The organism is Variovorax sp. 01N429 (genome assembly GCF_056399425.1).
Map to the genome: position 1 here is coordinate 57,672 of NZ_JBFTRG010000001.1, position 54,600 is coordinate 112,271.

A 54,600-nucleotide genomic window follows, 5' to 3' on the forward strand; every position below is an offset into this window, starting at 1 on the left:
TGACCATCGACCTCGTAGTTCGCGCTCACGATCGAGAGGTCGTCGAACGGCACGACCTGGCTTTCGCCGCCGATGAAGATGCGCACACCTTCGGCCTGGCTGGAAACGTCCAGCAGACGCATCAACTGGGCCTTTTGCTCGAACAGTTCGAAAGCACGACGCAAATGGCCCATGTCGCTGGAGAAATCGGTGACCGCAAGTAAATTGCGCTCTCCGGAGATCACTACTTCGTCCTGCGCCTCGGTCAGGACTTCCGAGCTCACTTTGACGGCCGCCTGCATCAGTTCCGCGATTTCGCCGCGCAGTTGCTCGACTTCCGACTGCAGTCGGTCGCGCACCTGCTCGATCGACAGCCCCGCATAGTGGGCGTTGATGTAGTTCGATGCCTCCACTAGCTGCGATTGCGAATAGTCGGCCTCGGGAAAGATGACCCTGTTCTGCACGTCGCCATCCGGCGAGACGATGATCACAAGCAATCGGCGATCGGAAAGCCGGAGAAATTCGATCTGCCTGAAGATGGAGGCGCGCCGCGGGGCCATGACAACCCCGACGAATTGCGAAAGGCTCGACAGCAAGTTCGCGGCATTGGCGATGACCTTCTGCGGCTGGTCCGGGGCAAGGCTTGGCGCGGCGAGGTGTTCACGTTGCGCCGTCAGCATGGTGTCGACAAAAAGCCGATAGCCGCGTGCCGTGGGGATGCGGCCTGCCGACGTATGTGGGCTTGCGATCAACCCGAGGGTCTCGAGGTCGGACATCACGTTGCGGATCGTCGCGGGCGAAAGATCCAGTCCAGAGGCGCGAGACAGAGTGCGGGAGCCGACGGGCTGGCCCTCGGCGATATAGCGCTCGACGAGTGTCTTCAGCAGCAACTTGGCGCGATCGTCCAGCATCGGGCAATTTTAATGTTGTAATTTGTAGATGGGCCCTCGCTTTCGTCACGTCGCACTCATTGGCAAGTACCAGGCTTCTGGTGCTCGGGCGCAATGCGGCGCTCTCGACGAAGTCATGGAGGGCATCGGCGCGTTCCTCGAATCACAAGGCTGCACTGTCTTTGTCGAGCAGTCCCAGGCGGAAATCGTCGAAGTGAGCCGCTACAAGGCGCTCACCGTCGAAGAAATCGGGGAAGAGTGCGACCTCGGCCTGGTGGTCGGAGGCGACGGAACCATGCTCGGCATCGGACGGCAGCTCGCGCCATACGGTGTTCCACTGATCGGCATCAACCGGGGGCGCCTCGGGTTCATCACCGACATCGCACTGGACAACTACCAGGCGACGCTGATTCCAATGCTTGCCGGCGAATACGAAGAGGACCACCGCAGCCTCATGCACGCGCAGGTAATGCGCGAGGGCGTGTCGGTCTTCGACGCCCAAGCCATGAACGACGTGGTCGTGAATCGCGGCGCCACATCCGGAATGGTGGAATTGCGAGTAACGGTCGGCCGTCATTTCGTGGCGAACCAGCGGGCAGACGGAATGATCATTGCGTCGCCGACGGGGTCGACTGCCTATGCGCTGTCGGCGGGCGGGCCTTTGTTGCATCCGGCTGTCCCAGGCTGGATCCTTGTGCCAATCGCACCGCACACCCTTTCCAACCGCCCGATCCTGCTCCCGGATGCAGAAGAAATCTCCATCGAGCTCGTTGGCGGACGGGACGCGAGTGCCAATTTCGATATGCAATCCCTCGCATCGCTGGTCATCGGAGATCGGGTCCTTGTGCGCCGCTCGGACTACCGCGTGCGGTTCCTGCACCCCCGAGGCTGGAGCTACTTCGACACGCTGCGCAAGAAACTGCATTGGAACGAAGGAGGTTCCTGACATGGCATTGCGCCGTATCGCATTGCGCGACTTCGTGATCGTGCGCGCCCTCGAAATCGATCTCTCCAGGGGCTTTACCGTCCTCACCGGTGAAACCGGCGCAGGCAAATCGATCCTGGTCGACGCGCTTCAACTCGCGCTTGGCAATCGCGCAGACGCCGGTGCCGTGCGCGAAGGTGCCGACCGCCTGGACGTCAGCGCAGAATTCGACGCCGACCCGGCGCTGAGTCCCTGGATGGACGAAGGCGGATTCGAGGCTGGCGATTCCCTGCTCCTTCGAAGGACAGTCGATCTACAGGGGCGCAGCCGCGGTTGGATCAACGGCAGTCCCGCCACCGCCACGCAGTTGCGTGAACTCGGCGACCACCTGCTCGACATCCATGGTCAGCATGCGTGGCAAAGCCTGACTCGTCCTGATGCGGTTCGAGGTCTGCTCGATGCCTATGCGGGCGTCACGACCACCACACTGGAAGCTGCATGGCACGCCTGGCGGCAAGCCATTTCCGCACTGGAAACCGCGCGATCGGCGCAGGATTCCCTGCAGCGCGAGCGTGAGCGGCTCCAGTGGCAAGTCGCCGAGGTCATGAAACTCGACCCTGGCACGGACGAGTGGGAAGAGCTTTCGGCGAGCCATGCGCGCATCTCCAATGCCCAGGCCCTCATTGAAGCCGCCGAGGGCGCATGCTCCGCCCTCGAAGACGACGACGGCGGAGCGCTGTCCGCGCTGAGCCGTGCGGTGACGCTGCTGCAGAACTGCGATCACATCGAACCCGAGTTCAAGGTTCTAGGCGAGGTTCTGGCCTCGAGCGTCGCGCAAGCCGCGGATGCCGCTCACTCGCTGCACGGCTATCTCCGGCAGGCTGACACGGACCCCGAGAAGCTCGCCGAACTGGACGAGCGGATGGGTCTCTGGATGTCGCTTGCCAGGCGCTACCGGCGGCAACCTGCCGAGCTTCCGGTCTTGCTGTCCGGGTGGCAGTCCGAGTTGGAAGCGCTCGATGCCCAAAGTGACATCGGTGCGCTCGAACGTGCCGAACTGGCTTCGCAACAAGCGTACATGAAAGAAGCGAAGGCCTTGGGCAAGGCGCGCAAGCAGGCCGCACCGCGGCTCGCGCAGGCGGTCACGCAGGCCATGCAAGAGCTTGGAATGAAAGGCGGCCGGTTCGAAGTGGCACTTCAACCGCTGGCGCAACCCGGCAGGTCGGGCCTCGAAGACATCGCATTCCTGGTCAGCGGGCATGCGGGCAGCACGCCGCGCTCTATCGGCAAAGTGGCCTCCGGCGGCGAGTTGTCGCGCATTGCGTTGGCCATCGCCGTGACCACCAGTGAACTCGGCGAGGCGCAAACCCTCATCTTCGACGAGGTGGATGCCGGCGTCGGCGGCGCGGTCGCTGAAACCGTCGGGCGACTCATGAGGCAGTTGGGTCGTGACCGGCAAGTTCTTGCAGTCACTCACCTGCCGCAAGTCGCTGCCTGTGCCGATCACCATCTGGTGGTTGCGAAGCGACAGACGGCCGCCAAGGGCCAGGACGGTCTTCGCACGGAAAGCGGAGTCTCCGTCCTGGACAACGAAGGCAGGGCGCAGGAAATCGCGCGCATGCTGGGCGGGGAACGCGTGTCGCAGACCTCGCTGGCGCACGCTCGCGAGATGCTGGGCAACAAGACACCGGAGACTTCCGCATGAGTCTCGAACTCGTGCTGATCACAGGAATGTCCGGCTCGGGCAAGTCTGTGGCCCTGCACGCGCTCGAAGATGCCGGCTACTACTGCGTCGACAACCTGCCGCCGGAACTGCTCGCGCCTTTCGTCGCATTGCAGCAGCAACAACAGACAGCGCGGGTGGCGATCGCCATGGACGTGCGCAGCGGCGTTTCGCTGCCGCTCGTCCCGCAGCAACTCGAAGGCTTGCGGCGAGAAGGCGTTTCGCTGCGCTCGCTGTTCCTCGACTCGACGACGGACGCGCTGGTGCGGCGCTACTCGGAAACCCGTCGCCGCCATCCGCTGTCCCGGCAGGAAGGCCACACCTACGCACCCGAGCAACAGCGCGTGCTGACGCAAGCGATCGACCTGGAGCGCGAACTGCTCGCCGACCTGCGCGATGGTGCCGATGTGATCGACACCAGCATCATTCGGCCAGCTCAACTGCAGAGCTACATCAAGTCGCTGATCGCGGCGCCCGAGAGCGCCCTCACTCTGGTGTTCGAGTCATTCGCCTTCAAGCGCGGCGTGCCGCTCGATGCCGACTACGTCTTCGATGTCCGCATGCTTCCCAATCCGCACTATGTGCCCGCGCTGCGTCCGTTGACGGGTCGCGATGCGCCAGTCATCGAGTGGCTGCGCGAGCACGACGACGTCGCGCGCATGTACGACGACATCGCGCAATTTCTCGGAAGATGGCTGGACGCGCTTGCGCGGGACCACCGCAGTTATGTGACAGTAGCCATCGGCTGTACGGGCGGACAGCATCGGTCTGTTTTCCTGGTCGAGCAACTGGCGCGCGGCTTCGGCTCAAAATGGGCCGCACTCAAGCGGCACCGGGAACTCGACGGATCCTGAGCGCGGTTGCGCGATGGCGCGATTGCGGTCGGCTCAACCAGCGTTCAAGAGCAATTTGCGCACCGGCGCGGGCATGCCGAGCGCCGGCCACTGGCGATCGTCGAACCATGCTCCGTCTTCGCTCAGCGTCGAGGGTGCGCGGCAAACGACCGCAACCGGATGCAAATGAAGGTCCTTGTGCGTCAATACATGAACAAACCCGGCTTCGTCACGTGCCTGCTTGCGATCGGCGGCGGAGAGTTTGTCAATCAACGCTTCGCGGGAATCAAAGACGGGCAGGCAATAGAGCCCTGCCCATATCCCTCTGGCGGGACGCTTCTGGAGCCATACGCGCCCCTGATCGTCACGGGCACTCAGCATCCATAGCGACTCGGCACTGCGCCGCAGCTTGCGCGTTTTGACCGGATACCTCTCCGGTGCACCTTCCCGTCTGGCAACGCACGCATCTCCCACCGGGCAGATGATGCAACTCGGGTTGCGCGGAAGACAAACCGTGGCGCCCAGGTCCATCAATCCCTGCGTATAGCGGGCGATGGCTTGCTTCTGCGTGGCCGGCGGCAACAGCTCGGTCGCTTCGTTCCAGAGCGTGCGCTCCTGGGCCGAGGAAGACAGGTCGCCCTCAAACCCCAGCACTCGCGTGAGCACCCTCTTGACGTTCCCGTCGAGGATGGCGACGCGCTCCCCGAAACAGAAAGCCGAGATTGCAGATGCCGTGGAGCGGCCGATGCCAGGAAGTGTCTGCAATTGTGCTGCCGTACTCGGAAACTCCCCGCCAAAGCGCGCGATGACTTCCTTTGCACACAGATGCATGTTGCGGGCGCGGCTGTAGTAACCGAGTCCGCTCCACAGCCCCATCACTTCATCTTCAGGCGCTGCAGCGAGCGCCCCGACAGTCGGAAAGCGCTCGAGGAAACGCGCAAAGTAGCCGAGCACGGTTGAAACCTGTGTCTGCTGCAGCATCACCTCGGAGAGCCAGACGCGATAGGGGTCTTGCGTGTTCTGCCATGGAAGCTCACTGCGCCCATGCGTGTGCTGCCAGGCGACGACAGTTTCTGCGAAGGCGGGCGCGATGAGTTGCGCCGGCGACCGAGAGCCTTCAGACCGCACTGAGCTCACTGCGCGCCGGCACGGCGCTGGGCGTCTCATGGCTCACGAGCAACGTTGTGAGCTCGCCCAAGCGGCGATGCAATTCAGCCAGATTGCTCTCTTGGGCGGCCAGCTCCGCCAAGCGCTCGTCGAGGCTGCCGGCAGCTCCCTGAATGCGTTCGACGGCCTCGATCCGCTTTGTGAAGGTGCGGCGCCGCTCCTTCAGCTGAGCATCCAGTTGTGCGCCAGCGCCTTTGCTCCAGCGCTCGACCTCGGTCATGGCCGCTTCGTTGACGACGCGAAGACGGCTTGCCAGCGCGCGCACCAGCTTGTCGCAGAAATCGGGCTGCGACAACTTGAGCAGATTGCCGACGCCGAGATAGTGCGTGTGGCTGCGCTCGATCTGAGTCAGCTGCTGCTCGAAACCCGTGAGATCCGGCTCGGGCGGAGCCTGGAGCGTGAAGCCGTGCTCTGCATTGAGCTGCCGGAAGGTGGCATGCAGCATCGCCTGGATCTCGGCGGTGGTCGCCTGGACCTCGCGCAAATTATTCCGCAGCGCGTCGAAGGTTTCGCCGTACACCTTGCGCACGTTGAACTTGATGCCGCGCCGCTTCAGGGCCGCAGACAAGCGGCCCATGTCCGCTTTGAGCGCGGTGCTCCCGAGGACTGCATACACCTCCCGCAGCAACTTTCCCTGCACGGATCGCAAGGCAAGGATGCGCGTATTGCTGCCTTCGAACTCGGTTTGCTCCTGTTCGATGCGCACCCGCATGTGACGGATCACCGAGCCATTCTTGCCGCGTAGGCCCTGCAATTCGAGCGCCTGTTCCGACAGGTCTCGCTGGCGCACGTGCAGGATGCGGGCTGCCTCTGTGCGGAGGGCTGCGATGCCGGCATCGACCGCCAGCCGCAGCATTGTTTCTCGCTTGCCGAGCAATCCTTCACCCAGCACGGCTTCCAGCGCGGGAAGGCGGCTCGCCTGAAGCAGGGGCACGTCCCGGCGGATCTTTGCTTGCAAGCCCTTCTGGGCCGAAACCGGGAGTACCTGCGAAAGCGGCACGCCGAGCAGTTCAGCCGCGCCCTTGCGCTGTCTCTGGATCTGGGCGTCGACCTGGGCGGGCGTGCTGAGAATGTCCCACATCGTGTCGATCTTGTTGAGCACTACGATGCGGGTTTCGCTCACATCGCCCTCGGTGACCAGGTGCTCGCGCCAGATCGAAAGATCCGAGCGCGTCACGCCGGTATCGGCGCCGAGGATGAACACAACCGCGTGAGCCTGCGGGATCAGGCTCACCGTCAATTCTGGTTCGGCGCCGATGGCATTGAGCCCCGGGGTATCGAGGATGACCAGCCCTTGCTCCAGCAACGGATGCGGCATGTTCAACAAGGCATGCCGCCAGCGTGGAATCTCCACACGGCCATCAGAATCGGGGACCGGGTTGTCGTCGGGCGCGTCGTCGCTCCAGAAGCCAAGTGCCTGAGCCTCTTGCACTGGAACCCAGCGCACCTCGGCGACCTTGCTCATTGCCTGCGACAGTTGCTCTGCGTTGTCGACATCGATAGCGATTTCGGTCCAGCGCCCCGGTTCGTCCCGCCAATGCGAGAGAGAGTACGCCTCTAGTCGGGTTTCGATCGGTAGCAACCGCAGGCTGGCCGGATGCGTGGCGTCGTAGCCCAGCTCCGTGGGGCACATTGTGGTGCGCCCGGCGCTCGCGGGCATGATGCGGCGCCCGTAGCCTGCAAAGAAGATCGCGTTGATCAACTCGGATTTGCCACGCGAGAACTCTGCGACAAACGCGACCATGACCTTGCTGGTTCGCAGTTGCGACTCGACGTCCCGCAAGCGCTCCGCAACGCTCTGGTTCAGCAGTTCGTTTTCGTTCAGCCAACTGGCAAGCCACTTCAAGCGGTGCGCGAAATTGCGCCGCCACGCACCATGCTGGTCGAATTGCTGATTAAAGGAAGCAGTCAAGGGGACAAATGTAAGGAGGATTTACAAAATATAGCATCGGCAGGGCTTTTGAAGGCCAATCGCCTGTGCTGCTTCAGTACTTTTGGCAGTTCGGGCAGAAATACGTGGACCGCTGCCCCTGCCGCACCTGACGGATTGGTGACGCACAGACTCGGCAAGGTTCACCCGCGCGCCCGTAAACGTTGGCTTCCAACTGAAAGTAGCCACTCTGCCCGTCCGTGTTCGAAAAGTCACGCAGGGTGCTTCCCCCGCGCTCGACGGCTCGCGCCAGAATCTCGCGGATCGCTGCATGCAGGCGCAATGCGCGGGGCCGACTGATCCGCGACGCAGCAAGCGTCGGGCGTATTCCGGCGGCAAACAGCGCTTCGGAGGCATAGATGTTTCCGACGCCGACCACCACTTCGCCCGCCAACAGCACCTGCTTTACTGGCGCCTTTCGACGGCGCATTCCGGCCAGAAATGCATCGAAGTCGAAGGCTTCACCGAGCGGCTCCATCCCCAGTCCGCCCAGCAATTTGCGCGCGAGCGGCGAAGCCTCGTGGTCAACGTACACCACCGCACCGAAGCGGCGCGGGTCGTTGAGGCGCAGGACCCCTTGATTCGTCGCGAGGTCGAAGTGGTCATGTGCGCCCGAAGGCGGCAGAGAGGCATCGAAACGCAGGCTGCCGGACATTCCGAGGTGCATGAGAAGAAGGCCTGAGTCAAGATCGACAAGCAGGTATTTCCCGCGTCTGCGCACGGCCTTTACCGTTCGCCCGACCAGAAAGGCGGGATCGATGCCGAGCTCCCAGCGCAACGGCTTGCCTACGCGCACAGCGTCGATGCGGGCTCCAATAATGCGATCCGCAAAACCGCGGCGAGTGACTTCAACTTCAGGTAGTTCGGGCATGGGAGCAAGCGTGGGACGATCCGCGAGGACATCGGCAGATATCGAAACCCCCGCCCGCCATCGCTCAGGAGCCTGGATTATTATGGTCCGATGACCTTTCCGCTTCGTCGATCCCGCCTTGCGGCGGCTGCGCTCTTTGCTCTGACCACGCTTGCGGCCCAGGCCCAGACAGAACCGCAAAAGCCTCCACTCCCAAGCGACCTCACACCCTTGATCGAGCCTGCGAAGACGCCGCAAACAGCCGCCGCCGCGGCCAGTGCCGACAAGTCGGCGCCGCTGTCCTCTGCCATGACGGCCGAGCTTTTCTACGAGGTACTGGTCGGCGAACTTGACTTGCGGTCCGGAGATCCCGGCGGTGGCTATGCCCAGATACTCAATGCTGCCAAGCAGGCTCGCGACGGCAAGCTCTTCCAACGTGCCGTCGAAATCGCCGCTCAGGCGCGCTCTTGGGACGCGGCGCTTGCAGCGACGCGCGCCTGGAAAGAAGCAATCCCCGAGTCGCGCGATCCGAGGCGCCTTGAATTACAAATCCTGATCGCGCTCAACCGGATCAGCGAGACGGTCGAGCCGCTGCGAGCCGAAGTGGCCGCAACCCCGCAGATCGAGCGCCCTTTGCTGATGGCCGTGATCGCGCGCAACTACGCGAGAGCCACGGACAAGAAACTCGCCGCATCGGTCGTCGAGCAAGCCCTCGCAGACGACCTCAAGAGCCCCGCCACGGGTGGGGCCGCATGGGCGGCTGTCGGGCGCCTGCGCCTTGCCGCGGGCGACACCGCAGGAGCGCTCGATGCGGCCATCAAGGGCCAGGAAATGGATCCGGCTTCGGAAGGTCCGGCACTGCTTGCGCTGGACTTGATCGATCCCTCCCAACCGCTTGCGGAGCCGATCGTTCAGCGCTACCTCGCAAATCCCAAGGCGCAGCCAGAAATGCGCATCGCCTATGCCCGTGTACTGGTCGAAGGACGGCGCTATTCCGACGCAACTGCGGAACTCGCCGCCCTCACCGTGGCACGCCCCGAATTGCCCGAGCCTTGGCTTCTCCTCGGCAGCCTTCAGGCGCAGGCGCGCCAGGACGCGGCGGCCGAGGCGTCGCTGAAGCGCTACATCTCGCTCGTTGGTACACAGGGAGACGACGAGGCACGCGATCGCGGACTGACGCAAGCCTATCTCCTCATGTCGCAACTCGCCGAGCGCCGCAAGGACTTTGCGGGCGCTGACAGTTGGCTTGCGCGCATCGACAACTCCGAAGACCTGGCGGCAGCACAAGTGCGCCGCGCGTCATTGCTGGCCCGGCAAGGCAAGTTGCCCCAGGCCCGCGAACTGATCCGCAGCCTGCCCGAGCGCACGCCCGAGGAGAAGAAGCAAAAGTTCCTGGCCGAAGTCCAGCTGCTGCGCGATGCCAAGCAATACCAAGCTGCACTGGACATGCTCGCGCAGGCCAGCGCAGCGGCGCCCTCGGACACCGACCTCATCTACGACCAGGCGATGGTTGCAGAAAAGCTGAATCGTATGGACGAGATGGAGCGCCTCCTGCGTCGCTTGATCGAACTGAAGCCCGACAACCAGAACGCCTACAACGCGCTGGGCTACTCGTTCGCGGATCGGAAGGTCCGCCTTGAAGAAGCTCGGACACTCATCCAGAAAGCCGTCCAGCTTGCGCCTGACGATCCTTTCATTGCAGACAGCCTCGGTTGGGTCGAATTCCGGCTTGGCAACACGGGCGAAGCCACACGAATCCTGGAAGACGCCTACAAGCGCCGGCCCGACCCCGAAATCGGGGCGCATCTGGGCGAGGTGCTGTGGGCGGCGGGGCAGCGAGACCGTGCGCTTTCCATCTGGAAAGAGGCCTCGCTGGCCGATGCTGACAACGAGACGCTGCAGGAAACGCTCAAACGCCTGCGCGTAAGACTTTGAATCGGCGCTCACTCTTGTCGACCGCCTGCGCTGGCGCGTTGATCATCTCGGGCTGCGCAAGCCCCCGCCGCAACGACGCGCTCGACGCCAGTGCCGAAGCGTGGAGCGGAAGGTTGTCGCTGCGCGTCGACAGCCAGCCTGTGCAGACCTTCTCCGCGCTCTTCGAATTGCGGGGCATGCCCCAGGCCGGCGAACTAACGCTGACCAGCCCCATCGGCAGCACTCTGGCGCAGCTTCACTGGTCGCCCAGAGAGGCCTTGCTCAAAAACGGCGCCAAGACACAGCGTTTCGATTCCGTGGACGCGTTGATCGAGGCAGCGACGGGCGCGGCCATCCCCGTGGGCGCCCTGTTCGCCTGGCTCGCGGGCCGGAACGAACGCGTTCCCGGCTGGCGTCCGGATCTTTCACGCGTCGGCATAGGCCGCTTGCAGGCCACCCGCGAATCGCCAGAGCCGCGAGCCGACCTGCGCATCGTCTTCGAACGCGCATGAAGGCAATCTACGATCTGCCCGCGCCCGCGAAGCTCAACCTCTTCCTGCACATCACGGGGCGAAGGGCAGACGGATACCACCTATTGCAGTCGGTTTTTATGCTCATCGACTGGTCAGATTCGCTGCATGTCGAGCGCCGAAGCGACGGTGCGATCAGCCGGGAAGACCTGACGACGAAGCTTCCTGCCGAGGACCTCGTCGTTCGCGCCGCACGAGCCTTGCAGGACTTCTCGCAGACGAACTACGGCGCTCACATCGCAATCGCCAAGTACGTGCCCGCGCAGGCGGGAATGGGGGGCGGGTCTTCGGACGCGGCCACGTGCCTCATGGCATTGAATCGTCTTTGGGGCTTGAATCTGCCGCTGGCTCGACTGGAGCAGATCGGCCTTACGCTTGGTGCCGACGTGCCCTTTTTTCTTCGCGGGCGAAACGCTTGGGTCGAGGGGGTCGGCGAATCAATCACGCCGATCAACTTGCCTTCCGGTCGCTTCGCGGTCGTCAAGCCAACTGATGGCTTGGACACACCGTTAATTTTTGCAGCACCTGATCTCCAACGCGCAACTCCGGCTGCTATACTCTCGGGCTTTGCTGCACATAGCGAAGCGAGAGCAGATAGTTTCCGCTTTGACTTTGGTCATAACGACCTGCAGCCGGTCGCACAACGGCTTTGCCCCGCGGTCACTGACGCCATCGAATGGCTCGGTCACCAAGGTTTGGAAGCCCGTATGACCGGTTCGGGAAGCTCGGTATTTGCAGCAATGTTGCATGAAGCCGAACTCGCAACGGCCCCGGAGGGCTGGCAGGTTCGAAAGTGCAACAACTTGGCTGTTCACCCACTGATGGGGTGGGCGGTCTAAATGGTTTAAACATCAGGGCGCTATATGCGGTCTGATGTTGGTAGTCAGGCCGCGCGCGGCCTGGTGCGACATATCGGTTGATGGCATTTGCCATTGACCCGTGTAGGGGAGTCGCCAAGCTGGTTAAGGCACTGGATTTTGATTCCAGCATGCAAAGGTTCGAATCCTTTCTCCCCTGCCAAATCCTTTCACGAGATTTTTGGCGGCTCCTTAAAGAGCCATTTCGCATTGCCGGATGCACTTAGCCGGGACGCTCATGCAGGCTCACAACCCTGATTTCATGGTTTTCACCGGCAACGCCAATCCAGGGCTTGCCGCGGAAATTTCGCACCACCTAGGCACCTCGCTGGGCGCAGCTCGCGTCGGTCGTTTCTCTGACGGCGAAGTCACTGTCGAGATCAACCAGAACGTGCGAGCGCGCGATGTTTTTGTGGTCCAGTCGACTTGTGCTCCGACCAACGAAAACCTGATGGAGCTTCTCATCATGGTCGACGCACTCAAGCGCGCGTCGGCCGAGCGCATCAGTGCGGTGATCCCCTACTTTGGATACGCGCGGCAAGACCGTCGCCCGCGCTCCAGCCGCGTGCCCATCTCGGCCAAGGTCGTTGCCAATCTTCTGGAAACCGTTGGCGTTGCCCGCGTGCTCACCATGGACCTGCATGCCGATCAGATCCAGGGTTTCTTCGATATTCCCGTGGACAACATTTACGCATCGCCAGTGCTGCTTGGCGATCTGCGTCAAAAGAACTACGAAGACCTGATCGTGGTTTCGCCGGACGTTGGCGGCGTGGTGCGCGCCCGCGCGCTGGCCAAGCAACTGAATTGCGATCTCGCCATCATCGACAAACGCCGTCCGCGCGCCAACGTGAGCGAAGTGATGCACGTGATCGGCGAAATCGACGGCCGCAACTGCGTCATCATGGACGACATGATCGACACCGCTGGCACATTGGTCAAAGCGGCGGAGGTGCTGAAAGAGCGTGGCGCGAAGAAGGTCTATGCCTATTGCACCCACCCGATCTTTTCGGGTCCCGCGATCGAGCGAATTACCCAAGGATCCGCCCTCGACGAGGTGGTTGTGACCAACACGATTCCCCTCTCCGATGTTGCAATGGGTTGCGGAAAGATTCGCCAGCTCTCGGTCGCGCCGCTCATTGCGGAAACGATCCAGCGCATCGCCAAGGGCGAGTCGGTCATGAGTTTGTTCTCGGATCAGGAAAACCTGTTCTGAGCAAAAAGCCGGGCTTCCTTTCGGAAGCCCTTTTTAAACCGGAGTCGCACTGGTCGCGGTCGACTTCCACAGGAGTGAGTTATGAAATTCGTCGCTTATGAGCGCGCAAAGCAGGGCACGGGTGCGAGCCGCCGTCTCCGCATTTCGGGCAAGACGCCCGGTATCGTCTATGGTGGTGAAGGCCAGCCCCAGCTGATCGAACTCGATCACAACGCGCTGTGGCACGCCCTCAAGAAGGAAGCCTTCCACTCGTCCATCCTCGAAATGGACCTCGGTGGCAACACCAGCAAAGTGCTGCTGCGTGACGTGCAGTACCACCCGTTCCGTCCGCTCGTGCAACACGTCGACTTCCAACGTGTCGACGCGCGTACCCGGATGACCGTCAAGGTGCCGCTGCACTTCAAGGGTGAAGAAGAGTCCACCGCCGTCAAGCTCGACCACAATCTCGTGAATCACGTGATGACCGAACTCGAAGTCAGCTGCTTGCCCGCAGATCTGCCCGAGTTCATCGAAGTCGACCTTTCGAGTCTGACCAAGAATGCCACGATCCATGTCAACGACCTCAAGCTGCCGAAGGGCCTGAAGTACGTGAGCCATGGCAAGGGCAATCCGGTGGTGGTGTCCGCCGTGTCGCCGCTGGTCGCCGAAGAGCCGGCCGCTGGCGCAGAAGGCGCTGCTGGCGCCGAAGGTGCTCCGGCAGCTGCCAAGGCCGACGCCAAGGCACCCGCGAAGAAGAAGTAATTCGCCCCTTCGCTGTTGCGTCCGATGGCCCGCCCTGTGCGGGCCATCTCTTTTTGAGGCCGCACCAAACCCGAACAAGATAATCCACGCATGATCAAGCTATTCGTTGGCCTCGGCAATCCGGGCCCTGAGTACGAAGCCACTCGGCACAACGCCGGGTTCTGGTGGATCGATGCGCTTGCGCGCGATCTGAAAGTCACGCTGTCGCCGGAACGGTCCTATCACGGGCTGGTTGCTCGGACGCAAGTGAGTGGGAGGCCGATCTGGCTGCTCGAGCCCCAAACTTTCATGAACCTCTCCGGCAAGTCAGTCGCGGCATTGGCTCGCTTCTTCAAAATCGAACCAAGCGAGATCCTGGTGGCGCACGACGAACTCGACGTGGTGCCAGGCCAGGCCAAGCTCAAGCTTGGAGGCAGCCATGCCGGGCACAACGGCCTGAGAGATATTCACGCGCAACTCGGCACCGCCGACTATTGGCGCCTGCGCTTGGGCATTGGTCATCCGGGAGTCAAATCGGAAGTCGTCAATTGGGTTCTGAAAAAGCCGCTGAAGGAACAGCGCGAAGCCATCGAAGACGCCATCGTCCGCACGCTGCATGCCTTCCCGGCGCTGGCTGCGGGCGAGATGGACAAGGCGACATTGCTCATTCACACGAGCAAGCCGCCGCGCCCTAAACCGCCGAGGCGCGAGCCGGGGGACGGGGGCGGAGGCGAACCCGCCGCGGGTTAGCGGAGAGAAAGCGAAAGGGAGAAATAAAAATGAAACTGTCACGTCCAAAGATCGCCGCTCGCAGCGCATTGCTGCTGGCGGGAGCGTGCTTCCACTGGGGCGCTCTGGCCGCGGAAAGCATTGGTGCCGGCGGTGCCTGGCGCTGCGGCAACACCTATACCGACCAACCTTGCGCCGGCGGCAAGGAGCTCGACCTGGACGACACGAGAAATTCAGAGCAAAAGCGCGTCGCTGATCAATCGACACGCGATGCGCAGATTGCCGCCGACCGGATGAAGAGCGACCGCCTTCGCCTTGAGGCCAAGCACGCGCAACAGCGGCCCATCCTGATCGGAGACAAGCCCAAGGAGGCGCGGAAGACACAGACCCGGCCGGACAAGGATGCATCCAAGAAGCCGAAGAAAGGAAAGGACACCGTCTACGTGAGCGCACAGGCTGCCAGAGCCGCAGAAGCAGCGCCGCCAAAGAAGTCGAAGAAGTCCGGCGCCAGGAAGCCCAGCGAATAGCTAGGAAGCAGCCACGGGTGGGCCGCTCTCGGTCCCGCCGCCCTGAGCGGCCGCCTTGTCGGCCGTGAGGCGCTCAAACTTCTGCCAGAGAGTCTCGCGTGACTCGGCATGCTCGGGGTTGGTCGGAATGCAGGCGACCGGGCATATCTGCACGCATTGAGGCTCATCGAAGTGCCCCACGCATTCGGTGCACTTGTGCGGATCAATCTCGTAGATCTCGGTGCCCATGTAGATCGCGTCGTTCGGGCACTCAGGCTCGCACACATCGCAGTTGATGCATTCGTCGGTGATCATGAGGGCCATGTGCGGATTATCGATCGCCGCGAATCGGGCCGCCAAAATGGCGCCGATGCCCCCACCAGGGGCGCGCCGATGGGCCGAAAGCCAGCAGCCCCGGCACGCTCGTTGCAAGACTCGGGTTATGCTGCGGCCCGCCCTATGAGTCTGTTTCTTTTCAAGCGCTTCATCACGCTGATTGCCACCCTGATCGGCGCTTCCATCATCGTCTTTCTCGTGCTGGAGATCCTGCCGGGCAATGCCGCGCAGATGCTCATGGGACCGGACGCCGCACCCGACGCCGTGGCGGCGCTCGCCACCAAGCTTGGGCTCGACCAGCCGGCGTGGAGCCGCTACTGGCACTGGATCGGCGGGCTCCTGACCGGCCAACTTGGCGACAGCTACACCTACAGCTCGCCCGTTCTGGACCTGATCCTCGAACGTCTTGCACTCACTGTACCGCTGGCCCTGCTTGCAATGGCTTTCACGACGGCGCTGGCATTGGTCGTCGGCGTGACCGCCGCGGCGCGCCACAACAAGCTGGGCGATGTCGGGTTGATGGGGCTCACGCAGGTCGGCGTCGCCATACCCAACTTCTGGTTCGCGATCCTGCTGATCCTCGTCTTTTCGGTTCAACTCCAGTGGTTCTCGGCGGGTGGCTTCGAAGGCTGGGGCGAAGGCATCTTCGCGGGCCTGAAGGCGCTGCTGCTCCCGGCGTTGTCGCTCGCCGTCGTGCAAGCCGCGATCCTCGCCCGCATCACGCGTTCGGCGGTTCTCGAAGTCATGCGTGAAGATTTCGTGCGCACCGCGCGAGCCAAGGGCGTTTCGCAGCGGGCGGTGCTCTGGCGGCACGTACTGCGCAATGCGCTGATCCCGGTCGTCACAGTGATGGGCATGCAGTTTTCCGAGCTGCTCGCGGGCACGATCGTGGTCGAAAACGTCTTCTACCTGCCGGGGCTCGGCCGCCTTATCTTCCAGGCAATCAGCAATCGCGACCTGATCGTGGTGCGTAACTGCGTGATGTTGCTGGCTGCGATGGTCGTCATCGTCAATTTCGTCGTCGACGTTCTGTATGCCGTCATCGACCCCCGCATCAAGGCGAGCGACATATGAGCGCCATTCCCGCAACGACACCCAGCGCGGCTGCTTTCAAGGTGCCGGGCTTTTGGCGCCGTGCGCTGCACCACCCGAGCTTTGCCGTCGGGGCTGTCCTCACGCTGCTTCTGCTGGTGGCCGCTGCCGTCTCCCTGGTCTGGACCCCTTGGTCGCCGTATGAGATGGACCTTGCCAGCAAGCTCCAGCGGCCAAGCGCAGCGCATTGGCTGGGCACCGATACCTTCGGGCGTGACGTGGCGTCGCTGTTGCTGGTCGGCGCCCGTGCATCGATTCTGGTTGGCGTGATCGCGGTAGGCATCGGCCTCACCGTGGGAACCGCGCTGGGCCTGCTTGCGGCGGCACGGCGCGGGTGGGTCGAGGAAGCGATCATGCGGTTCAGCGACTTCACGATGGCTTTTCCGGCGATCCTGTCGGCCATCATGATGACGGCGGTCTTCGGCGCCGGCATCGTGAACGCCATCATTGCGATCGGCATCTACAACATTCCTACTTTTGCCCGCATCACGCGCGCGTCGGCCAATGCGATCTGGTCGCGCGAATACGTCGCCGCAGCGCGCGCCTGCGGCAAGGGCCCGTTCGCGATCACGATGCAGCATGTACTGCCCAATATCTCGGCGGTGCTGATCGTGCAGATCACGATCCGCTTCGCGATTGCCATCCTGGCCGAGGCCGCGCTGTCGTACCTCGGACTCGGCACGCAGCCGCCGCAGCCTTCGTGGGGGCGCATGTTGAGCGAAGCGCAGACGATGATGTTCCAGGCGCCACTGCTCGCTGTTTTTCCGGGCGTGGCGATTGCGCTGGCCGTGCTCGGCTTGAACCTTCTCGGCGATGGATTGCGCGACCTGCTCGACCCCCGCCTCGCCCGCGCGCGCTGACCGCCTATGCCTCTCCTCGAAGTCGACAATCTTCACGTTGAACTGCAGACCCAGCGCGGCCCGGCCGAAGCGGTGCGCGGCGTGAGCTTCACGCTGGAGCGCGGCGAAACCCTCGGCATCGTCGGCGAATCAGGCTGCGGCAAATCCATCACCGTGCAATCGCTGATGGGGCTGCTCCCGTCGACCGCCAAAGTCTCGGGCAGCATCCGATTCGAGGGCACCGAACTCGTCGGGCTGCCGGAGCGCGAGATGTGCAAGCTTCGTGGCGACCGCATCGGCATGATTTTTCAGGAACCGATGACCGCGCTGAATCCGGTCCACACCATTGCGCGCCAGGTCGGCGAACCCTTGCGCCTGCACCGCGGCCTCTCCGCTGCCGATGCCCGCAAGGAAGCCCTTGCGCTGCTCGAGCGCGTCGGCATTCCTGATGCCTCATCGCGGCTGGATGCCTATCCGCATCAGTTTTCAGGAGGCCAGCGGCAGCGCATCGGCATCGCCATGGCATTGGCGTGCGGACCCGACCTGCTGATCGCCGACGAGCCGACAACCGCGCTCGACGTCACCATCCAGAAGCAGATTCTCGATTTGATCCGAGGTCTCGTCGCCGAGCGCGGCATGGCGCTCATCCTGATCTCGCATGATCTGGGCGTCATTGCTCAAAGCGTGTCGAAGATGCTGGTGATGTATGGCGGCAGCGTGGTCGAAAGCGGCCCCACGGCAGCGGTCTTCGCAGAAAGAGCGCACCCCTACACCAAGGGTCTCTTCGCGGCCCGGCCCGCACTTGGAGCGCCGCGCGGGGTCAAGCTCGCGACCATCAAAGGAAGCGTGCCTGAGCTCGTCGACTTGCCGGCAGGATGCCCGTTCGCCGGCCGCTGCAGCTACACGGTCGATGCCTGTCAGGCAACGCGCCCGGAGCCGGTGCGGCTTCCCCATGACCATCTGGCGCGATGCATCCGGCTCGACGCAGTCGCGGCCACGGAGGGACTGATCGCATGACGGACCCCATTGAACCAGGCGTTCTCCTCGAAGTGACTGACCTGGTCCGGCACTACACGCTGCCGCGTGAACGCCTTTTCGGGCCTCCGCCGATGGTCAAGGCGCTCAACGGCGTCAGCTTCAGCATTTCTGAGGGCCACAGCCTCGGCATCGTCGGCGAATCCGGCTCCGGCAAATCGACCATCGCCCGGCTGGTGATGGCGCTCGATCGGCCGAGCTCAGGAACCGTCAAATTGCTCAACCGCGATCTGCACGCGCTGCCGAGCGATCAACTGCGAAGAGCCCGGCGAGACGTGCAGATGGTGTTCCAGGACCCCTATGGCTCGCTCGACCCCCGCCAGACTGTCGCGCGCATCGTGGCCGAGCCGCTCGAAGCCCTCGGCGAAACAAGCCGCGCCGAACAGCAGGAGCGCGCAGGCGAATCGCTGGCCGCGGTCGGCCTGCGAGCCAATGACCTGCACAAGTACCCCCACGAATTCTCCGGCGGCCAACGGCAGCGGATCGCGATTGCGCGCGCGCTGATCACGCGCCCCAAACTGATCGTCGCGGACGAACCCGTGAGCGCGCTCGACGTGTCGGTGCAGGCGCAGGTGCTCAATCTCATGCAAGACTTGCAGCAACAGTATGGAATCAGCTATCTGCTCATCAGCCACGACCTGGCGGTGGTGAACCACCTGTGCGACCAGGTCTGCGTGCTTCATCGGGGCCTCATCGTCGAGCGCGGTTCGCCGCAGCATCTCTTTGCGCACGCGGAGCATCCCTACACGCGGAGCTTGCTGGCGGCCGTGCCGCGCGCAGAGCCGGTAGCAGCGGCATGAGCAAATACTTGCCCCGCAGGCTGCGTCTCGCGATGATGTAACGTTCTATTTCCTTTCCACAAAGCCTTTCCCTGGAGCCCTGACCATGTTGAATCGCCGCACCCTCATGACCACCGCCGCGCTCGCCACCGTGCCGCTCGCGCTGCCGCAGTTGGCATTGGCCCAGGGCCGCAAGGATGCGATGGTGCTTGGCATTGCGCTCGAGCCGCCGGGCCTGGACCCGACCGCCGGCGCGGCTTCGGCAATTGGCGAAATCGTCCAATACAACATCCTCGAGACGCTGACCAAGATCAATTCCGACGGCAGCGTCACACCGCTCCTGGCCGAGAGCTGGGAGGTCTCGCCGGACCTGCGCACCTACACCTTCAAGCTGCGCCGGGGTGTCAAGTTTCAGAACGGCGAACCGTTCAATGCGCAGGCCGTCAAATTTTCCTTCGACCGCGCCGGAAGCGAAAAAAGCACCAACAAGGACAAGCGCACCTTCGCGAGCCTGAAGACACAGGTGGTCGAGGACTACACGGTCGTCGTCATCAACAGCGAGATCGACCCCGACCTGCCCTTCCTCCTGGGCCAGGCCACAGCCGTCATCGTCGAGCCCAAGAGTGCCGACACGAACGCCACCAAGCCGATCGGCACCGGACCCTACAAGCTCGATAGCTGGAACAAAGGGAGTTCGCTGACGCTGAGCAAGTGGGACGGCTTCCGCAACCCCGGCGCGGCGAAGATCAACAAGGTGACGTTCCGCTTCATCTCGGATCCCGCAGCGCAAGCGGCCGCGGTGCTGGCAGGCGACGTCGATGCCTTCCCGCGCATCGCGACGCGCGTGGTGCCGCAGTTCAAGGCCAACCCGCAGTACCAGGTGATCTTGAGCGGCTCGCGGGCCAAGACGATCGTTTCGATCAACAACAAGCGCAAGCCGCTTGACGATGTCCGCGTCCGCCGCGCCATATCGATGGCCATCGACCGCAAGGCAGTGATCGAGGGCGCCGTCGACGGCTTTGGCGTACCTATCGGCAGCCACTATGTGCCGGGCGCCGCGGGCTATGTCGACACGACTGGCGTCAATCCTTTCAACATCGAGAAGGCGAAGCAACTCCTGGCCGAGGCGGGCGTGAAGACTCCGCTCGATCTCACCATGACGGTGCCCCCACCGCCCTATGCGCGCCAAGGTTCCGAAGTGGTCGCGGCGCAATTGGCCAAGATCGGCATCAACGTGAAGATCCAGAACGTCGAGTGGGCGCAATGGCTGAGCGGCACCTACGGCAACAAGGACTACGACCTCAGCATCGTTTCCCACGTCGAGCCGTTCGACCTCGGCAACTATGCCAAGGCCGACTATTACTGGGGCTACCAATCGAAGGACTTCAACGCGCTGTACGACAAGATCAAGACCACGGGCAACACCGCCGAGCGCAACAAGCTTCTGGGCGACGCCCAGCGCATGCTTGCCAATGATGCGGCCAACGCCTTCCTCTTCCAGCCGCAGTGGCCCACTGTCGCCAAGAAGGGGGTCAAGGGCCTCTGGAAGGACATGCCCATCTTTGTCAACGATCTGTCGGCGTTGTCCTGGTCGTGAACACTCCCTTGAACGAACTGAGCGCGCGCGAACTCATCGTCGCCTATCGCGAAAAAAAGCTCTCGCCGGTCGAGGTCACGCAAGCCGTTCTCGATCATGCGGCGCGCTGGGAGCCGCATTTGCAAGCCACGTGGCTGCTTCGTCCCGATGCCGCCCTCGAACAGGCGCGCTCGTCCGAAGCTCGCTGGCGGCGCGGTGAGCCACAGGGTCCGCTCGACGGCGTGCCAACGACCATCAAGGAAAACATCGCGACGCGCGGCGATCCCCTCCCTGCCGGCACCGCGGCTGTCGAGCTGAAACCTGCCCAGTCGGATGCTCCGCCCGCTGCCCGGCTCAGGGAAGCCGGCGCGGTGATCTTCAGCAAAACCACGATGCCGGACTACGGCATGTTGTCTTCGGGACTGTCGAGCTTCCATACCTTGGCGCGCAATCCCTGGGACCTTTCGAAAACGCCGGGCGGCTCCAGCGCCGGCGCTGGCGCGGCAGCGGCTGCGGGCTATGGTCCGCTGCATATCGGCACCGACATTGGCGGCTCGCTGCGCCTGCCTGCCGGCTGGTGCGGGATCTTCACGCTCAAGCCCAGCCTCGGCCGCGTCCCCATCGACCCGCCCTACATGGGCCGGGCCGCCGGGCCGATGACGCGCACGGTGGGCGACACCGCCCTGATGATGCAGACGCTCGCGCAGCCGGACGCCCGCGACAGCATGAGCCTGCCCGCGCAGGAGATAGATTGGGCATCGTTCGAGGTGGACATCGACCACCTTCGGGGTCTTCGAATCGGTCTCCTGCTGGATGCCGGCTGCGGACTCGCCGTTGAGCCGGAAATCCGGCAGGCCGTCGAACACGCCGCCCGACTCTTCGAGCGCGCGGGCGCGATCGTGGAGACCATGCAACCCTTCATGTCGCAGGCCATGCTCGACGGCATGGACCATTTCTGGCGCATGCGCTCGCTGGTAGACATGAACGCGCTGAAGCCGGAACAACGCGCCAAGGTGCTGCCTTACATCCGCGCATGGGCCGAGAGCGCAGCCGGTTTCAGCGGCGAGCACGTGTTTCGTGGATTCAGCCAGTTTCATGCAACGCGGCTTGCCGCTGTGGCGGCCTGCGCGAAATACGACTATGTGATCTCGCCGACTGCGCCGAACATGCCCGCTCCGGCCGAAGCGCCGTCGCCCACCAACGACCCGCTCCGACCGTTGGAGCACATTGGCTTCACGGTCCCGTACAACATGTCCGAACAGCCGGCCGCGTCGATCAACTGCGGCTACAGCCCGAGCGGCTTGCCGATCGGCCTGCAGATTGCCGGACATCGTTTTGACGACCTGGGTGTTCTGAAGGTCTCGCGCGCTTTCGAACTGATCCGCGAACCTCAAAGGCCCTGGCCCCAGCCGCAGGTCTGAAGCGGCAGTATCGTTCTCTCGATCGATATTCTCCAGGAATAGCCTTGAGTTCAGCGCCCCGATCTTGCGACAGCCTCGGCAATCCGGTCAGCGTTGCCGATCCGGCCGCTTTGCGCGCGATCAACGATTTTGTCGAAGGCTTCATCTCCTGCGAGACGCGCGCAGCCGACGTGCTCGCCGCCGCAGAGGATCCGAGTGCCATCGTGCAGGCGTACTGCGCGACGCTGCACCTGTTCGCGGAGTCGGGCGACGCCGCGGCAAACGCACGTCCCTTCATCGAGCGCGCACAAGCCGCCGCGGCGCAGGCGACATTGCGCGAGCAGCGCTACATTGCGGCCATCGCAGCCTGGGCAGATGGCGCCATCGACCAAGCCATTGCCCTGCATCAGGAGCAGGCCCTGGAGCACCCGCGCGATCTGGCGTCCATCAAGCTGGGGCAGTACCACTGCTTCAACATCGGCGATTGCCCTGGCATGCTGCGGCTAGCGCTTGCTGCGCTGCCTTCGGCTGCCGATGTGCCCTATGTCCATGGCATGGCCGCATTCGCGTACGAGCAATGCCACCTGATGCGGCAGGCCGAATCAAGCGCGCGCCGCGCAATCGGCATGGAACGCAAGGAACCGTGGGCTCACCACGCGCTGGCCCATGTCATGCTGACCGAAGGCCGCCTCGACGAGGGCCTGAAATTCATGCAGGGCGTGAGCGACACATGGGTGGGCCTCAATTCGTTCATGGTCACGCACAACTGGTGGCATGTGGCGCTCTTCCAGATCGACCTCGGGCGGAACGCGGAGGCACTGGACACCTATGACCGCCACGTCTGGGGCGTCGTCAAAGACTACTCGCAGGACCAGATCGGCGCAGTTTCCCTGCTCGCGCGACTCGAGTTGTCGGGTATCGACGTGGGGGATCGTTGGCAGGATGTCGCCACCCATCTTCTCGGGCGGCTCGATGATCACGTGCTGCCCTTTCTCGATCTGCAATATCTCTACGGCCTCGCGCGCGCGGGTCGGCCGGAAGCCGACATGCTGTTGAGCCGCATCGAATCGTTCGCGCCGACTGCATCGCCTTCCACGCGTGACGCCTGGCAGCGCGTCTGCTTGCCGGCCGCACGCGGCTTGCTCTCACATGCGCGCGGCGATGCGGCGTCCGCCATCGAATGGCTGGGGCTGGCACTGCCGAGGCTGGTCGAGATTGGCGGCAGCCATGCGCAGCGCGATCTTTTCGAGCAGGTCTATCTCGATGCCTTGATCCGGCACGGAACCAAGACCACCTTGGCCGGTGCGCAGGGCCTCCTGCAGCAACAGGTCAATGCGCAGCCCGAGTCTGTGCGGCTTCGCCGACAAGCCGGCGCGATCTATGGGCGGCTCGGCCTGACCGCGTAGATCAGCCCTTGGCGACTTCGTGCGCCGCCATCTGCTCCAGCGCCTTCACCAGCGCGGAGTGATCGAGTTGGTCCCAACCATGGGCGGCGCAGGACTGCATCAGTTGTGCGGCCGACGCCGTTTGCGGCAGCGCCACGTCCATCGCTTTCGCGCCGGACAGCGCCAGATTCAAATCCTTCTGGTGCAGCGCGATGCGAAAGCCTGGATCGAAGGTGCGTTTGATCATCCGCTCGCCATGCACTTCGAGAATGCGGCTGGCCGCGAAGCCGCCCATCAGCGCCTGACGAACCTTTGCAGGATCGGCTCCGGCCTTGCTGGCGAACAGCAGCGCCTCGCCGACGGCGGCAATATTGAGCGCGACGATGATCTGGTTCGCCACCTTGGTGGTCTGCCCGTCGCCGTTGCCGCCGACGAGGGTGATGTTCTTGCCCATTGCTTCGAAGAGCGGCTTGGCACGCTCAAACACGGCCTCCTCGCCGCCAACCATGATGGTGAGGCTCGCCGCCTTCGCGCCGACTTCGCCACCAGAGACCGGCGCGTCGAGGTAGTCGCATCCCAGCTCGTTGATCTTCTTGGCGAAACGCTTGGTCTCCATGGGCGCGATCGAGCTCATGTCGATGACAAGCTTGCCTTTGGTGAGGCCGGAGGCAACGCCGTCTTCGCCAAACAGAACCAGCTCGACGTCCGGCGTGTCGGGCAGCATCAGGATCACGACGTCCGCCGCGCGGGCGACGTCGGCATTCGTGCCGCAGGCCGTGGCCGTCTTCAACGCCTCCGGGACCTGGCGACGCGTGCGCACGAACATTTCGTGCCCGGCCTTCAAGAGGTTCTGCGCCATCGGCGCGCCCATGATGCCCAGTCCGATGAATCCGATTTTCATGATGGATGTCCTTTCGTTCAGTAAGAGCTTGAGGCGGACGACGTGCCGGCCGGCTGCGTCGCGCGCATCTTTGCGAGCACCTGTTGCGAGCCTGCGGCAATAAGCCGCGCATCCGAGCTCACGGTGACGAACTGGAACCCCTTGGCGATCCGCGCCAGCGCGCCCTCGGGCGTGCCGTTGTGAATGCCTGCGACCAGCCCGTGCGCCTTGGCGCGAGCGAGGATGTGATCAATGGCCTGTTCAACCGGAGGGTCCACGTCGTCGAAAACCGGCCTGCACCCCAGGGCAAGCGAAAGGTCCGATGGACCGATGTACACCGCGTCCAGTCCTTCCACGGACATGATCGCGTCGAGATTTTCGAGCGCCTGCGCGGTCTCGATCATCGCGAAGGTCACGATGGTGTCGTTCGCATGCTGGGCATAGTCGGCGCCGCCGTACAGCAGGGCCCGAACAGGCCCGAAGCTGCGGGTGCCGCGCGGCGCGTAATGCGTGTAGGCGACCAGCCGCGCCGCTTCATCGGGCGTATTGATCATTGGGCAGATGACGCCGTAGGCACCCGCATCGAGTGATTTCATCAACGCGCCAGGATCGAGCCAGGGCACGCGAACAACGGGCACCGTATCGGTGGTCGAGATGGCCTGCAGCATCGGGATCATCGACTGATAGTCGATGACGCCATGTTGCAGGTCGACGGTGAGCGAATCCCAACCTTGGTGGGCCATGGTTTCGGCCGAGAAGCCGTTGGGAATCGCGAGCCAGCCGTTGACCGCGGCACCTCCCGTCTTCCAAAGCGCCCGCAGGCGGTTTTCTCTCATGGGAACTCCTTGTTCTAGCGGTCGAAAGCAGGTCGCTTCGGGTCGAAAGTCCAGCCCGGAATCAGGCATTGCATCGCGACCGCATCATCGCGCGATCCCAGGCCGTGCTGTTTGTAAAGCTGGTGCGCCTTCTCGACTTCGGCCATGTCGAGTTCGACGCCCAGTCCGGGTTTCGTCGGCACCCGCACCAAGCCGCCTTCGATGCGCAGCGGTTCCTTGGTCAGCCGCTGGCCGTCCTGCCAGATCCAGTGGGTGTCGATGGCGGTCACGCGGCCCGGCGCGGCGGCGCCAACGTGCGTGAACATCGCCAGCGAAACGTCGAAGTGGTTGTTCGAGTGCGAACCCCAGGTCAACCCCCAGTCGCGGCAGGTCTGCGCAACGCGCACGGAACCGGCCATGGTCCAGAAATGCGGGTCCGCCAAGGGTATGTCGACGGACTGGAGCGCGAGCGCGTGGCTCATCTGACGCCAGTCAGTAGCGATCATGTTGGTCGCGGTCGGCAGGCCTGTGGCCCGGCGAAACTCGGCCATCACTTCGCGGCCCGAGAAACCCTCCTCGGCCCCGCAAGGATCCTCCGCGTACGCGACCACGCCGCGCATGTCGCGCATCAGGCGGATCGCGTCTTTCAGCAGCCAGCCACCGTTGGGGTCCAGCGTGACGCGCGCCTGCGGGAAGCGCTCGTGCAACGCAACCACCGCTTCGATTTCCTCGTCTCCGCGCAGCACGCCGCCCTTGAGCTTGAAGTCATTGAAGCCGTACCGCTCTCGGGCAGCCTCCGCCAGCCGCACGATCGCCTCTGGACTCATGGCTTTTTCGTGCCGGAGCCGGAACCAGTCGTTGTCAGCCTGCGGCTCCCGCGCGTACGGAAGGTCGGACTTGTCGCGGTCGCCGACGAAGAAAAGGTAGCCCAGCATTTCGACCGCGTCACGCTGCTGGCCTTCGCCGAGCAGCGCTGCGACAGGCACGTCCAGAAACTGGCCGAGCAAGTCGAGCATTGCAGACTCCACGGCCGTCACCGCATGGATGGTGGTGCGCAGGTCGAAGGTCTGCAAGCCGCGGCCGCCGGCATCACGGTCGGCGAACTTCTGCTGCAGTTGCTGCAACACACGCTGGTGGCCGCCGATGGACTGCCCGACGATGAGATCGCGCGCGTCTTCGAGCGTCTGGCGGATCTTTTCGCCGCCAGGTACTTCGCCGACCCCCGTCCGGCCCGCGCTGTCGGTGAGGATCAGGAGATTGCGCGTAAAGAAAGGGCCGTGGGCGCCGCTCAGGTTCAACAGCATGCTGTCGCGGCCGGCGACGGGGATCACGCGCAAGCCGGAGATGGTGGGCGTTGAATTGCGATCGGGATTGGGATCGCGATGGGGATTGGACATCGAATGGACTCGAGTTGAATCTGGGGCATCAATCGGCGGTGATCTTGCCGGTCTCGATCACTTTCTTCCAGCGCGCCGATTCCTGCTGCTGAAAGGCTGCGAATTCGGCAGGCGTGTTGCCGACGACCTCCAAGCCGATCGCCGTGAACTGCTTCCTGACGGCCGGGTCGTTGAGGGCGGCCACCATTGCATCGTGCGCCTTGTCTCGCACGGCGGGCGGCAAGCCCTTGGGCGCGACGATGGCTTGCCATGAATAGACCTCGACGTTCTTCACCCCGGCCTCTGCCGTGGTCGGAACATCGGGGAGCACGGGCGAGCGCTTGTCGCCCGTGACGGCAAGTGCCTTGAGTTTGCCGGCCTTGATGTTCTGGAACACCGCATTGACATTCTGGAACGAGGCGTCGACCTGGCCGCCGAGCAGGTCGGTGATGGCTGGCGCGCCGCCCTTATAGGGAACGTGGAGTCCGCTCGTGCCGGTCTGCTGCCAGAAAAGCACTGCCGTCAGGTGGTCGCTCGATCCGTTGCCCGAAGAAGCGAAAGTCATCTTGCCGGGATTCGCCTTCAGGTAGCCAATGACATCGGCGACGGACTTGTGCGGCGAATTCGCGGGCACGACGAGGACATTCGGCGCCTGCACAGCGACCGTGATCAGGTCGAAGTCCTTGGAGGCGTCGTACTGCATCCCCTTGATGAGGTGGGGCGCGATGACCAAGGGACCGAGCGAGGTGACCAGGAAAGTGGAACCGTCCGGCGCCGAACGCTTGACCTGGGTCGCCCCGATGGTGCCCGTGGCCCCGGCCTTGTTGTCGACCAGGAAGGTCTGCCCCAATTTGTCGGCGAGCTTCGGCGTGATGGCTCGAGCGACCATGTCAGTCGATCCGCCGGGAGGAAACGGAACGACGAAAGTGACCGGCTTTTGCGGCCACTCTTGTGCATGCGCGATGCTGACGGCGGCCAACGCGACGCCGAGGGAAACCAGTAGTTTTTTCATGATGTTCGTCTGTTCGAAACGATTCCAAATGGTAGCGCTATCGTGCCGCAATGATAGCGCTACCGTCGTAAACAAAACAGACGCTCTCTCTCAGGGTTTGCCCTCAGGCGCTTTCCCGGTCGACGATCGAAAAGCCGACGTCGACGACCCGCTGTTCGACCTCCCGCCCTTCGGCGCGGTCGATGATGAACTGCGCCGCCTGACGACCAATGGCCGCGCCATCGATCCGCACCGTGGTCAGTGCCGGTTCAAAGTCAGCGGCGAACTCCAGGTCTCCGAAGCCCACGACCGCAAGTTGCGCCGGTACGGAGATCCCTTGTGCCCGCGCCTCGACCAAGACACCCAACGCGAGAAGATCTGAGCTGCAGAACACCGCGTCAGTGTCGGGAAACTCGCGGAGCAATTCCGCGAGCGCCGCCCGGCCGCTCTTCAGTGTGGTGGGCGCCGGCACCGGAAAAACCGGCACATCACGCAAGCCCAGTGAGCGTGCCGCTGTGCAAAAAGCCTCGTGGCGCCGCCGGGAGCGCTCATCGTCGCCCGCTACCACCGCCAAGTTACGGCGCCCCCTGCCTCGCAGGAAGTCGACCACAGTCCGGCCAACTTCCACGTGCGAAAAACCCACCAGCATGTCAAGCGGCGTCGGCGTGAGGTCCCATGTTTCGACCACCGGAATTCCGGCGGCCAGCAGGCGCCTGCGGCCTTCGGGCGAATGCATGATGCCGGTGAGCACGATGCCGTCGGGCCGCCGGCCGATGATGGCTTCGAGCAACGCATCCTCACGGGAATCCACATACCCGGTTTGCCCGAGCATCAGCTGGTAGCCGCGCTCCGCCAGCGCCTCGGTCAGCGATTGCACCGTCTGCAGGAAAACAGGCCCGGACATGGTCGGCACCACGGCAGCAACAAGCCGGCTGCGCGTCGAGGCGAGCCCACCAGCGAGCACATTGCGCACGTAACCGGTCCGTCGCACGGCGTCGGTGACTTTTTGCAGAGCCTCCGCCGACACCTGCGACGGGGAACTCAAGGCGCGCGATGCGGTTATGGGTGCGACGCCGGCGAGCTTTGCCACGTCGTGCAACGTTACAGCGCCGCTGCCTCGGCGGGCGCGTCTGGTGGGAACGTCGTCTTTGCTCATCGGCGCATTCTAGGCGCCACGATAGCGCTACCAGCGCTTGTGTCCCACCTGAAAATCGTTGCGGCCGCTGCGGTCGGCACCCTTGAGGAGCCAGAGCGGCCGCTCGGCAAAGTTGACGGCCAAGCCGGTCTTCCCGTCCGACGGCCGCAAGTCACGTTCGAACACCGATGTCGAAGGCATGTACCGCAGCGCCACGCCCGTCCGTCTCTTGGCGGACGTATTCGCCTGGGCGCCATGGATCATGAAAACATCGTGCATGGACATCTGGCCCGGCTGCAGTTCCAGGTCGACCGCCGCCGCTTCGTCGAAGCTGCCGGCCGCCATGCGCTGGTTGAGGGTCAGGTCCGACCGGTCTTCGTGCAGATGATCGTGAAGAACCTGCCCTCGATGTGAGCGCGGGATGACCCGCAGGCACCCGTTTTCGGTCGTCGATTCCTCGAGCGCGACCCAGACCGTGCAAGTGGCCAGCGGCCGTATCGGCCAATAGTGGCCGTCCTGATGCCACGGCGTTTCATAGCCTTCGGCCGGTGGCTTGCAGAAGACGTGGCAGCCCCAGAGGATCACGTCGTCGCCGATGGCACCGGACACGAGTTCGACGATCTCCGGGTCCATGGCCAAATCGAGGAAGTGACGGCTGCCGCGCACGCCTTCGCCGTTGTCGCCCTCGATGTGCGCCGAGACGAGCTTCTCCGGGCGCACGCCCGGGTTGTCGCGGATCAACGCATCGAGCGCCTCACGCATGACCGCGGTGCGCTCCGGAGAAAGCCGAAACTGCGGTATGACCCAGCCCTCAGCCTTGTAGTGGTCGATTTCTTGCGCGGACATTCGGGCCATCGATGCATCTCCTGAGAGACGCACATTATGGGGAAACAGCGCAAACCGAGAGCGATTCGCGCTCGCAGCGGCTTATTTCTCGACGCTCTTCAGATGGCGGCGCTGGTCATAGGTGGGTTGCGCCGGCAGATCGGCCAGATGGCGGGTGTCGGCCCAATCGACGATCTCGAGGTCTTCCGGCGCAGAGGCATCGGCGATGCGGATCCGGTTGAAGCCGGCGTTAGGGATCTCGCTTTGGCGCGGTCCGTTCAGCCCAAGCGCGCGGGCGGTGCGCCAGACCATGTCGAGCACGCCCCCGTGCGTCACCACGAGCACGCGCTGACCCGAATGGACCTCGGCGATGTTTCCGAGCGCCTGCATGATCCGGCTGTGGAACTGCCGCGGCGACTCGCCTTCGGGCATTGCGTGATCTTCGCGAAACTTCAGCCAGTCCTCCCAGGCGCGAGGGTGCAGGCTCTGGATTTCGTCAGCCCGCATGCCTTCGACCACGCCGAAGTTCTGCTCGCGCAATGCAACGGTGGTCACGATCTCCAGCCCGAGTAATTGCGCGGCCGGCGCAGCGGTCTGTTGCGCACGCATCAGGTCGCTGCTGACCAGGTGATCGATCGGCTCGTCAGCCAACCGCAGGCCGAGCCGGCGGGCCTGCTCATGGCCCATGTCATTGAGGGGAACGTCGATGTGGCCCTGAAAGCGGAGTTCGCGGTTCCAGTCGGTTTCACCGTGGCGGATCAGAATGAGTTCGGTAGTGGGCATAGGCAGGGGCATATTGTCCCTGCAGAGAGCGACGGCGATGTGTCCGTGTTCATCGCGGAGAATTCGCCGATGCCAACTCTTATCCTGCTGCCCGGTCTCGCCTGCGACGCACGCCTCTGGGAAGCCCAGATCCCTTCCCTGCCCCGATCGCTCGGCGTCGAGGTGACGGACGTGCACATGCGGCACGATCGCATCGAAACCATGGCTGCGGCGCTGCTCTCGGAACATTCAGGCTCGCTGATCCTCTGCGGCGCATCGATGGGCGGGATGATTGCCATGGAAGCCGCCCGGCAGGCTCCCGAACGCATCGCCGGCCTGGCGCTGCTTGGCACCAATGCGCGTCCGGAGACGCCGGACATGTATGAACTTCGCAAATCGGCGATCGAGTTGTTCGAACGCGGCGAGGCGCGCGACGTGATCGAGCTCAACGCAGGCTTTGCCTTTCACCCGATCCAGGCACGCGATGCGGCACTCGTGCAGCGCTATATCGACCTGATCCTTGACGCAGGTACAGCGCAGTTGATTCGGCAGAACCGCGCGCTGATGGAGCGTCCCGACCAGCGCCCACATCTGGCGCGGCTGCAATGTCCGACGCTGGTGATGTGTGGCGACGGCGACCGTCTCACGCCACCCGAATGTTCACGGGAAATCGCGGCGCTGATGCCCCACGCTGAAGTCGCGTGGATTCCGCAGTGCGGCCACATGCTGACGATGGAAAAGCCGGAGTTCGTCAACGGCACGCTGGGCCGATGGCTGGTACCGCTGAGCGCGGGCAATTGAAGCCCACGCCCCAGGGAGACGCCTTCTAGGAGGGCGCGATCCAGCCCATCGAGACAAGGCCTTGCGCAAGATGCGCAAGATAGCGCCGCTGCCCCGCCCAGGCCGCCAGCGCTTCCGCGGCATCGACCTGCAGGAACCGAAGACGGCCGTCGAGCGGTGCCTGCGCCAGCTTCCACAGATCGGCCCGGATGATCACACCGATCCGCGGATAGCCGCCCGTCGTTTGCGCATCGCCCATCAGCAGGATGGGCTGACCCGAAGGAGGCACCTGAATCGTTCCGGGAATCACGCCTGAAGAAAGAATGTCAATTGGGCGCTTGCGCTTGAGTTCCGCTCCCTCCAGCCGGTTGCCCATGCGGTTGCTTCGGGGCGTGATGCGCCATGGCTCGCGCCACAGCAGCTCGCGCGACGCGACCGTGAATTGCTCATGCTCAGGACCCGGCATGGTGCGCAAGACGATGGCGCCGTCTTCCGCGTTCAAATCCCAAGCAGGCATGCGCACGCCGAAAGCCCGCCTCGACAACTGTTCGGCAGTCAAGGTCGACTTGCCTGAAAACAAGCTGTCGCCGGCTTTCAGGGGCCGTCCTTCATGGCCGCCGAATCCGGCCTTCAAGTCCGTACTGCGTGACCCGAGGATGACCGGCACGTCAAAAGCGCCTGCGACGGCCAACCAGGTGCGCAATCCCTTTTTGCGGCTCGATCGATTGGCGCGCCCGAGCTTGAGCGTCTGCCCTGCACTCACAGGCATGCTCCACCCGGGCCAGATAGGAGTGCCGTCCAAGCGGGCGTCGAAGTCGTCACCGGTGATCGCAATGCGCGTCGGCGCATCGAAGCGGAACTCGCAGCCCCCCATGGTGAGTTCCACCCCGGCAGCACCGTCGGGATTGCCCACGAGACGGTTGGCGAGCATCAACGCGAGGGCGTCCAGCGCGCCGCCGGGGCAGATGCCCAACTGGCGATGGCCGTGCCGGCCCAGATCCTGAACCGAAGCCAGCATTCCCGGCCGCAGCACTGTGATGCCGACGGCCATCAGGTCTCCAGGCTTTCAACGACGAAGCGCACGTGATCACCGGGCCGAAGCAGGGTGGGCTCGGCCGCAGTCGGATCAAATAACTTGAGCGGTGTCCTGCCGATTAACTGCCATCCACCGGGCGAGACCATCGGATAAATGCCTGTTTGCTCGCCGCCAATGCCGATCGCTCCGGCAGGGACTTCCAACCGGGGCGCCGTACGCCGAGGCGTGGCGAGCTCCGGCGCGAGTCCGCCCATGAAGGCAAATCCCGGCAGGAAGCCGAGCAGGTACACCACGTAGTCGCCCTCGCTGTGCCGCCGGACGACCTCCGACGGCGTCAAGCCCGTGTGCGAAGCCACGTCCGCCAGGTCGGGACCGAACTCACCGCCGTAATTGACTGGAATCTCGATGGATCGCCCTTCGATCGATGCGGCGTTCAACTGTGGCCAGGCCGAAAGCACCTGCATCTCGAGTTCCGCGCCATCGATCTGGTCGGGATCGAAGAGCAGGCTCAAATTGTTCATTCCCGGCAGCGCTTCGCGAACGCCGCGCCACCGCATGGCTTCAGCGGCAAGCGCCCAGATCCGCTGCTGTTGTTCGAGCGTCGCCGGCGCAGGCAACTCGCACACCAGCGCGGCCTCGCCCATCGAGTGCAAGCGAAGCGGCACCGACTGCGTCATTCGCGGCCGAGGCTGCGCACCTTGGCCATGAGACTTTCTTGCACCTTGGGCGAAACGAATTTGTCGACCTCGCCGCCGAGCATGGCGATTTCGCGCACGAAGGTACTGGAGATGAACTGATATTTGTCGCTGGGTGTGAGAAACACGGTCTCGACTTCCGGCATCAGCGAGCGATTCATGCCGGCGAGCTGGAACTCATAGTCGAAATCGGTCACGGCACGCAGGCCGCGGACCATGGCCTTGCCACCGCGCGCGACCACAAAGTCGCGCAAGAGCCCCGAGAAACTTTCGACAGTGACCTGATCGCTGTAGGGCGTAACTGCGTCTCGCGCCATGTCGATGCGCTCCTGCAAAGTGAAAAGCGCCTTCTTGTGATGCCCCGCGGCGACTGCCACGATGACCCGCGAAAACAACTGCGTCGCGCGCCGCACGACGTCTTCGTGGCCCAGCGTCATGGGGTCGAAAGTGCCGGGATATACCGCGATCACGTTGCTGGTCATGGTGGCTTCCTCCTGATGCAGCCGATCGCGGCCTGGTTCCGCGGATTATGCAGCCGCGTCCGCCGAGCGTTGAAGAAGGTGCGCGTGCACTGCGCCGGCCTTCAGATGCCTATACAGCGTCAAGCCGAGCGCGGCGATCTCGTCATCCGGCCATCGGCGCGCTGCTTCGAGATAAATCACGCCGCCCGGCCGCAGCGCGCGCTCTGCGGCTCGCAAGGCGGGCACGTACAACGCGGGGTTTTCAAACGGCGGGTCGAGGAACACGGCATGCAGGCTGCCGGCAGCAGTGCGCTCCAGGACAGTGACGCCGTTGCCACGCTCGACGCGAACAGCATCGGCGGAGAGCTTGGTCTTCAGCGCCTGCAACTGGGTGACGAGTGCCGGGTCCTGCTCGCAAAGCAACACGGCGCCCGCGCCGCGCGAAGCGGCTTCCAGCCCCAGAGCACCGGTGCCGGCAAAGGCATCGACGCACTTCCAGCCGGGCAGTTCGCCGCCGCCTGCTCCCGCAAGGCTCGCGAGCCAGTTGAAGAGGGTCTCGCGAACCCTGTCGGGTGTGGGACGCAAACCGGGCTTGTCGGCGACAGCGAGGCGCGTGCGCTTCCATTCGCCGCCGATGATCCGGACGAAATGCGGCGCCTTCGCCAGCTTGGCGGAAGCAGTGGTCTTGGCTGCGGCGGGGAGAGGGGTTCGGGAGGTTGACTTCACGGGCAAAGCTTAACGGCACCACGTCGAACCATGGCGTTCATCAGGGCTTGGCACCGACGATCACCGTCACCATGCGGTCCGGGTGGAGCTTGCGCGCGAAGGCTGCCTTGACGTCGGCCGCAGTGACGGCGTTCATCCGAGCGGTCCATGTGTCGAGATAGTCGAGCGGCAGGTCGTTCCACGCGATGTTCGCGACATTGCCCAGCAGCTTGCGATTGCTGTCCAGCAGAAGGGGAAAGCCGCCGATGACGTTGTCCTTGGCGGCTTTCAGTTCTGCCTCTGTCGGCCCGTCGGCAACGAACTTTGCAAGCACTTCGCGCGAGACCTTCACCGCCTCGTCAGCCTGGTCGGGCCGCGTCTGGAAGGCGATGCGGAAAGCGCCTGCGTGCAAGCCCGGAGAGAAGCTGCTGTAGATGCTGTAGGTGAGGCCCCGCTTTTCGCGCACTTGCTCCGTCAGGCGCGAGACGAATCCGCCTCCACCCAGGACATAGTTGCCGAGGTTGAGCGCGAAGTGATCAGGGTCGGCGCGCCGATATCCAGGCTGCCCGATGATCACGTGTGCCTGCGCCGAATCGAAAGGGATCCGCTCCTCCTTGGCGGCGGTGAGCGGCGCCACTTCCGGAACGGGCGAGAGCGCGCCGCACGACGATGCGGCCGGCAAGCGGGACAGCAAGGTCGTCGCGATGCTCTCCGCTTGCGGACGCGTCACGGCGCCGACGATGCTGATCTTTGCCCGGCACGGAACGATGAGTTGCTCGTAGCGGCGCCGCATCGTGGCGACGTCAATCCGCGCCAGCGTCTCCTCAGTCACATCGAGCCCGTACGGATGAGCGCCGTAGACGGCTTGCGAAAACGCGCGTTCAGTCACTGTTGCCGGCTTTGTGTTTGCCTCCTTGATGGAAGCGTCGAGCCGCTCGCGCTCGCGCTTCCATACATCCTCCGGAAACGCGGGTTCGCCGATCTGGCGGGCCGCCAGCCGCACCGCCTTGTCGAGCAGCGCCGGTTCGGACAATGTGCGCAGAGTGAAGCTGGTGCGCTCACCGCCGCCACTGACGTCGAAATTGGCGCCCAGGTCGGCCCAAGCTTCGCCGAGGGCGTTCTGATCCATCGCCGGGTCGCTTCCGCCCGCGCGAACGCCCTTCTCGACCATCATTGCGGTCACGCCGGCAAGACCCGCCTGAGCGGGCGGATCCCGGCGGGAACCGGCATCGAAGTCCGCCTGGACATCCACGATCGGCAATGCGTTCGTTGCGGCGAGATAGATGTTGGCGCCGTTCGGCAGCGTCCAGTGCTGGATCGGTATGGCCGCAAAAGCATTCGAGGCGACGAGCAAGGCCGCGCCGGCGAGCATGGGGAGAACGGCGCGAACCGGACGGGCGGAAGCGGAGGAACAAGCGGAAAGCAGGGTCATCTTTGGAATCTTGAACATGGGGATGAAACCTTCCTTCAACGCAGATCGCCGGCCGGCGCAGCAACGCTGCGAGGCTTGGCATTTTTCTCGGGCGGTAGGGGCCGCAGAACTGCTGCGGTCATCTGGTCGGCACCAAAATATTTCGCAGCCACAGCCTGCACCTGCGCTGCCGTGACTCCCTGCAGCCGTTCGATGATCTGCGTGCTTGCCTCCAGCGGAAGCCCCTGCACCCAATTGCTGCCGAGTTCACGCGCCTGCGCCATGACGGAATCGAGCTTGTAGGTCTCGCTCGCAACCCACTGCGTCTTCACGCGGGCCAGTTCGGCCTCCCCGATGCCGTCGCGGGCGATCCGCGCGACTTCTGCGCGCAAGGCGGTTTCGACTGCCTCGGCGGTCTTGCCTGCGGCCGGTACACCTTCGAGCACGAACAATTGCGGCCCACGTCCGACGAAGCCGGAATAAGCCCCCGCCTGGTCCGCCACACGATCAGGCCCTTGCGTCAATGCACGGTCGAGCCGCGAACCCTGATAGCCGTCGAGGACGGCGGCCAGCACGACGAGCGCATAAGGATCGATGTCGCCCGCAAACTTGTCTGCAGGATCGATCTGCGGCACGCGAAACGCGAGCGACACGTAGGCCTGCTCCGCAGGCGCCTTGTATTCGATGCGTCTGACCCCACGCTGCGCGGGTTCCACGCGCGGCTTGCGAGCCGGAAGGGCGCGGGACGGGATCGAACCGTAGTACTTCTCGGCCATGGCGCGTACTTGCTCCACGTCAACGTCGCCGGCGACCACGATTGCCGCGTTTTCGGGGGTGTACCACTGCTTGAAAAACGCACGAGCGTCCGCGGGCGTCATGGCGTCCAGATCGCTCATCCACCCGACGACGGGGCGGTGATACGGAGATGCAGTGAAGATCGCCGCGTTCTGCTGCTCGCTGAGCAATGCGCGGGGCTGGTCATCCGTGCGCATGCGTCGCTCTTCCTTGACGACTTCGATCTCACGCTTGAACTCATCGTCGGGCCATTGCATGTTGGCGAAGCGATCCGACTCCAGCTTCATGACCTGTTCGAGCTTTTCGACCGGAATCTGCTGGTAGAAGCCGGTGTAGTCGCGGGTCGTGAAGGCGTTCTCGCGTCCGCCGAGCGCCGCGACGCGCCGGGAGAATTCACCCGGCTTCAGGTCCTTGGTCCCCTTGAACATCATGTGCTCCAGGACGTGAGCGACACCCGATGTGCCGTCGACCTCATCCACGGACCCGACGCGGACCCATACCATCTGGACGGCGGTGGGCGCGCGCCGGTCGGGCTTCACGATCAGCGTCATGCCGTTGGACAGCGTGAACTGCTGTGCCGCGGCCGACGCGGCGACCGGACCTGGAGAGTCGGATTGGGATTGGGGAGGGGAAGTCTGCGCAAACGCGGGCAGGACCCAAGGCGCAATGAGCACCGAGGCCAGCACCGCACCAAACGCTGCGGAGCGTGGCGAGGGGTGTTTCATAGAATGGCTCGGATTGTAAAAACCCGCCAATGTTCAGTTTCTTCAAGAAAAAACCGCCCTCCGAGGCGCCAGCCCCGGCGACCGAGCCCGAGGTTTTGCCAGTCAAGCCGGCCGCCGAGCCTGCGGCCACCAAATCGGTCTTTTCGCCCTCGACTTGGTTTGGGGGTCGGACGGCCCCTCCTGCAACGATCCCAAAGCCGGAAGCGGAGCCGTTGCCCGCGCCTGCGAAGTTGGAGGAACTGCAGGAGAAATCGGAGGCGTCCATCGTCGCCCCTGCTCCTTCTCCCGCTCCTGCGCCGACATTTGCGCTACCTCCCTCCCCTCCGCCCGTGCCGACGCCAGCGTCAATCGTGCTTGCACCGCCAGTCGAGCCCCCTGCACCTGAACGGACTGGATGGCTCGGCAAGCTCAAGAGCGGCCTGCGCAAGACGGGCAACACCATCACGGCGGCCTTCGTCAACGCCCAAATCGACGACGCCCTCTATGAGGAACTCGAAGAAGCGCTGCTCATGGCCGACACAGGCGTCAAAGCGACCGAGCATTTGCTGGACGATCTGCGACGCCGCGTCAAAAGCAATATGGCGACTGATGCCGGCCAGGTAAAGATCCTCTTGGCCGACGCGATCACGGATCTTCTGCGCCCGCTTGAAAAATCGCTCGTGATCGGCGAATACACCCCGACCGTGATCATGGTCGCCGGTGTGAACGGCGCCGGGAAAACCACATCCATCGGAAAGCTGACGAAGCATCTCGCCAATGAGGGCGCGTCAGTGCTGCTGGCCGCAGCCGACACCTTCCGAGCCGCAGCGCGAGAGCAGTTGCTCGTCTGGGCCGATCGAAATACGGTCGAGATCGTCAGCCAGGAGGGTGGGGATCCTGCGGCCGTCAGTTTCGATGCGGTTCAAGCAGGCAAGGCGCGCGGCAAGGATGTCGTGCTGGTCGACACGGCGGGGCGGCTGCCGACTCAAATCCACCTCATGGACGAGTTGAAGAAGATCAAGAGAGTGGTCAATCGCGCTGACGCAACCGCACCGCACGAGGTGCTTCTCGTTATCGACGGAAACACCGGTCAGAACGCACTCGCCCAGGTAAGAGCCTTCGACGAAGCACTCGGCTTGACCGGCTTGGTCGTCACCAAGCTCGACGGGACGGCAAAGGGCGGCGTGCTCTGCGCCATTGCCCGCGAAAGGCCGGTCCCGGTCTATTTCATCGGCGTCGGTGAAAAGCTGGAAGATCTGGAAACCTTCAACGCCCGGGAATTCGCCCAGGCGCTGCTTGGATAGAAGAGCGATAGGGAACCGGCTTTGCTCTTGGCGGTCATACACGCCTTGCGCAGTGTTGCGCAGCCTTGCAATGCCGCCTTGAACTGCCGCTTCCCGCCGCCATATTTAGCGTAAGCCGCCGCCCCTTTGCTTTGATTGACAAAGCACGGAGGGTTTTTGGTTGGCTTTTGGCTATCGACCCCATAGAGAGTAGGTGGGAACCCTGACCTTAGCACTCCGTCTAATCGAGTGCTAATATGGTCATCAACAAAGGAGTTTCCCGAATGACATCACTGTCTGGAGCCTCTGCCAACCAGCTTGCCGTCGCCAATCCCTGGTCGATGGTCCCCTCGCTGGGTAACCTGGACGCCTATATCTCGGCAGCCAACCGGCTGCCTTTGCTGACGCTCGAGGAAGAGCAGGGTTTTGCGCGCAAACTGCGCGATCACAACGACCTGGAAGCCGCCAGCGCGTTGATCCTGTCGCACCTGCGCCTCGTCATTTCGATTTCCCGTCAATACCTGGGCTACGGTCTGCCGCACGGAGATCTGATCCAGGAAGGAAATGTCGGCCTGATGAAGGCCGTGAAGCGCTTCGACCCGGACCAGGGCGTGCGGCTGGTCAGCTATGCCATGCACTGGATCAAGGCCGAGATTCACGAGTACATCCTGAAGAACTGGCGCATGGTCAAGGTCGCCACGACCAAGGCTCAGCGCAAGCTTTTCTTCAATCTGCGATCGATGAAACAGGGCTTTAAGGCAGATGCCGCCGCCTTGGACGGCGACACGCACCGTGACACCCTGAGCGCCGACGAGGTCACGCAAATGGCCACGCGCCTGAACGTGAAGCCGGAAGAAGTGCTGGAAATGGAAACGCGCCTCTCCGGCGGAGACGTGCTGCTGGACCCGAGCCCTTCCGACGACGGCGATGAAGGCTTCGGCCCCATTGCCTACCTGGCGGACGCAAGCCAGGAGCCGACTGCGCAGATCGAATCACGTCAACGTGATCGGTTGTCGACCGACGGTATTTCGACCGCACTGGCGTCGCTGGACGATCGCAGCCGCCGAATTGTCGAAGAGCGCTGGCTCAAGGTGAACGACGACGGATCGGGCGGCATGACGCTTCATGATCTCGCCGCGGTCTACGGCGTAAGCGCCGAACGCATTCGCCAGATCGAAGTGGCGGCCATGAAGAAGATGAAGAAGGCGCTCGCCGAATACGCGTAACGCGTGCTTCGCGTCTTTTGCCCTCCATGAACCCGGCCCGATGGCCGGGTTTTTTCGTTTTGGCGCGGTGCGGCTCAGGCACCCCCTTACAGCTTCCGCGGGGGCGCTGCTCAGGACTTGAGCAGTGCCTTGATGTCGTCCACCATCGCGGGAACGCCCGCGCCATAGCGCATGTAGAGTCTCAGGCGCCCCTGCGGGTCATAGACGAAGCTAGCGGCTGAGTGGTCCATCGAGTAGCTGGTCGGAGTCTTGCCGTCGACCTTCTTGTAGTAGACCTTGTAGTCTTTGGCGAGCGCCGGAAGCTGCTCTGGCGTGGGGATCAGCGCGACGAACGAAGGATCGAAAGCTCCCATGTACGCCTTCATGACTTCCGGCGTATCGCGTTCCGGATCGACCGTGACGAACAGAACCTGCAGCTTGTCGCCATCGCTTCCCAACTGCTGCTTCACCTGTGCCATTTCGCTCATGGTCGTCGGGCAGACGTCCGGACACTGGGCGTAGCCAAAGAACAGCACGACCACCTTACCCTTGAAATCCGCCATCGTTCTCGCACGTCCGCTCGCATCGGTCAGCGAAAAGTCCTTGGCGTAGTCGGCGCCGGTGATGTCAACCGCATTGAACGTCGGCTTTGCTTCAGTGCAGCCTGAGAGGTTGAGGCTCGCAATGGCGACAACACCGACCGTTGCAGTTGCCCGGGCGATTCTGCGGAGAGCCTGACGCTTGTTGATGGATGGAGTCATCGAAGATAGTGGTCGACGAGCAGCGCTGCAAACAGCACGCTCAGGTGAATCAGTGAAAAGCGAAAGGTCTTGCGCGCGAGCGCATCGGAATAATTTCGCCACAGCGCGAATGCATAGCCGGTGAATCCGATGCTGACGCCCAACGCAACGACCAGATAGAGCCATCCGCTCATGCCATAGATGAAGGGCATGAGGCAGGCGGCAAAGAGGATGAAGGTATAGAGCAACACGTGCAGCCGCGTGAACTCGTTTCCGTGCGTCACCGGCAGCATCGGCAAGCCGGCCTTGCGATAGTCCTCGACCCGATAGAGCGCCAGTGCCCAGAAATGCGGTGGCGTCCATAGGAAGATGATGAGGAAGAGGATCAACGCTTCGGGGCTTACTTCTCCCGTCATTGCGGCCCATCCCAATACCGGCGGCATGGCCCCTGAAGCGCCGCCGATCACGATGTTCTGGGGCGTCAGCGGCTTGAGGATGACCGTGTAGATGACCGCATAGCCAACGAACGTGGCGAATGTGAGCCACATCGTGAGCGGATTGACCGCGAACCACAGGAGCGCCGACCCTGCGCTGCACAGCACGGCCGAGAAGATCAATGCCTGTCGATCGCTCAGCTCTCCGCGAGCGGTAGGTCGCCACGCGGTTCGCTTCATCTTTGCGTCGATGCCCTTTTCGACCAGACAGTTGAATGCCGCCGCAGCCCCCGCGACCAGCCAGATGCCGATGCATGCGAGCGCGCCCTGCTGCACTTCGGCGAGACCCGGCACGCCCGGCACCGCGAGCACCATGCCGATCAGCGCGCAGAAGACGATCAACTGGACGACGCGCGGCTTGGTGAGGGCGTAGAACTGGCGCAGCACGCTCGCCGTCGTCGGCCCGTGCAGGGAAACTGGCGCACTCATGCGGCCTCCATTCGTTCGCGGCGCGCACCAGCACCGGCAGGCACCAGCGTTCGCTCGCGCCTGCTTTCGCAGAGGGTCCACGTCACGACGACCGCAAGCGCCGCGGCGCCGCCCGTGTGCAGGATGGCCGCGACGAGCGGCCAGCCGAGAAGCACGTTGCCCAGGCCGGTGGCGAGCTGGAGCAGCGCCAATCCTGCGAGCCAGCGGGCCTGCGGACGCAGCGGCTTCACCTGGTGCAATGACCAGCCAAGCACAGCCAGCGCGATGAAGACAAGGTAGGCCATCAGGCGATGCGCATAGTGGATCGCGGTCAACGCCGTGAAGTCGATCGGCACGCCATCAGCGGTCTCGCCAAGATGTCGCCACAGCTGAAAGCCTTGCGCAAAATTCATGGGCGGCCACCAGCTGTTCTGGCAAGTCGGAAACTGAGTGCAAGCCAAGACTGCATAGTTGGTGCTGACCCAACCGCCGAGCGCGATCTGCAGTGCGAGCAGCGCGGACGTGGCAATCAGCAGATTGCGCAAAATCGCAGGCAGAGGTGTAGGCAAGCGTTGCATGGCGTCTTGCTGATAGCGTACGGCCTGGATGCACAGCAGGGCCAGCAGGACAATCGCCCCCAGGAGGTGAAGCGTGACGATGGCGGGGAAGAGCCTCCAGGTGACGGTGAGCGCGCCGAACGCACCTTGCAGGCAAACCCACAGCAGCGTGGCCGCGGGCCACCAGGCGCTCAAAGGACGCCCACCGGCATGGCCGGGAAGGTGCTGACGGCGTCGCGCTACCAAAGTCGCCACTGCCAGCGCCAAGATGAGAGCGCCGACGCCGGTGGCGAGATAGCGATGAACCATTTCGACCCAAGCCTTGCTATGCGTGACCGGACCCGTGGGCTGCGCCGCCTGCGCCATTGCGATGTCGTGGCGCGCTCCGACCGGACTGGCGTTTCCATAGCAGCCCGGCCAATCGGGACAGCCAAGGCCAGAGTCCGTGAGACGCGTGAAGGCACCGAACAAAGTCAGATCGAAGGTCAGGAAAAGCGTGAGCACGGTCAGCGCGTGCAGCCGACGTGCGGGACCGGCACCGGCATTGCGGCGCCAGACCCAGATCAGCGGTCCGAGCGCGAGCAGCACGCCGACGGCCATCAACCAGGCGATGGGAGTGAGGTCGTAGAGGGAGGTTGGGTCCATGGCCGAATCAGCGCCCCGGCTCGTCCCAGGACGCGGAAGCGCGCAACAGCCTGTCGAGGTCTCGCTTGGCGCGGCTGGCGCCTGCGGTGTCCATGCGAGCAGGGAAACGCATCATCCAGTTGCCCATCGGATCGACGACGTAGAGGTGCTCGCCTACCGCATGGCTTGCGCTGGGAGCCAGCCACTGTTCAAGCTGGTCCGCAGGAACCCGGACAACCGTGGCGCCCCGCAGCGCGGCTTCAAGCCGCGCGGGGATCGGCGCCGCATCGCTGACGAGCCATACGCGGTCCAGGCGATCCTTTTCGCGGCCGAGACTCTCGCGAAGCTGCCGCTGCAAGTAGAGCTGCTGCTCGCAGACTGAATCGCAGGCAGCATTTGCGACGGCGACGAGCAACCATTGTCCCTTGAGCGCCGGAAGCTGAAACTTCGCACCGTCGGGTGAAGTACCCGCGATGTTCGGAACGGGGCGCTGCGGATCGACCAGCTCGCCATAGACACTCCGGCCTTCGGGCCGAATCACGTAATAGGTGAAGTAGGAGGCGACCACTGGCGCAGCGCAGCAGAGCAGCACGATGACCATCTTCCAACGCCCGAGCACGGTCCGGCGCGCTTCGGCACCTGCGAGTGCCTGGCGAGGCGACGGCATGGAATGCACGGTCAGGCCAAGGGGCTCGTCAGCGGCGGCCTGCAAGGCGTGCGCGGCGGCGGAGGGGGGCGATGAGTTGGAACCAGACATAGAGAATTACGACAAGAGCCGACAAGCCGAACCACTGGAACGCATAGCCGTAGTGCTTTTCGACACCGAGTGCGGGAGCCGGCCAATCGCGCTGCAGACCTTCGGATGGCTCACCGGTCTCCTGCAGCGAAATATCGGTCCGCAGGGGCAGTCCTGTCTCGGTCCGATACGCTTCAAGGTCGAGATTCTGCCGGATGGGCGAAGACCCCGCGGCAGTTGGCGTTGCAGCGGCCTGTTCGACCTTCCCAAGATCGAGCAAGCGCGCTGGCGGCGGAGCGATGCTTGCCGTCACGTCCACCAGGCCGGAAGGAGTGGCGACGGGCTCGAGATGGGCTCTTTCCGTGAAATTGCGTTGGATCCAGCCACGCTGGATCATCACGGTCTGGTTGGTTCCCTCGATCGCGAACGGCGTCAGCACATAAAAACCCGGCACGCCATGCATCTGGCGATTGTCCAGATACACGGTGTGGGGTGTCAGCCAGAGCCCCCGCAAGCGGACCGGCCTGTGGAGTGTGGACGCTGGGTTTTCGAGTGCAAGAAAGGCTTGCTGATCGAGCGGAGGAAGGTTCTTCTGCGCATCGATCTCGGCCTGGATGGCTTCCTTCTGCGCAGCGCGCGAGAGCTGCCAGCGACCCAGCGCCGCGGTACCCGCAATGGTGATCAGGGCGACCGCGGTGATCAGCCAGAAACGACCGCCACGGGAGCGCGGTCCCGTGGCCGAAAGATCTGTGTTCAAACCATGATGCGGCCTCTGCGGCCGATAATGTGGGTCATGAAATACTTTGTCGCCCTCGCCTTTGCGGGCATTCTGGCGAGCCTCGGATTTGCGCTCTTTTTCATGCTGAAGGACGGGCGCAATGGACGAGCCAAAAGTGGCGGCATGGCGCGCGCGCTGACCGTTCGGATTGCCCTCTCGGTCGTTTTGTTCCTTTGCATTCTGGTGGCGTGGAAACTCGGCTACATCCAGCCAGGGGGTCTTCCGGTCGGCAAGTAGCTGCTGATCGTTTCCCGAGAACCATGAAAAAAGCGCCTTGCGGCGCTTTTTTTCTTGTGCCGTCGTTCTTACTCAAAGCCAATAGACCGTGATGTACAGACCGAGCCACACGACGTCGACAAAGTGCCAATACCACGCCGCCCCCTCAAAGCCGAAGTGACGCTCCGGCGTGAAGTGCCCCGCACGAATGCGCAAGGTGATGAAGAGCAACATCAGCATACCGATGAACACGTGCAGGCCGTGGAAGCCTGTCAGCATGAAGAAGGTCGAGCCGTACGTGCCGGAACTCAGCTTCAGATTCAGCTCGGTATATAGGTGATGGTATTCGTAGCCCTGCACGAACAGGAATGTCAGGCCCAGCAACACGGTTAGCCACATGAACCGGACGGTCTGCGCACGATGGCCCGCACGCAGCGCGTGGTGGGCGATCGTGAGCGTCACACCCGAACTCAGGAGCAACGCCGTATTGATGGTCGGCAGCCAGAAGGGTCCAACCGTCTGGAAGGGCTCGACGATGTCGGCCGGTGAGCCGGTCGCGCCTGCGGCCATCGTCGGCCAGACGGCCTTGAAGTCGGGCCAAAGAAGTGCGTTGTCCAGGCTGCCGAGGGACGGCAGCGAATGAGTCCGAGCCCACCACAGCGCGGTGAAGAAGGCGCCGAAGAACATCACTTCCGAGAAGATGAACCAGCTCATGCTCCAGCGGAACGAGAGGTCGACCTTGTAGCCGTACTGGCCGCTCTCGCTTTCGCCGATCGCCGTGCGGAACCACACGAAGAGCGTGCCCAGCCAACCGATCATCCCAGCCAGCAGCGACCAGGCGCCCCATTGATGGCCATTGATCCACTGGGCCGCTCCCAAAATGACGAAGAGCAGGCCTGTCGCGGCCATCACCGGGTAGGCAGAAGGCCCGGGCACGAAGTAATAGGGCGTGTTGCCGTGCGTGGTTGAACTCATATCAGGTCTGGCTTTCTTCTCTCTCGGTTCAGATTCTGTAGGTCTTTTTCTTCAGGATGCGGCAACCCAGCGCACGAGCAGGATCAAGGCGCAGACAAAGAGCGCCACCGCAACGAGTGCAACTGCAATGATGTGCAGCGGGTTGAGTTTCGCGAGGTCATCCTGAAACCCGCTGTTCCTGCGCACGCCAAAGAACGACCAGGCAACCGCCCTGGCCGTTCGCAGCAGCGACCCTGACTTCTTTTGCTGTCCGACGGGCGCAGTCATGAGCGAGGCCCCACTGCCGCGTTGCTGGCCACGGGCGCTGCAGGCGTCTTCCCGCCGACCTCGAAGAATGTGTACGACAGCGTAATCGTCTTGACGTCCTTGGAAATCTTCGGGTCGATGACGAACGCCACGGGCCACTCCTTCTTCTCGCCCGGATCCAGCGTGTACTGGTTGAAACAGAAGCATTGGAGCTTATTGAAATACGGCGCTGCCTGCTGCGGGGCATAGCTCGGGATCGCCTGCGCGGACATCCGGCGGTCCTGCACGTTCTGGAACTCGTACATCACGGTGTGGAGTTCGCCCGGATGCACTTGCATCGAGTTCTGCGCGGGCTTGAAGTCCCACAGCCCGCGGACGTTCGTATCAAACTCCACGGTGATCGTGCGACTCATGTCCACCTGCGAGTTGTCAGGCAGGCGAACGCTCTTGCCACCCGACGCCCCGCCTGGAACCTCGAGTTCCGACAGCGCCAGGATATTGATGCCGGTCATTTCGCAAATAGCCCGGTAGACGGGTACCAGCGCATAGCCGAATCCGAACATGCCGGCCGCCACAATGGCCAGTTTGCCGACCATGCGGACGTTTTCGCGACGGATACGTTGACCGATGGCCATGGGTGCGCCTAATGCCCGATCCAGACCATGCGGATGATGAAGCCGATGAAGAACAGCAGCGCAATGGAGGCCAGCGTGAGCCCCATGCGACGATTGTTCCTCTTTTGTTCAGGTGTCATGGCGCGCGGCCCTTCAGCCGATGACCTTGGTAGCGGTTGCGTCCAGCTTGGGCGGAGTTTCGAAGGTGTGGAAAGGTGCGGGCGAAGGCACTTCCCATTCGAGCCCTTCGGCGGCTTCCCAAGGTTTCTGCCCGGCCTTCTCGCCCTTGCCGAGCATGGTGGGTAGCACGATGAAGAAGAAGAAGTAGACCTGGGCCAGTCCGAAGGCGAATGCGCCCACGCTGGCAACAGCGTTGAAGTCCGCAAACTGCATCGGGTAGTCGGCATAGCGACGCGGCATGCCGGCCAAGCCCAGAAAGTGCATCGGGAAGAAGGCCAGGTTGAACGAGATGAGCGACCACCAGAAGTGAATCTTGCCGCGCGTTTCGTTGTACATGACACCGGTCCACTTGGGCGACCAGTAGTAGAAGCCGGCGAACATCGCGTAAAGCGAACCTGCCACCAGAACGTAGTGGAAGTGGGCGACAACGTAGTAGGTGTCCTGCAACTGCGTGTCGATGGGCGCGACCGCGAGGATCAGCCCCGTGAACCCGCCCATGGTGAACACGAAGATGAAGCCGACGGCAAACAGCATCGGCGTCTCGAAGGTCATCGAGCCCTGCCACATGGTCGCAATCCAGTTGAAGATCTTCACGGCCGTGGGCACGGCGATCAGCATCGTCGCGTACATGAAGAACAGCTGGCCCGTGAGCGGCATGCCGGTCGTGAACATGTGGTGCGCCCACACGATGAACGACAGGATGGCAATCGAAGACGTGGCATACACCATCGAGGCATAGCCGAAGAGCCGCTTGCGCGCGAAGGCCGGAACGATCTGGCTGATGATGCCGAACGCCGGCAAGATCATGATGTAGACCTCGGGGTGGCCGAAGAACCAGAAGATGTGCTGGTACATCACCGGATCGCCGCCACCGGCGGGATTGAAGAAGCTGGTGCCGAAGTGCCGGTCGGTCAGCGTCATGGTGATCGCACCTGCGAGCACAGGCATCACCGCGATCAACAGGTAGGCAGTGATGAGCCAGGTCCAGCAGAACATCGGCATCTTCATCAGCGTCATGCCCGGGGCGCGCATGTTGAGGATGGTCACGATGATGTTGATCGAGCCCATGATCGACGAAGCACCCATGATGTGCATCGCGAAGATGCCTGCGTCCATCGAGGGGCCCATTTGCAGGGTCAGCGGCGCGTAGAGCGTCCAGCCGGCTGCGGGTGCGCCGCCAGGCATGAAGAACGAGCCGACCAGCATCAGCGCGGCCGGGATCAGGAGCCAAAAGCTGAAGTTGTTCATGCGCGCGAACGCCATGTCGGATGCGCCGATCTGCATCGGAATCATCCAGTTCGCGAAGCCCACGAACGCCGGCATGATCGCGCCGAACACCATGATCAGGCCGTGCATGGTCGTGAACTGGTTGAAGAGTTCGGGATTGACCAGTTGCAGGCCGGGCTGGAACAGCTCAGCGCGAATCATCAAGGCCAGCACGCCGCCGACCATCAGCATCGTGAAGGAGAACAGCAGGTACAGCGTTCCGATGTCTTTGTGATTGGTCGCGAAAACCCACCGCCGCCAGCCGGTCGGCGCGTGGTGGTGCTCGTCGTGGGAATGGTCGCCGTGGCCGTGGGCGTGGGGATCGAGGACTGCGCTCATCTTGATATTCCTTGCAAACTCGTCTTCGTGGAGCTCGCGGCTTACTTGCCGCGCTCGGCCAGCACTTCAGCCGGCTGCACCAGTTGGCCCGTCTTGTTCGACCAGGCATTCTTCGTGAAAGTCACCACGGCAGCGATGTCGGTGTCGCTAAGTTGTTTCCACGAGGGCATCGCCCCGTTGTTCTGACCATTGAGCACCACGTGAAGTTGCAGCTTGTGGTCCGAGTTGAGCACCGTCGCCGAGCCGTCAAGCGGCTTGACCGGGCCCGCGCCCTTGCCATTGGCCTGGTGGCAGGCGGCGCACGTGGCCGCGTAGACCTTCTCGCCACGCGCCAGCAATTCAGGCAGCGTCCAGACCTTGTTCGGATCGTCCTGCTTGGCAGCGGCTTCCTTGCGCTTGCCATCGACCCAGGCGGTGTAGTCGGCAGCCGCCATCACCTTGACGTGAATCGGCATGAAGGCGTGCTCCTTGCCGCACAGCTCCTGGCACTGCCCGTAGTAGTCACCCACCTTTTCCGCGCGGAACCAGGTGTCCCGGACGAAACCGGGGATTGCATCCTGCTTGATGCCGAATTGCGGAACCGCAAATGCGTGGATCACGTCGTTGGCGGTGGTGATGATGCGAATCTTCGTGTCGACGGGGACCACGAGCGGATTGTCGACCTTGAGAAGGTAATTGTCCGGAATGTCACCACGGGCGCCCGCGTCGGACATGGCGCGGTGGGAGGCGTCCAGCGTGGAGATGAACGAAAGGCCCTCGCCTTCGCCCTTGATGTAGTCGTAGCCCCACTTCCACTGGTAGCCGGTGACCTTGATGGTGAGGTCGGAGTTGGTCGTGTCCTTCTGTGCGACGAGCACCCGGGTGGCCGGCAGCGCCATCAGGATGACGATGACGAAGGGGACGATGGTCCAGATGACTTCGACCACCACGGACTCATGGAAGTTGGCGGCCTTGTGGCCGACGGACCTGCGATGCTTCCAGATCGAATAGAACATGACGGCGAACACCGCCACGAAGATTACGGTGCACAAGGCCAGCATCACCGTGTGCAGGAAATGCTGCTCCTGGGCGATCTTGGTGACGCCCACAGGGAGATTCAGTTGACGCACGGACGGTCCGCCGGGCAGGTCATTGACTGCATGCGCCGCGCCACTGAAAGCCGCGCCGGCCGCCAGCAGCAAATTCGCCGGCAAGATCTTGTTGCGCCAAATGCTCTTCATCGTGTTCACTTCTTCATTTTCCAGTTAACCCCACCGGTCCCCACGGTGAAACACTGCGAATGCCTGCTCAGGCACTTCGCAATGCCATGCGAATCTCACGCGCCAACGCTGCGCGCAACTCCGGGCGCACATACCGCCCCACCCTGACCGAACGACCCTGACCCGAGACCTCGATCAGCGAACGATCGCTGTCCTGAGGCTCGACCCGCACCTGGTGCGGCAAGAATTCCGTACGCTCGTAGTGCCCACCGTTCTCGAGTTCGACCACCAACCGGCCGCCCTGCAAGGCGATCTTTTCGCCGTCGGTCGCATGCCGCGCATACAGGACGAACGCGAAACCCACTGCGGCGAGTTCAAGCCAGGCGAACGGCAACACGAGCCGTGCGCCGTTCAGCCAGAAAACGGTTCCGATGCCAAGTGATACCACGCAGAGCGACGCGTAGAGCCAGCCAAGCTGGCTCGGCGTGACCGAGCAATTGCGCTTCAGGAACCAGTGGATGCTCTGGCCTGAAACAGTGGCAAAACGAAACACGGAATTCGACACGGGCGAGTTCAGCAAATCGGTGCGTCGATCTCTGTCGAACCCATATTCGACAGACCTCGATCACGGGACAATACCCGGGAGTTCACGCAGCGCCGGATTGTAGCGGTGAAGCAGCACCCTCTCATGCGCCTGGGCGACCGCGCTGAAGCATCGATCGCATCTCTCGAAGAGATACCGCGCTTTCGGCCGACAAGGCGACTCGCGGTGCGGGTTTGAATGCATGGCCGTAGATGATTTCGAAGGTCAGTGCGATGCGCCCTCCCCCGTCTGCTGCCGGCGCGAGTTCGGGCAGCGCACGGCCGAGCGCCTGGCGCCAGCCTCTGCCGCGCAATGCTGCAAATCGACTCGGGTGCAGGTTTCGCCCGAGGGTGCGCAACTCAGCCACGGCGGCATCGGCATCGGCCCACGTCAGGACGATCCGCTCCATGTCCATCACGGGTTCTGCGAAGCCGGCGCCGACGAGCATGTCGCCCCAATCGTGCATGTCGGTGAACTCATGGCTTGCGGGCGGCCATCCGAGCCGCTGGTAAAGCGCGCGCAGCTCCATCAAGGTGTCGGGTCCGAAGCAGGAGAACATCAGGAAGCCATCTGTCGCCACCCGACGATGCCATTCGCCGATCAGCGCGCCCGGGTCGGCCGCCATGTGCAGCGCCATGTTCGCCCACAGCAGGTCCACGCCCTCGTCGGGCGGCGCATCGAAGGTTGCTTGCGCCTCCTGCCAACGCCGTGCCGTCCACCAGGGCGCGGCGAGCACCTTCGCGGTCGGCGCCACGAGCGACGGCTCGGGCTCGACGACGTAGGCGGTGGCGTTTCGGTAGCGGCGGGCGACCAATGCGTGCGCCTCAAGGCCCCCGCGAAGCGGCGACCAATCGGCCCAGTGGCGCGGCTGCGCCTTGATCCACTGAAGCCGGTCTTCCATGCGCCGTCCTATTTCCTCGTGCAGCCAAGGAGAAGCGGCGGCTTGCGCGAGGCGGCTCCAGCGGCCAGCCGCCGTGGCATCGATGGTCGGCGGTCGCTGGGGAGAGTCGGGAGGCATGAGCCGCTCAGTATATTGAGGGATGTTCAAAAGCTGGTCCGAAAGGACTTTTTCATCCATTGCGGCTCGCGTGCCGAGCCAGTGCTTCGTGTGTCGCACGTGGCCCGCCCGGCCGGTGTGCGATGCGTGCGTGGCTCGCTTTGCGCCACCCGTGCCGCGATGCGTCACCTGCGCCTTGGCTGTCCCGGCGGGTATCGACCGGTGCGGCGGCTGTCTGCGCGACCCACCTCCGCTCGATGCCTGCCTTGCAGCCTGCGCGTATGTGTGGCCCTGGCCGGAGTGCATTGCTGAATTCAAGTTTCGCGGCGACGCCGGACTGGCCGCACCGCTGGCAACATTGCTCCGAAGTGCACCCTGGGTCGAGCGGGCGATCGAAAACGCCGACCTGCTGTTGCCGATGCCGTTGGCGCCGGCCCGTCTGCGCGAAAGAGGCTTCAATCAGGCCCATGAACTCGCACGCCGGCTGGCGCCGCGAAAGACCGATGCCGGCGTACTCCTGCGAACCCGCGAAACGAGCGCCCAAAGCGGCTTGACCCGAGTCGAGCGCCTGAGCAACCTGCGCGGCGCATTTGCCTTGGAGCCGCTCAAGCCAACGGCTGTTCGGAACCGTCGCGTGGTGCTGGTCGACGACGTCATGACCACCGGCGCTTCGCTCTTCGCCGCAGCGCAGGTGCTGCGGCTGGGCGGCGCGGCGCACATCACCGCCATCGTGCTCGCGCGCACCGAGGCAACGCCCTGAACACGCCCCTCGCGACAATTGCCCCATGTTTCACATCGTTCTCGTCGAACCCGAAATCCCGCCCAACACCGGCAACGTCATCCGCTTGGCGGCCAACACCGGCTGCACCTTGCATCTGGTGGAGCCTCTGGGTTTTTCGATGGACGACAAACTCCTGCGCCGGGCCGGCCTCGACTATCACGAATACGCCGAAGTCCGCCGGCACCCCACGTGGCAGGCGCTGCTCGAAACCGAGCGCCCCCCATCGGATCGAATGTTCGCCCTCACCACCCGCGGAACCCGCCAGGTCCACGACGTAGCCTTCCACCCCGGCGACTGGCTGATCTTCGGCTCAGAAACCCGAGGCCTGGCCCCCGAACTGCGCGAACAATTCCCCGAACCCCAACGCCTGCGCCTCCCCATGCGAGAAGGCCAGCGCAGCCTCAATCTCTCCAACGCCGTCGCAGTCACAGTCTTCGAAGCCTGGCGCCAAAACGGATTTGCATAAAAAGAGCGCCGCACCCCGCTCCCCTCCCAGAACCACCGCGGAACCGGCTCCGCCGGGCCGCTGGTGGTGCCCCCGGTAGAGGGAAGGCGAAGCGACACGAAGTGCGCGCAGCCTGGGGGCGAGCTACTTATACCGTCGGACCACAGACTCAGCCACGCAGGCCGGCTTCGGAGAGCCCTCCAGTTCGATGGTGGTCTCCCAAGTCATCTGCAGCCCATCATTGGCGATCGGCTCCGAAGTCAAGAGCTTCATACGACCACGGACGCGCCCGCCCACCGGCACCGGCGACATGAATCGAACCCGGTTCAATCCGTAATTGACGCCCATGCGCGACTCGACCACGCTGAAGGAAGTCTCATAGATGCGGGGGAGCAAGGACAGCGTGAGGAACCCATGTGCAATGGGCGCGCCGAACGGCCCGGCTTTGGCCCGCTCGACATCCACGTGAATCCACTGGTGATCCCCCGTGGCCTCCGCAAACAGGTTGACCTGCTCTTGCGTGATGGTGATCCAGTCGCTCACGGCGACTTCCTGGCCGACGCATGCGGCGAGATCCTCGAGAGTCTGGAATGTCTGTTTCATGCGGATCACTGTAGCGGTCTGGTTCGGTTGCGGGTGTCGACGCTGCGACATGCATGTTCAGGGAAAACCACGAGCGATGCCTCAAGCGTCCAGCCAGCGGCAGATCGGCGCCCATTGCTCCAGGTCACGCTGCACGCGCCCCGGCGCGATGTCGAACAGCGTCAGCCCGCGCGCGGCAAGTTGCACATAGTTCTGGGTATCCCTCAATTCGCCGAGGACCGGCACTTCAAGACCGGCAACGAATTCGCGCAGGCGATCGGCCGCCAGGGTTCGCGCGTCGACCCGCATGCCGACCAGCGCGACCTGCGTTTTGTCGACCCGGCGATGCGACAGCAGACGGTCCAGGAAATCGCGCGTCGCGTAGATGTCGAAGATGCTCGGCTGCAGCGGCACCAGCACCTTGTCGGCCAAGGCGACGACGTCCTTGAAGCGCGAGCCGTGCAGCCCGGCGGGGGTGTCGATGACGGCATGCGTGGTTCCGCGCGGCGGGCGAACGACGTCGCCGTCCGCTGTCGCGTCCCAAGTCCTGATCCCGCGCGCCACGGGCGGGCGCAGGCCGAGCCACAGTTTGGAGGACTGCTGGCGATCGATGTCGCCCAGCATCACCGGATGGCCACCGCTGGCAAAGTAGCCCGCGACGTTGGTTGCGAGCGTGGATTTGCCGACCCCGCCCTTGGGATTGGCGACCAGGACCACCGGCATCTGAGGCTCCTCGAGGCTGAAGACAGGCGCCATGGTAGCCGCCCGCGGAGTGCGCTATGTTCGCGGCATGCCGACAACAACAAGCACGGAAAGCACGCCCCATATCTACGTGATCGCCGCGCATCCGCGCTGGCGCGATTCCCGGGTCAATCTCCAGTTGCTGAAGGCAGCGCGAGAGATACCCGGCATCGACGTCAACGATCTCTACAACAGCTATCCCGACTACTCCATCGACGTGAAGACCGAGCAGGCGCGCCTGGCCCGCGCCGACGTACTCGTGTTGCTGCACCCTATTCAGTGGTATTCGATGCCGGCGCTCCAGAAGCTCTGGATCGATGAAGTGTTCAGCTATGGCTGGGCCTACGGCAAGGGCGGCAGCAAGCTGGAAGGAAAGGACTTCTGGCTGGTCGCGACCACCGGCGGCCCTGAAGAGAGCTATCACCCGCAAAGCTACAACCGCTATTTCTTCGACGCCTTCCTGCCACCCTACGAGCAGACCGCAGCACTGTGCGGCATGCGCTTCCTGCCGCCGCTGGTGTTTCATGGAGCCCGCAGCGCGCCGCCATCCGAGATTGCCGCACACGTGGAAGTCTTCAGTGAAAGACTTCGAACCTATCCGAACTGGCCGGAGATGGACGACATTGCCGCCTGCCCGAGTTGCGTCGTGCCGGAAATCGACCGCCCCCTGAGCCAGGAAGAGGCTTGACGATGGCACACATCCCTGTCTGGCTCATCAATTCACTGATCTACCTCGGCGCCGCGGTGCTGGTGGTGCCACTGTCGAAGGCACTCGGGCTGGGTTCGATCATTGGCTATCTCGCCGCCGGCATTGCCATCGGACCGTGGGGACTGGGGCTGGTGACCAATGTCGAGGACATCCTGCATTTCGCGGAGTTCGGCGTGGTGCTCATGCTTTTCCTCGTTGGCCTTGAACTGGAGCCGAAGCGGCTCTGGAGTCTGCGCGGACCCATCTTCGGCTGGGGCTCGGCACAGGTGCTGGGCTGCGCCGCCGTGCTCTTCCTGGTCGGCTTCCTCGCGGGCGCAAACTGGCGCGTCGCGCTGGTGGCAGCGCTGGGGCTGGCGCTGTCGTCCACGGCGATCGCGCTGCAAGTGTTCGGCGAGCGCAACCTGCTCCTGACGCCGAGCGGGCAGGCCGGCTTCTCGATCCTGCTTTTCCAGGACGTGGCTGCCATTCCGATCCTTGCGCTGCTTCCGCTTCTGGCCGTCGGTCCTGACGCCAGCGACGGCATTTCGGGATTTGAGCGGGCACTGCAGGGGCTGAAGATCATCGGCGTGATCGCCGGCATCGTGATTGGCGGGCGTCTCGCCCTCCGGCCTTTGTTGAGGTGGATCGCACGCAGCAAGACTCCCGAGATCTTCACCGCCGCCTCGCTGCTGCTGGTGGTCGCAATCGCGGCGCTGATGCAATTCATCGGCCTCTCGATGGCGCTCGGTGCTTTCCTGGCCGGCGTGCTGCTCGCCGAAAGCGAATACCGGCGCGAACTGGAAACCGACATCGAACCGTTCAAGGGCCTCCTGCTGGGCCTCTTCTTCATTGCGGTGGGCATGAGCATCGACTTCGGCGTGTTGCTCAGTCACCCCGCGCTCATGGCGGCAGTCGTGATCGGCTTCATGCTGCTGAAGTTCGGCGTGATCTATGGGCTAGCGAAGTTGATGCACGTGCCGCATCAGCAGCGGCCGGTGTTCACGCTGCTGCTTGCGCAGGGCGGCGAATTCGCTTTCGTGGTGTTTCAGGCCGCTGGCCCCGATGTGCTGCCGCGCGGAGTCGCATCGTTCCTGATCGGTGCAGTGGCGCTTTCTATGTTGATCTCGCCCCTGCTGCTGGTGGCGATCGACAAATGGGTGATGCCGCGCTACAGCACCCAAGCGCCGACGACCATGGAGGAGATTTCAGAGCAACAGGACGCCAAGGTGATCATTTGCGGCTTCGGTCGCTATGGGCAGATCGTTGGGCGCATGCTGAGCGCACAGGGCTTGAAGATTACCGTGCTCGACCATGATCCGGACACGATCGAAAGCTTGCGTGAAT

General features: G+C 63.5%; 58 protein-coding genes and 1 tRNA gene (2 of these 59 running past the window's edge). 26 read left to right on the forward strand and 33 right to left on the reverse strand.

Translation table 11 applies throughout. From position 1 onward, the window contains the following. Positions 1–890: the 5' portion of a heat-inducible transcriptional repressor HrcA gene (hrcA, locus tag AC1DSF_RS00260; RefSeq protein WP_478124724.1), read on the reverse strand. The gene continues 115 nt to the left of window position 1, outside the view; the window shows 890 of its 1,005 coding nt (coding positions 1–890); the start codon lies at positions 888–890; its stop codon lies off the left edge, out of view. Between the two features lie 28 nt (positions 891–918). On the opposite strand from hrcA, the gene AC1DSF_RS00265 reads away from it, so the two are divergent. From AC1DSF_RS00265 to rapZ, 3 genes are read left to right on the forward strand one after another with little or no spacing between them, the layout of a single operon-like run. After that, entirely contained in the window at positions 919–1,815 is an 897-nt protein-coding gene (locus AC1DSF_RS00265) for an NAD kinase (protein ID WP_478124725.1), read from the forward strand. A gap of 1 nt (position 1,816) precedes the next feature. Next, positions 1,817–3,499, forward strand: a complete 1,683-nt coding sequence (gene recN / locus AC1DSF_RS00270; protein ID WP_478124726.1) for a DNA repair protein RecN — start codon at positions 1,817–1,819, stop codon at positions 3,497–3,499. After that, complete coding sequence (rapZ, locus tag AC1DSF_RS00275; RefSeq protein WP_478124727.1) at positions 3,496–4,371, forward strand: RNase adapter RapZ; 876 nt, start codon at positions 3,496–3,498, stop codon at positions 4,369–4,371. The genes recN and rapZ overlap by 4 nt, the downstream gene beginning before the upstream one ends. A gap of 33 nt (positions 4,372–4,404) precedes the next feature. On the opposite strand, the gene mutY is transcribed toward rapZ, so the two are convergent. The 3 genes from mutY to mutM all read right to left on the reverse strand — a co-directional run bounded on the left by mutY (position 4,405) and on the right by mutM (position 8,318). Further along, positions 4,405–5,442: an A/G-specific adenine glycosylase gene (mutY, locus tag AC1DSF_RS00280; protein ID WP_478125267.1), complete on the reverse strand. Its 1,038-nt coding sequence runs from the start codon at positions 5,440–5,442 to the stop codon at positions 4,405–4,407. Positions 5,443–5,467: 25 nt separating this feature from the next. Next, positions 5,468–7,429, reverse strand: coding sequence for a dynamin family protein (locus AC1DSF_RS00285; RefSeq protein ID WP_478124728.1), 1,962 nt, complete (start codon positions 7,427–7,429; stop codon positions 5,468–5,470). Positions 7,430–7,502: 73 nt separating this feature from the next. Beyond that, positions 7,503–8,318: a bifunctional DNA-formamidopyrimidine glycosylase/DNA-(apurinic or apyrimidinic site) lyase gene (gene mutM / locus AC1DSF_RS00290; RefSeq protein WP_478124729.1), complete on the reverse strand. Its 816-nt coding sequence runs from the start codon at positions 8,316–8,318 to the stop codon at positions 7,503–7,505. 90 nt (positions 8,319–8,408) lie between these two features. Here mutM and AC1DSF_RS00295 point away from each other — a divergent pair, with 90 nt between their 5' ends. The 8 genes from AC1DSF_RS00295 (at position 8,409) to AC1DSF_RS00330 (ending at position 14,787) form a co-directional block, all read left to right on the forward strand. After that, positions 8,409–10,232: a tetratricopeptide repeat protein gene (locus AC1DSF_RS00295; protein ID WP_478124730.1), complete on the forward strand. Its 1,824-nt coding sequence runs from the start codon at positions 8,409–8,411 to the stop codon at positions 10,230–10,232. Between the two features lie 14 nt (positions 10,233–10,246). Beyond that, positions 10,247–10,723, forward strand: a complete 477-nt coding sequence (locus AC1DSF_RS00300; protein ID WP_478124731.1) for a lipoprotein insertase outer membrane protein LolB — start codon at positions 10,247–10,249, stop codon at positions 10,721–10,723. After that, entirely contained in the window at positions 10,720–11,580 is an 861-nt protein-coding gene (gene ispE / locus AC1DSF_RS00305; RefSeq protein ID WP_478124732.1) for a 4-(cytidine 5'-diphospho)-2-C-methyl-D-erythritol kinase, read from the forward strand. The genes AC1DSF_RS00300 and ispE overlap by 4 nt, the downstream gene beginning before the upstream one ends. Positions 11,581–11,684: 104 nt before the next feature. Continuing rightward, positions 11,685–11,761 (forward strand) — tRNA-Gln (locus AC1DSF_RS00310). A gap of 75 nt (positions 11,762–11,836) precedes the next feature. Next, positions 11,837–12,811: a ribose-phosphate pyrophosphokinase gene (locus AC1DSF_RS00315; RefSeq protein WP_478124733.1), complete on the forward strand. Its 975-nt coding sequence runs from the start codon at positions 11,837–11,839 to the stop codon at positions 12,809–12,811. Positions 12,812–12,892: 81 nt separating this feature from the next. Further along, on the forward strand, positions 12,893–13,552 hold the full coding sequence (locus AC1DSF_RS00320; RefSeq protein ID WP_478124734.1) for a 50S ribosomal protein L25/general stress protein Ctc: 660 nt from the start codon (positions 12,893–12,895) through the stop codon (positions 13,550–13,552). Between the two features lie 90 nt (positions 13,553–13,642). Then, positions 13,643–14,281, forward strand: a complete 639-nt coding sequence (gene pth / locus AC1DSF_RS00325) for an aminoacyl-tRNA hydrolase (RefSeq protein WP_478124735.1) — start codon at positions 13,643–13,645, stop codon at positions 14,279–14,281. A gap of 29 nt (positions 14,282–14,310) precedes the next feature. Beyond that, a complete protein-coding gene (locus tag AC1DSF_RS00330) occupies positions 14,311–14,787 on the forward strand; it encodes a hypothetical protein (protein ID WP_478124736.1) in 477 nt (158 codons plus the stop codon). Here the strand turns inward: AC1DSF_RS00330 and AC1DSF_RS00335 are convergent, their stop codons facing one another. Then, entirely contained in the window at positions 14,788–15,090 is a 303-nt protein-coding gene (locus AC1DSF_RS00335) for a YfhL family 4Fe-4S dicluster ferredoxin (protein WP_478124737.1), read from the reverse strand. 135 nt (positions 15,091–15,225) lie between these two features. On the opposite strand from AC1DSF_RS00335, the gene AC1DSF_RS00340 reads away from it, so the two are divergent. The 7 genes from AC1DSF_RS00340 (at position 15,226) to AC1DSF_RS00370 (ending at position 23,229) form a co-directional block, all read left to right on the forward strand. Next, the gene (locus AC1DSF_RS00340) at positions 15,226–16,176 is read left to right on the forward strand and encodes an ABC transporter permease (protein WP_478124738.1); all 951 of its coding nucleotides are present in this window, start codon (positions 15,226–15,228) and stop codon (positions 16,174–16,176) included. Beyond that, complete coding sequence (locus AC1DSF_RS00345) at positions 16,173–17,054, forward strand: ABC transporter permease (RefSeq protein ID WP_478124739.1); 882 nt, start codon at positions 16,173–16,175, stop codon at positions 17,052–17,054. Before AC1DSF_RS00340 ends, AC1DSF_RS00345 begins: the two co-directional genes overlap by 4 nt. Positions 17,055–17,060: 6 nt before the next feature. Further along, positions 17,061–18,050 (forward strand): ABC transporter ATP-binding protein, encoded by a 990-nt coding sequence (locus AC1DSF_RS00350; protein ID WP_478124740.1) that lies wholly within the window; start codon positions 17,061–17,063, stop codon positions 18,048–18,050. Next, positions 18,047–18,868, forward strand: a complete 822-nt coding sequence (locus AC1DSF_RS00355; protein WP_478124741.1) for an ATP-binding cassette domain-containing protein — start codon at positions 18,047–18,049, stop codon at positions 18,866–18,868. Before AC1DSF_RS00350 ends, AC1DSF_RS00355 begins: the two co-directional genes overlap by 4 nt. Before the next feature lie 85 nt (positions 18,869–18,953). Next, positions 18,954–20,444 carry an ABC transporter substrate-binding protein gene (locus AC1DSF_RS00360; RefSeq protein WP_478124742.1) on the forward strand — a complete coding sequence of 497 codons (1,491 nt, stop codon included), beginning with the start codon at positions 18,954–18,956 and terminating at the stop codon, positions 20,442–20,444. After that, positions 20,441–21,844, forward strand: a complete 1,404-nt coding sequence (locus AC1DSF_RS00365) for an amidase (protein ID WP_478124743.1) — start codon at positions 20,441–20,443, stop codon at positions 21,842–21,844. The genes AC1DSF_RS00360 and AC1DSF_RS00365 overlap by 4 nt, the downstream gene beginning before the upstream one ends. Before the next feature lie 38 nt (positions 21,845–21,882). Further along, positions 21,883–23,229, forward strand: coding sequence for a tetratricopeptide repeat protein (locus AC1DSF_RS00370; RefSeq protein ID WP_478182320.1), 1,347 nt, complete (start codon positions 21,883–21,885; stop codon positions 23,227–23,229). A 1-nt stretch (position 23,230) separates the two neighbouring features. Here the strand turns inward: AC1DSF_RS00370 and glxR are convergent, their stop codons facing one another. The 7 genes from glxR to AC1DSF_RS00405 form a co-directional block, all read right to left on the reverse strand. Further along, the gene (gene glxR, locus AC1DSF_RS00375; protein WP_478125269.1) at positions 23,231–24,112 is read right to left on the reverse strand and encodes a 2-hydroxy-3-oxopropionate reductase; all 882 of its coding nucleotides are present in this window, start codon (positions 24,110–24,112) and stop codon (positions 23,231–23,233) included. 14 nt (positions 24,113–24,126) lie between these two features. After that, positions 24,127–24,924, reverse strand: a complete 798-nt coding sequence (locus AC1DSF_RS00380; RefSeq protein WP_478124744.1) for an HpcH/HpaI aldolase family protein — start codon at positions 24,922–24,924, stop codon at positions 24,127–24,129. 14 nt (positions 24,925–24,938) lie between these two features. Then, a complete protein-coding gene (gene gudD / locus AC1DSF_RS00385; protein ID WP_478124745.1) occupies positions 24,939–26,300 on the reverse strand; it encodes a glucarate dehydratase in 1,362 nt (453 codons plus the stop codon). 28 nt (positions 26,301–26,328) lie between these two features. Next, positions 26,329–27,291 carry a Bug family tripartite tricarboxylate transporter substrate binding protein gene (locus tag AC1DSF_RS00390; RefSeq protein ID WP_478124746.1) on the reverse strand — a complete coding sequence of 321 codons (963 nt, stop codon included), beginning with the start codon at positions 27,289–27,291 and terminating at the stop codon, positions 26,329–26,331. Positions 27,292–27,394: 103 nt separating this feature from the next. Next, entirely contained in the window at positions 27,395–28,426 is a 1,032-nt protein-coding gene (locus AC1DSF_RS00395; protein WP_478124747.1) for a LacI family DNA-binding transcriptional regulator, read from the reverse strand. A gap of 27 nt (positions 28,427–28,453) precedes the next feature. Continuing rightward, a complete protein-coding gene (locus tag AC1DSF_RS00400; RefSeq protein WP_478124748.1) occupies positions 28,454–29,260 on the reverse strand; it encodes a phytanoyl-CoA dioxygenase family protein in 807 nt (268 codons plus the stop codon). Between the two features lie 72 nt (positions 29,261–29,332). After that, positions 29,333–30,025, reverse strand: a complete 693-nt coding sequence (locus tag AC1DSF_RS00405) for a histidine phosphatase family protein (RefSeq protein WP_478124749.1) — start codon at positions 30,023–30,025, stop codon at positions 29,333–29,335. Positions 30,026–30,082: 57 nt separating this feature from the next. Here AC1DSF_RS00405 and AC1DSF_RS00410 point away from each other — a divergent pair, with 57 nt between their 5' ends. Continuing rightward, positions 30,083–30,793 (forward strand): alpha/beta fold hydrolase, encoded by a 711-nt coding sequence (locus AC1DSF_RS00410; RefSeq protein WP_478124750.1) that lies wholly within the window; start codon positions 30,083–30,085, stop codon positions 30,791–30,793. A gap of 25 nt (positions 30,794–30,818) precedes the next feature. Here the strand turns inward: AC1DSF_RS00410 and AC1DSF_RS00415 are convergent, their stop codons facing one another. The 6 genes from AC1DSF_RS00415 to AC1DSF_RS00440 form a co-directional block, all read right to left on the reverse strand. Next, positions 30,819–31,823 (reverse strand): 5-oxoprolinase subunit C family protein, encoded by a 1,005-nt coding sequence (locus tag AC1DSF_RS00415; RefSeq protein ID WP_478124751.1) that lies wholly within the window; start codon positions 31,821–31,823, stop codon positions 30,819–30,821. Then, positions 31,823–32,485, reverse strand: coding sequence for a 5-oxoprolinase subunit PxpB (pxpB, locus tag AC1DSF_RS00420; protein ID WP_478124752.1), 663 nt, complete (start codon positions 32,483–32,485; stop codon positions 31,823–31,825). The genes AC1DSF_RS00415 and pxpB overlap by 1 nt, the downstream gene beginning before the upstream one ends. After that, positions 32,482–32,985, reverse strand: a complete 504-nt coding sequence (gene coaD, locus AC1DSF_RS00425) for a pantetheine-phosphate adenylyltransferase (RefSeq protein WP_478124753.1) — start codon at positions 32,983–32,985, stop codon at positions 32,482–32,484. Before coaD ends, pxpB begins: the two co-directional genes overlap by 4 nt. Before the next feature lie 45 nt (positions 32,986–33,030). After that, positions 33,031–33,696 carry an RsmD family RNA methyltransferase gene (locus AC1DSF_RS00430; protein WP_478124754.1) on the reverse strand — a complete coding sequence of 222 codons (666 nt, stop codon included), beginning with the start codon at positions 33,694–33,696 and terminating at the stop codon, positions 33,031–33,033. A 34-nt stretch (positions 33,697–33,730) separates the two neighbouring features. Beyond that, a complete protein-coding gene (locus AC1DSF_RS00435) occupies positions 33,731–35,041 on the reverse strand; it encodes a M16 family metallopeptidase (RefSeq protein ID WP_478125270.1) in 1,311 nt (436 codons plus the stop codon). A gap of 95 nt (positions 35,042–35,136) precedes the next feature. Further along, positions 35,137–36,600, reverse strand: a complete 1,464-nt coding sequence (locus AC1DSF_RS00440; RefSeq protein WP_478124755.1) for a M16 family metallopeptidase — start codon at positions 36,598–36,600, stop codon at positions 35,137–35,139. Positions 36,601–36,629: 29 nt separating this feature from the next. Between AC1DSF_RS00440 and ftsY the strand changes: the two genes are divergently transcribed. Together ftsY and rpoH are read left to right on the forward strand one after the other, a co-directional pair. After that, positions 36,630–37,883 carry a signal recognition particle-docking protein FtsY gene (gene ftsY / locus AC1DSF_RS00445; RefSeq protein ID WP_478124756.1) on the forward strand — a complete coding sequence of 418 codons (1,254 nt, stop codon included), beginning with the start codon at positions 36,630–36,632 and terminating at the stop codon, positions 37,881–37,883. A 263-nt stretch (positions 37,884–38,146) separates the two neighbouring features. Then, the gene (gene rpoH, locus AC1DSF_RS00450; protein WP_478124757.1) at positions 38,147–39,088 is read left to right on the forward strand and encodes an RNA polymerase sigma factor RpoH; all 942 of its coding nucleotides are present in this window, start codon (positions 38,147–38,149) and stop codon (positions 39,086–39,088) included. A 110-nt stretch (positions 39,089–39,198) separates the two neighbouring features. On the opposite strand, the gene AC1DSF_RS00455 is transcribed toward rpoH, so the two are convergent. From AC1DSF_RS00455 to AC1DSF_RS00475, 5 genes are read right to left on the reverse strand one after another with little or no spacing between them, the layout of a single operon-like run. Further along, positions 39,199–39,828, reverse strand: a complete 630-nt coding sequence (locus tag AC1DSF_RS00455) for an SCO family protein (protein WP_478124758.1) — start codon at positions 39,826–39,828, stop codon at positions 39,199–39,201. Next, positions 39,825–40,730, reverse strand: a complete 906-nt coding sequence (gene cyoE / locus AC1DSF_RS00460; protein ID WP_478124759.1) for a heme o synthase — start codon at positions 40,728–40,730, stop codon at positions 39,825–39,827. The genes AC1DSF_RS00455 and cyoE overlap by 4 nt, the downstream gene beginning before the upstream one ends. Next, positions 40,727–41,911, reverse strand: coding sequence for a COX15/CtaA family protein (locus AC1DSF_RS00465; RefSeq protein WP_478124760.1), 1,185 nt, complete (start codon positions 41,909–41,911; stop codon positions 40,727–40,729). Before AC1DSF_RS00465 ends, cyoE begins: the two co-directional genes overlap by 4 nt. Before the next feature lie 7 nt (positions 41,912–41,918). After that, a complete protein-coding gene (locus AC1DSF_RS00470; protein WP_478124761.1) occupies positions 41,919–42,647 on the reverse strand; it encodes an SCO family protein in 729 nt (242 codons plus the stop codon). Continuing rightward, entirely contained in the window at positions 42,586–43,383 is a 798-nt protein-coding gene (locus AC1DSF_RS00475; protein ID WP_478124762.1) for an SURF1 family protein, read from the reverse strand. Before AC1DSF_RS00475 ends, AC1DSF_RS00470 begins: the two co-directional genes overlap by 62 nt. Positions 43,384–43,419: 36 nt before the next feature. On the opposite strand from AC1DSF_RS00475, the gene AC1DSF_RS00480 reads away from it, so the two are divergent. Then, the gene (locus tag AC1DSF_RS00480) at positions 43,420–43,641 is read left to right on the forward strand and encodes a twin transmembrane helix small protein (protein ID WP_478124763.1); all 222 of its coding nucleotides are present in this window, start codon (positions 43,420–43,422) and stop codon (positions 43,639–43,641) included. A 72-nt stretch (positions 43,642–43,713) separates the two neighbouring features. Here the strand turns inward: AC1DSF_RS00480 and AC1DSF_RS00485 are convergent, their stop codons facing one another. The 8 genes from AC1DSF_RS00485 to AC1DSF_RS00520 all read right to left on the reverse strand — a co-directional run bounded on the left by AC1DSF_RS00485 (position 43,714) and on the right by AC1DSF_RS00520 (position 50,040). Beyond that, complete coding sequence (locus AC1DSF_RS00485) at positions 43,714–44,595, reverse strand: cytochrome c oxidase subunit 3 (RefSeq protein WP_478124764.1); 882 nt, start codon at positions 44,593–44,595, stop codon at positions 43,714–43,716. A gap of 51 nt (positions 44,596–44,646) precedes the next feature. Then, positions 44,647–44,862, reverse strand: a complete 216-nt coding sequence (locus AC1DSF_RS00490) for a DUF2970 domain-containing protein (protein WP_478124765.1) — start codon at positions 44,860–44,862, stop codon at positions 44,647–44,649. Further along, entirely contained in the window at positions 44,859–45,476 is a 618-nt protein-coding gene (locus tag AC1DSF_RS00495) for a cytochrome c oxidase assembly protein (RefSeq protein ID WP_478124766.1), read from the reverse strand. The genes AC1DSF_RS00490 and AC1DSF_RS00495 overlap by 4 nt, the downstream gene beginning before the upstream one ends. An 8-nt stretch (positions 45,477–45,484) precedes the next feature. After that, on the reverse strand, positions 45,485–45,595 hold the full coding sequence (locus tag AC1DSF_RS00500; protein WP_478124767.1) for a cytochrome oxidase small assembly protein: 111 nt from the start codon (positions 45,593–45,595) through the stop codon (positions 45,485–45,487). A gap of 13 nt (positions 45,596–45,608) precedes the next feature. After that, complete coding sequence (ctaD, locus tag AC1DSF_RS00505; protein WP_478124768.1) at positions 45,609–47,240, reverse strand: cytochrome c oxidase subunit I; 1,632 nt, start codon at positions 47,238–47,240, stop codon at positions 45,609–45,611. Positions 47,241–47,281: 41 nt separating this feature from the next. Beyond that, entirely contained in the window at positions 47,282–48,460 is a 1,179-nt protein-coding gene (gene coxB, locus AC1DSF_RS00510) for a cytochrome c oxidase subunit II (protein WP_478124769.1), read from the reverse strand. A 67-nt stretch (positions 48,461–48,527) separates the two neighbouring features. Continuing rightward, positions 48,528–49,004, reverse strand: a complete 477-nt coding sequence (locus AC1DSF_RS00515) for a DUF2244 domain-containing protein (protein WP_286567805.1) — start codon at positions 49,002–49,004, stop codon at positions 48,528–48,530. Between the two features lie 121 nt (positions 49,005–49,125). Continuing rightward, on the reverse strand, positions 49,126–50,040 hold the full coding sequence (locus AC1DSF_RS00520) for a biotin synthase (protein WP_478124770.1): 915 nt from the start codon (positions 50,038–50,040) through the stop codon (positions 49,126–49,128). Between the two features lie 22 nt (positions 50,041–50,062). Between AC1DSF_RS00520 and AC1DSF_RS00525 the strand changes: the two genes are divergently transcribed. Together AC1DSF_RS00525 and trmL are read left to right on the forward strand one after the other, a co-directional pair. Beyond that, the gene (locus AC1DSF_RS00525) at positions 50,063–50,779 is read left to right on the forward strand and encodes a ComF family protein (protein WP_478124771.1); all 717 of its coding nucleotides are present in this window, start codon (positions 50,063–50,065) and stop codon (positions 50,777–50,779) included. Positions 50,780–50,804: 25 nt separating this feature from the next. Continuing rightward, complete coding sequence (trmL, locus tag AC1DSF_RS00530; protein ID WP_478124772.1) at positions 50,805–51,266, forward strand: tRNA (uridine(34)/cytosine(34)/5-carboxymethylaminomethyluridine(34)-2'-O)-methyltransferase TrmL; 462 nt, start codon at positions 50,805–50,807, stop codon at positions 51,264–51,266. Between the two features lie 123 nt (positions 51,267–51,389). On the opposite strand, the gene AC1DSF_RS00535 is transcribed toward trmL, so the two are convergent. Together AC1DSF_RS00535 and AC1DSF_RS00540 are read right to left on the reverse strand one after the other, a co-directional pair. Further along, on the reverse strand, positions 51,390–51,848 hold the full coding sequence (locus AC1DSF_RS00535) for a MaoC family dehydratase (RefSeq protein WP_478124773.1): 459 nt from the start codon (positions 51,846–51,848) through the stop codon (positions 51,390–51,392). 81 nt (positions 51,849–51,929) lie between these two features. Further along, entirely contained in the window at positions 51,930–52,550 is a 621-nt protein-coding gene (locus AC1DSF_RS00540; RefSeq protein ID WP_478125271.1) for a nucleotide-binding protein, read from the reverse strand. Between the two features lie 67 nt (positions 52,551–52,617). On the opposite strand from AC1DSF_RS00540, the gene kefF reads away from it, so the two are divergent. Together kefF and kefC are read left to right on the forward strand one after the other, a co-directional pair. Beyond that, positions 52,618–53,256 (forward strand): glutathione-regulated potassium-efflux system oxidoreductase KefF, encoded by a 639-nt coding sequence (gene kefF, locus AC1DSF_RS00545; RefSeq protein ID WP_478125272.1) that lies wholly within the window; start codon positions 52,618–52,620, stop codon positions 53,254–53,256. A 2-nt stretch (positions 53,257–53,258) separates the two neighbouring features. Further along, a protein-coding gene (gene kefC, locus AC1DSF_RS00550; protein ID WP_478124774.1) for a glutathione-regulated potassium-efflux system protein KefC crosses the window boundary here: on the forward strand, positions 53,259–54,600 show its 5' portion. The gene runs 506 nt beyond the window's last position; only the first 1,342 of its 1,848 coding nucleotides appear in the window; it begins with the start codon at positions 53,259–53,261; its stop codon lies off the right edge, out of view.

What these genes read in the sequence shown, in the direction of transcription:
- AC1DSF_RS00435 (WP_478125270.1), bottom strand. Translation starts at nt 35,041, where the DNA reads ATGCTCGCCGGCGCGGCCTTGCTCGTCGCCTCGAATGCTTTTGCGGCC.
- coxB (WP_478124769.1), bottom strand. Translation starts at nt 48,460, where the DNA reads ATGAAGAGCATTTGGCGCAACAAGATCTTGCCGGCGAATTTGCTGCTG.
- AC1DSF_RS00465 (WP_478124760.1), bottom strand. Translation starts at nt 41,911, where the DNA reads ATGGACCCAACCTCCCTCTACGACCTCACTCCCATCGCCTGGTTGATG.
- AC1DSF_RS00320 (WP_478124734.1), top strand. Translation starts at nt 12,893, where the DNA reads ATGAAATTCGTCGCTTATGAGCGCGCAAAGCAGGGCACGGGTGCGAGC.
- AC1DSF_RS00350 (WP_478124740.1), top strand. Translation starts at nt 17,061, where the DNA reads ATGCCTCTCCTCGAAGTCGACAATCTTCACGTTGAACTGCAGACCCAG.
- kefF (WP_478125272.1), top strand. Translation starts at nt 52,618, where the DNA reads ATGCCGACAACAACAAGCACGGAAAGCACGCCCCATATCTACGTGATC.
- AC1DSF_RS00520 (WP_478124770.1), bottom strand. Translation starts at nt 50,040, where the DNA reads ATGCCTCCCGACTCTCCCCAGCGACCGCCGACCATCGATGCCACGGCG.
- AC1DSF_RS00355 (WP_478124741.1), top strand. Translation starts at nt 18,047, where the DNA reads ATGACGGACCCCATTGAACCAGGCGTTCTCCTCGAAGTGACTGACCTG.
- AC1DSF_RS00390 (WP_478124746.1), bottom strand. Translation starts at nt 27,291, where the DNA reads ATGAAAAAACTACTGGTTTCCCTCGGCGTCGCGTTGGCCGCCGTCAGC.
- pxpB (WP_478124752.1), bottom strand. Translation starts at nt 32,485, where the DNA reads ATGACGCAGTCGGTGCCGCTTCGCTTGCACTCGATGGGCGAGGCCGCG.
- mutM (WP_478124729.1), bottom strand. Translation starts at nt 8,318, where the DNA reads ATGCCCGAACTACCTGAAGTTGAAGTCACTCGCCGCGGTTTTGCGGAT.
- coaD (WP_478124753.1), bottom strand. Translation starts at nt 32,985, where the DNA reads ATGACCAGCAACGTGATCGCGGTATATCCCGGCACTTTCGACCCCATG.
- AC1DSF_RS00470 (WP_478124761.1), bottom strand. Translation starts at nt 42,647, where the DNA reads ATGTCTGGTTCCAACTCATCGCCCCCCTCCGCCGCCGCGCACGCCTTG.
- AC1DSF_RS00380 (WP_478124744.1), bottom strand. Translation starts at nt 24,924, where the DNA reads ATGAGAGAAAACCGCCTGCGGGCGCTTTGGAAGACGGGAGGTGCCGCG.
- pth (WP_478124735.1), top strand. Translation starts at nt 13,643, where the DNA reads ATGATCAAGCTATTCGTTGGCCTCGGCAATCCGGGCCCTGAGTACGAA.
- AC1DSF_RS00405 (WP_478124749.1), bottom strand. Translation starts at nt 30,025, where the DNA reads ATGCCCCTGCCTATGCCCACTACCGAACTCATTCTGATCCGCCACGGT.
- AC1DSF_RS00525 (WP_478124771.1), top strand. Translation starts at nt 50,063, where the DNA reads ATGTTCAAAAGCTGGTCCGAAAGGACTTTTTCATCCATTGCGGCTCGC.
- ctaD (WP_478124768.1), bottom strand. Translation starts at nt 47,240, where the DNA reads ATGAGCGCAGTCCTCGATCCCCACGCCCACGGCCACGGCGACCATTCC.
- rpoH (WP_478124757.1), top strand. Translation starts at nt 38,147, where the DNA reads ATGACATCACTGTCTGGAGCCTCTGCCAACCAGCTTGCCGTCGCCAAT.
- AC1DSF_RS00500 (WP_478124767.1), bottom strand. Translation starts at nt 45,595, where the DNA reads ATGACACCTGAACAAAAGAGGAACAATCGTCGCATGGGGCTCACGCTG.
- AC1DSF_RS00415 (WP_478124751.1), bottom strand. Translation starts at nt 31,823, where the DNA reads ATGGCCGTCGGCATCACAGTGCTGCGGCCGGGAATGCTGGCTTCGGTT.
- AC1DSF_RS00345 (WP_478124739.1), top strand. Translation starts at nt 16,173, where the DNA reads ATGAGCGCCATTCCCGCAACGACACCCAGCGCGGCTGCTTTCAAGGTG.
- trmL (WP_478124772.1), top strand. Translation starts at nt 50,805, where the DNA reads ATGTTTCACATCGTTCTCGTCGAACCCGAAATCCCGCCCAACACCGGC.
- AC1DSF_RS00395 (WP_478124747.1), bottom strand. Translation starts at nt 28,426, where the DNA reads ATGAGCAAAGACGACGTTCCCACCAGACGCGCCCGCCGAGGCAGCGGC.
- AC1DSF_RS00540 (WP_478125271.1), bottom strand. Translation starts at nt 52,550, where the DNA reads ATGCCGGTGGTCCTGGTCGCCAATCCCAAGGGCGGGGTCGGCAAATCC.
- recN (WP_478124726.1), top strand. Translation starts at nt 1,817, where the DNA reads ATGGCATTGCGCCGTATCGCATTGCGCGACTTCGTGATCGTGCGCGCC.
- cyoE (WP_478124759.1), bottom strand. Translation starts at nt 40,730, where the DNA reads ATGAGTGCGCCAGTTTCCCTGCACGGGCCGACGACGGCGAGCGTGCTG.
- AC1DSF_RS00485 (WP_478124764.1), bottom strand. Translation starts at nt 44,595, where the DNA reads ATGAGTTCAACCACGCACGGCAACACGCCCTATTACTTCGTGCCCGGG.
- AC1DSF_RS00265 (WP_478124725.1), top strand. Translation starts at nt 919, where the DNA reads ATGGGCCCTCGCTTTCGTCACGTCGCACTCATTGGCAAGTACCAGGCT.
- AC1DSF_RS00455 (WP_478124758.1), bottom strand. Translation starts at nt 39,828, where the DNA reads ATGACTCCATCCATCAACAAGCGTCAGGCTCTCCGCAGAATCGCCCGG.
- AC1DSF_RS00360 (WP_478124742.1), top strand. Translation starts at nt 18,954, where the DNA reads ATGTTGAATCGCCGCACCCTCATGACCACCGCCGCGCTCGCCACCGTG.
- AC1DSF_RS00410 (WP_478124750.1), top strand. Translation starts at nt 30,083, where the DNA reads ATGCCAACTCTTATCCTGCTGCCCGGTCTCGCCTGCGACGCACGCCTC.
- ispE (WP_478124732.1), top strand. Translation starts at nt 10,720, where the DNA reads ATGAAGGCAATCTACGATCTGCCCGCGCCCGCGAAGCTCAACCTCTTC.
- rapZ (WP_478124727.1), top strand. Translation starts at nt 3,496, where the DNA reads ATGAGTCTCGAACTCGTGCTGATCACAGGAATGTCCGGCTCGGGCAAG.
- ftsY (WP_478124756.1), top strand. Translation starts at nt 36,630, where the DNA reads ATGTTCAGTTTCTTCAAGAAAAAACCGCCCTCCGAGGCGCCAGCCCCG.
- AC1DSF_RS00535 (WP_478124773.1), bottom strand. Translation starts at nt 51,848, where the DNA reads ATGAAACAGACATTCCAGACTCTCGAGGATCTCGCCGCATGCGTCGGC.
- AC1DSF_RS00295 (WP_478124730.1), top strand. Translation starts at nt 8,409, where the DNA reads ATGACCTTTCCGCTTCGTCGATCCCGCCTTGCGGCGGCTGCGCTCTTT.
- AC1DSF_RS00315 (WP_478124733.1), top strand. Translation starts at nt 11,837, where the DNA reads ATGCAGGCTCACAACCCTGATTTCATGGTTTTCACCGGCAACGCCAAT.
- AC1DSF_RS00330 (WP_478124736.1), top strand. Translation starts at nt 14,311, where the DNA reads ATGAAACTGTCACGTCCAAAGATCGCCGCTCGCAGCGCATTGCTGCTG.
- AC1DSF_RS00490 (WP_478124765.1), bottom strand. Translation starts at nt 44,862, where the DNA reads ATGACTGCGCCCGTCGGACAGCAAAAGAAGTCAGGGTCGCTGCTGCGA.
- AC1DSF_RS00335 (WP_478124737.1), bottom strand. Translation starts at nt 15,090, where the DNA reads ATGGCCCTCATGATCACCGACGAATGCATCAACTGCGATGTGTGCGAG.
- AC1DSF_RS00495 (WP_478124766.1), bottom strand. Translation starts at nt 45,476, where the DNA reads ATGGCCATCGGTCAACGTATCCGTCGCGAAAACGTCCGCATGGTCGGC.
- AC1DSF_RS00480 (WP_478124763.1), top strand. Translation starts at nt 43,420, where the DNA reads ATGAAATACTTTGTCGCCCTCGCCTTTGCGGGCATTCTGGCGAGCCTC.
- AC1DSF_RS00340 (WP_478124738.1), top strand. Translation starts at nt 15,226, where the DNA reads ATGAGTCTGTTTCTTTTCAAGCGCTTCATCACGCTGATTGCCACCCTG.
- AC1DSF_RS00440 (WP_478124755.1), bottom strand. Translation starts at nt 36,600, where the DNA reads ATGAAACACCCCTCGCCACGCTCCGCAGCGTTTGGTGCGGTGCTGGCC.
- gudD (WP_478124745.1), bottom strand. Translation starts at nt 26,300, where the DNA reads ATGTCCAATCCCCATCGCGATCCCAATCCCGATCGCAATTCAACGCCC.
- AC1DSF_RS00400 (WP_478124748.1), bottom strand. Translation starts at nt 29,260, where the DNA reads ATGGCCCGAATGTCCGCGCAAGAAATCGACCACTACAAGGCTGAGGGC.